Genomic DNA, 41,235 nt, shown 5'->3' on the forward strand with positions numbered 1-41,235 from the left:
TTATCAGAAGTTCTGAGTCGGAATTCCCGCCCGGTCCGGGTGGTTCCTGACGCACAGTTGCGTCGGGTTCCCCCCTGGGCGGAGCCGTAAACGTACTGGAGCGGGGCGCCCCGATGCAAATCGAGGAGCCCCGCTCCCAGTCAGGCGCTGACGGAGGGTCAGACCTCAACCACCACAGGCAGGATCATCGGCCTGCGTCGGTACGTGTCCGAGACCCACTTGCCCAGGGTGCGTCGGATGAGTTGCTGCAGCTGGTGGGGCTCGACGACCCCGTCCTGCGCCGAACGCTCCAGTACTTCGGTGATCCTCGGGACGACGTCCCCGAAGGCGGAGTCCTCGATACCGGAGCCTCGGGCCTGGATGTGCGGGCCACCGGTGATCTTGCCGGTGGAGGCGTCCACGACCACGAAGACGGAGATGATGCCCTCGTCGCCCAGGATCTTGCGGTCCTTCAGGGCCGGCTCGCCGACATCGCCGACCGAGAGGCCGTCGACGTAGACATAACCCGCCTGGACCTTGCCGGAGATCCTGGCCTTGCCCTCGATGAGGTCGACGGCTACGCCGTCCTCGGCGATGACGATGCGGTCGTGCGGGACGCCGGTCAAGGCACCCAGCTCGGCGTTGGCCCGCAGATGGCGCCATTCGCCATGGACCGGCATCAGGTTCTTCGGGCGGCAGATGTTGTAGAAGTACAGCAGTTCGCCGGCCGAGGCGTGTCCGGAGACATGGACCTTGGCGTTGCCCTTGTGGACGACGTTCGCGCCCCAGCGGGTCAGGCCGTTGATGACGCGGTAGACCGCGTTCTCGTTGCCGGGGATCAGCGACGAGGCCAGGATCACCGTGTCGCCCTGGACGATGCGGATCTGGTGGTCCCGGTTGGCCATGCGGGACAGGGCCGCCATCGGCTCGCCCTGTGATCCGGTGCAGACGAGGACGATCTCGTGGTCCGGGAGGTCGTCGAGGGTCTTGACGTCCACGACCAGACCCGGCGGAACCCGCAGATAACCCAGATCCCTGGCGATGCCCATGTTCCGAACCATCGAGCGGCCGACGAAGGCGACCCGGCGGCCGTACTCGTGAGCCGCGTCGAGGATCTGCTGGATGCGGTGGATGTGGCTGGCGAAGCTGGCCACGATGATCCGCTTCCGGGCTCCCGCGAAGACCTGGCGCAGAACGTTGGAGATGTCGCGCTCCGGGGGAACGAACCCCGGGACCTCGGCGTTGGTCGAATCGGAGAGGAGGAGGTCGATGCCCTCCTCGCTCAGCCGGGCGAACGCGTGGAGATCGGTCAGACGGTTGTCCAGCGGGAGCTGGTCCATCTTGAAGTCGCCGGTGTGGACGACCATGCCCGCGGGCGTGCGGATCGCCACGGCCAGGGCGTCGGGGATCGAGTGGTTGACCGCGACGAACTCGCAGTCGAAGGGGCCGATGCGCTCGCGGTTCCCCTCCGCCACCTCGAGGGTGTACGGGCGGATGCGGTGCTCCTGGAGCTTGGCCTCGATGAGGGCGAGGGTCAGCTTGGAGCCGATCAGCGGGATGTCGGGCTTCTCGCGCAGCAGATACGGGACACCACCGATGTGGTCCTCGTGGCCGTGCGTCAGGACGATGCCCTCGATGTCGTCGAGGCGGTCCCGGATGGACGAGAAGTCCGGCAGGATCAGGTCGATTCCGGGCTGCTCCTCCTCGGGGAAGAGCACTCCGCAGTCGACGATCAGCAGTCGGCCGCCGTACTCGAAGACGGTCATGTTCCGGCCGATCTCGCCGAGGCCGCCGAGCGGGGTGACCCGCAGGCCACCTTCGGGCAGGGGCGGGGGCGAGCCCAGTTCAGGATGCGGATGACTCAAAAGACTCTCCTCACCACGCGCGCCACGTGCCTCCGTGGCACGTGGCGCGCGTGACGTTCGTGCATAAGCAGTTGTGTATGGGATGCAGGCACTCGCGTCCTGCGTATTCAGTTGTGAAGTCGGGTGCCGCACTGTGCGATGCCAGGTCGCGCCGCGCGAAGTCTGGTGTTAGAGCTGTACCCCGCCGGCAGCAAGATCGATCTTGAGCTGGGCGGTCTCCTCGGGCGAGAGCTCGACCATGGGGGCGCGCAGCGGTCCGGCGGGCAGTCCCTGGAGGGCGAGCGCCGCCTTCGTGGTCATCACGCCCTGGGTGCGGAACATGCCCGTGAAGACCGGGAGCAGCTTCTGGTGGATCTCGGTGGCCTTCTGGACGTCTCCGGAGACGTACGCCTCGACGAGGCTGCGCAGCTCCGGGGTGACGACGTGGCCCACGACGGAGACGAAGCCGACCGCGCCCACGGAGAGCAGCGGCAGGTTCAGCATGTCGTCGCCGGAGTACCAGGCCAGGCCCGAGCGGGCGATGGCCCAGCTGGCGCGGCCGAGGTCGCCCTTGGCGTCCTTGTTGGCGACGATCCGCGGGTGCTCGGCGAGGCGGACGATCGTCTCGGTGTCGATGGGGACGCCGCTGCGGCCCGGGATGTCGTAGAGCATGACCGGAAGGTCGGCGGCGTCCGCGATGGCCCTGAAGTGGCGGTACAGGCCCTCCTGCGGGGGCTTGTTGTAGTACGGCGTGACGACGAGGAGGCCGTGCGCGCCGACCCGCTCGGCGGTGCGGGCCAGCTCGATGCTGTGGTGGGTGTCGTTCGTGCCGACGCCGGCGAGGATGTGGGCGCGGTCACCCACGGCCTCCAGGACGGCTCGTACCAGGTCCGATTTCTCCGCGTCACTGGTGGTGGGGGACTCACCGGTGGTCCCGTTGATCACCAGGCCGTCGTTGCCTGCGTCCACCAGGTGGGTGGCGAGCCGCTGCGCGCCGTCGAGGTCGAGTGCGCCGTCCGCCGTGAAGGGCGTGACCATGGCGGTGAGGACCCGCCCGAAGGGGGTCTGCGGAGTCGAGGTCGGAGCCATGGGTAACACGCTACTCGTTGCTCAGGGCGCGGTCTGCCCTAGGGGGCCGGGAAAAGTCAGGACAAATGCGGAGCCCGGCACTGCCTGCTCGGGGGTTCAAGCAGTGCCGGGTCCGTTTGATCAGGCTAGATGAACTTCGCGAAATGCCGCAATACGGACACTTCGCTCGGCTGACCCGTACATCTGTGCCTGGCCGAAACACATCTGCTCATCGACGTGTCCGCGCCTCAGGGGGCGACGCGACCGTTGGCGTTGAAGGCGGCGTGGGTCAGCGGCATGAGCTCGGCCCACGCGGCCTCCATCTTCTCGCCGACCATCTCGATCTCCCGCTGCGGGAAGGACGGCACCTTCGCCAGCTCGTGCTGGGTGCGCAGGCCGAGGAAGTGCATCAGCGAGCGCGCGTTGCACGTGGCGTACATCGAGGAGTACAGGCCGACCGGGAGGACCGTACGGGCGACCTCGCGGGCGACGCCGGCGCCGAGCATCTCCTGGTACGCCTCGTAGGCGTGGACGTACGCGTCCTCCGTGATCCGGCCGACCAGCTCCTGCTGGGCCTGGGTGCCCTCGACGAAGACGTACTTGCCGGGGCGGCCCTCCTGGACGAGCTTGCGGGACTCGTCGGGGACGTAGAAGACGGGCTGGAGCTCCCTGTAGCGGCCGCTCTCCTCGTTGTAGCTCCAGCCCACGCGGTGGCGCATGAACTCGCGGAAGACGAAGATCGGGGCGCTGATGAAGAAGGTCATCGAGTTGTGCTCGAAGGGGCTGCCGTGCCGGTCCCGCATGAGGTAGTTGATGAGGCCCTTGGAGCGCTCCGGGTCCTTCTTCAGCTCGTCCAGCGACTGCTCGCCGGCCGTGGAGACGCGGGCCGCCCACAGGACGTCGGAGTCGGACGCGCTGTGCTTGACCAGCTCGACGGTGACATCGCTGCGGAAGCTGGGCTTGAGATCGTCGGCGGGGGTGTCGGTCACGGCTCGAAAGGTCCTTCCCATTGCTGCTCTCGGGCGGCGCCCACTCTACGGGCCGCCACCGACAAGGGGGCGGATGGCCTGAGTTGTACCGCCTTGTGCCTCCCGTCGGCCCCCCGAGAGTGGTGGGCCCGGGGCCGGCTCGGTAGCCTCACCCGGCACAACGTGTGCGTGGATCGAGTGAGGATCAGCCGTGCCCCTGCCCTTCCTGACCGCCGATCGCGCCTTCGACCAGGCGGTGGACGAGGCGCTGCCGTTCGACGACCGCGACCGCTGGCGGCGGCCCTACCGTCCCGGCCCGTGGCGGGTCGGCGCGGCCGCGCTCCTGCTGCTGCTCGCGTCGTACGTGCTGGTCGCGGCGGTCATCATCGCGGCGGCCGAGACGGCGCAGGCGGGCGCGCTGTGCTTCGGGGCGGCGCTGCTGATCATCGCCTGCACCCTGCGGCTGCTCCGGGTCGGCATCTGGGTGAGTGCGCGGGGCGTGCGCCAGGTGAGCTTCTTCCGGACGCGTACGGCGTCCTGGGAGCCGACCGTGTCCGTGCGTACGGTGCAGCAGCCGGTGCGGTGGCTCGGGCTGCCGCGGTCTGTGCAGGGGCAGGCGCTGCTCCTGGTGCGCAGGGACCGGGTCCAGGAGTATGTGACGCCGCTGATGACCAGCCACAACGCCGACTTCCTGGCGCGTACGGAGGCATTCGACCGGGCGGCCGACACGATCGGGGCCTGGGCGGCCGCGTACGGACGCGTCGCGTAGTAGACCGAACGGGTGAGGGGCCGGACCGCGTGTGCGGTCCGGCCCCTCACCCGTCGGCGGGATGTCAGGCGGTCGGGATCGGCTTGCCGTCGTGGAGGGCGATGGCGCGCTGCATCGCCTTGCGGGCCCGCGGGGTGTCGCGGGCGTCGTGGTAGGCGACGGCGAGACGGAACCAGGTGCGCCAGTCGTCGGGGGCGTCCTCGGTCTCCGCCTTGCGCTGCGCGAAGACCTCGTCGGCCGAGGCGCGGTCGATGCGGCCGCTCGGGGTGCGCTTCAACTCGTCGACGGGCAGGCCGCCTTCGGCGTCGAGTTCGGCGGCGAGCTGGTTGGCCCTGCGGACGAACTGGGTGTTCTTCCACAGGAACCAGATGCCGATCGCGGGCAGGACGAGGACGGCGACGCCGAAGGCGATCGTGATCGGGGTGCCGGTCTCGATGAGCATGACCCCGCGGCTACCGACCAGGACGAAGTAGACGACCAGGACGGCTGCCGTGACGGCGTAGGTGATCTTCGCGCGCATGGTGGGTGCCGGCCGATCAGCCCAGGTCGAGGAAGTGTTCGAGACCGAAGGTGAGGCCCGGGGTCTGCACCACGCGGCGGGCGCCGAGCAGGATGCCCGGCATGAAGCAGCTGTGGTGCAGGGAGTCATGGCGGACCGTCAGGGTCTCGCCCTCGCCGCCGAGCAGCACCTCCTGGTGGGCGAGGAGGCCCCGCAGGCGTACCGCGTGGACGGGGACGCCGTCGACGTCGGCGCCCCGCGCGCCGTCCAGGCCCGTGGCCGTGGCGTCCGGTGCCGGGGCGGTGCCGGCGGCGCGGCGGGCCTCGGCGATGAGCTGGGCGGTGCGGGTGGCGGTGCCGCTGGGGGCGTCGACCTTGTTCGGGTGGTGCAGCTCGACGACCTCGACGGACTCGAAGTAGGGCGCGGCGATCTGCGCGAACTTCATGGTGAGGACGGCCCCGATGGAGAAGTTGGGCGCGATGAGCACACCGGTCTCCGGGGAGCCGTCCAGCCAGCCCTTCAGCTGCGCGAGACGCTCGTCCGTCCAGCCCGTGGTGCCGACGACCGCGTGGATGCCGTTGCGGACGCAGAAGTCGAGGTTGTCCATGACCGAGGCGGGCGTGGTCAGTTCCACGGCGACCTGGGCGCCCTGCTCGGTGAGGGTCTCCAGCTTGTCGCCCCGGCTCAGAGCGGCGACCAGTTCCATGTCCTCGGCGGCCTCGACGGCCTTGACCGCCTCGGAGCCGATACGGCCCTGGGCACCGAGGACCGCCACGCGCAGCTTGCTCATCTGTCTTGCTTCCTTCTGGGCCTTGTGGGAGGGGTCAGGCGACGGTGTCGTGGAGTCGGGACGCCTGTTTGTCCTTGAGCGGGCCGATCACCGACAGGGAGGGGCGCTGCCCGAGGACGTCGCGGGCCACGGCCCGGACCTCGTCCGGTGTCACCAGGGCGATCCGGGTCAGCATCTCGTCGACGGACATCTGCTCGCCCCAGCACAGCTCGCTCTTGCCGATGCGGTTCATGAGGGCGCCGGTGTCCTCCAGGCCGAGGACGGTGGAGCCCTTCAACTGGCCGATGGCCCGGTCGATCTCCTCGTCGGGCAGTCCGTGCTCGGCGACCTGGTCCAGCTCGTCGCGGCAGATCTTGAGCACGTCGTGGACCTGGGAGGGGCGGCAGCCCGCGTAGACGCCGAAGAGGCCGCAGTCGGCGAAGCCGGACGTGTACGAGTACACGCTGTAGGCGAGGCCGCGCTTCTCCCGGACCTCCTGGAAGAGGCGGGAGGACATGCCGCCGCCGAGCGCGGTGTTGAGGACGCCGAGGGCCCAGCGGCGCTCGTCGGTGCGGGCGAGGCCGGGCATGCCGAGGACGACATGGGCCTGCTCGGTCTTGCGGCCGATCAGCTCGACGCGCCCGGCCGTGCGGAGGCTGCGCCGGCCCTCACGCGGGGCGATCGGGGTGGCGTCGGTCCGGGTGAGGGCACCGGCCTTCTCGAAGGCCGCGCGGACCTGTCGTACGACCTTGTTGTGGTCGACGTTGCCGGCGCAGGCGACCACGAGGTGGGTGGGGTCGTAGTGCTTCTTGTAGAAGCGGCGGATGCGGTCGGCGGTGAGGGCGTTGACCGTGTCGACCGTGCCGAGGACGGGGCGGCCGAGGGGGGTGTCGCCGAACATGGTGTGGGCGAACAGGTCGTGCACACAGTCGCCCGGGTCGTCCTCGGTCATCGCGATCTCTTCGAGGATGGCGCCGCGTTCGACGTCGACGTCCTCCTCACGGATCAGGGAGCCGGTGAGCATGTCGCAGACGACGTCGATGGCGAGGGGCAGGTCGGAGTCGAGCACGCGTGCGTAGTAGCACGTGTACTCCTTCGCGGTGAACGCGTTCATCTCGCCGCCGACCGCGTCGATCGCGGACGATATGTCGAGCGCGCTGCGCCGGGTCGTGCCCTTGAAGAGCAGGTGCTCCAGGTAGTGCGTGGCGCCGTTCAGAGCGGGCGTCTCGTCGCGCGAGCCGACGTGGGCCCAGATGCCGAAGGTGGCGGACCGCACCGACGGCAGGGTCTCGGTGACGATGCGCAGGCCGCCCGGGAGGGTGGTCCTGCGGACCGTGCCGATGCCGCCGGCGCCCTTGATCAGGGTTTGGGTACGGGCGACGGCCCGCGCCTCCGTGGAGGTGCGGGCCGTCGCCTTGGAGCTACGCGACGTCACTTGTCGGCGTCGTCCTTCTTCTCGTCCGAGCCCTCTTCGCCCTCGATCACGGGGATGAGGGAGAGCTTGCCGCGGGAGTCGATCTCGGCGATCTCGACCTGGACCTTGGCGCCCACACCGAGGACGTCCTCGACGTTCTCCACGCGCTTGCCGCCGGCGAGCTTGCGGATCTGCGAGATGTGCAGCAGACCGTCCTTGCCCGGGAGCAGCGACACGAACGCGCCGAAGGTCGTCGTCTTCACGACGGTGCCCAGGTAGCGCTCGCCGACCTCCGGCATGGTCGGGTTGGCGATGCCGTTGATCGTGGCGCGGGCGGCCTCGGCGGCCGGGCCGTCGGCGGCACCGATGTAGATGGTGCCGTCGTCCTCGATCGTGATCTCGGCGCCGGTGTCCTCCTGGATCTGGTTGATCATCTTGCCCTTGGGGCCGATGACCTCGCCGATCTTGTCCACGGGGATCTTGACGGTGATGATCCGCGGGGCGTTGGGGGACATCTCGTCCGGGGTGTCGATCGCTTCCATCATCACGTCGAGGATGTGGAGGCGGGCGTCACGGGCCTGCTTGAGGGCGGCGGCCAGGACGGAGGCCGGGATGCCGTCCAGCTTGGTGTCGAGCTGGAGGGCGGTGACGAACTCCTTGGTGCCGGCGACCTTGAAGTCCATGTCGCCGAAGGCGTCCTCCGCACCGAGGATGTCGGTGAGGGTGACGTAGTGCGTCTCGCCGTCGATCTCCTGGGAGATCAGGCCCATGGCGATACCGGCGACGGGGGCCTTCAGCGGCACACCGGCGTTCAGCAGCGACATGGTGGAGGCGCAGACCGAGCCCATGGAGGTCGAGCCGTTCGAGCTGAGCGCCTCGGAGACCTGGCGGATCGCGTAGGGGAACTCCTCGCGCGTCGGCAGGACCGGGACGAGGGCGCGCTCGGCGAGGGCGCCGTGGCCGATCTCGCGGCGCTTCGGGGAGCCGACGCGGCCCGTCTCGCCGGTGGAGTACGGCGGGAAGTTGTAGTTGTGCATGTAGCGCTTGCGCGTCACCGGCGACAGGGTGTCGAGCTGCTGCTCCATGCGGAGCATGTTGAGGGTGGTGACGCCCAGGATCTGGGTCTCGCCACGCTCGAACACGGCGGAGCCGTGCACACGCGGGATGGCCTCGACCTCGGCGGCGAGCGTACGGATGTCCGTGACGCCACGGCCGTCGATGCGCTTCTTCTCCTTGATGACGCGCTCACGGACCAGGGACTTGGTCAGCGAGCGGTACGCGGCGGAGATCTCCTTCTCGCGGCCCTCGAACTGCGGGAGCAGCTTCTCGGCGGCGAGCGCCTTGACGCGGTCCAGCTCGGACTCGCGCTCCTGCTTGCCGGCGATGGTGAGCGCCTGGGCGAGCTCGTCCCTGACGGCGGCCGTGAGGGCCTCCAGGACGTCGTCCTGGTAGTCGAGGAAGATCGGGAACTCGCCGGTGGGCTTGGCGGCCTTCGACGCGAGGTCGGACTGGGCCTTGCAGAGGACCTTGATGAAGGGCTTCGCGGCGTCCAGACCGGCGGCGACGACCTCCTCGGTCGGCGCCTCGGCGCCGCCCTTGACCAGCTGGATGGTCTTCTCGGTGGCCTCGGCCTCGACCATCATGATCGCGACGTCGCCGTCCTCCAGGGTGCGGCCCGCGACGACCATGTCGAAGACGGCGTCCTCGAGCTCGGAGTGCGTCGGGAAGGCCACCCACTGGCCGTTGATCAGCGCGACGCGGACGCCGCCGATCGGGCCGGAGAAGGGCAGACCGGCCAGCTGCGTGGACGCGGAGGCGGCGTTGATCGCCACGACGTCGTACAGGTGGTCGGGGTTGAGCGCCATGATCGTGGCGACGACCTGGATCTCGTTGCGCAGGCCCTTCTTGAAGGACGGGCGCAGCGGGCGGTCGATGAGGCGGCAGGTGAGGATGGCGTCCTCGGAGGGACGGCCCTCGCGGCGGAAGAAGCTGCCGGGGATCTTGCCGGCGGCGTACATCCGCTCCTCGACGTCCACCGTGAGGGGGAAGAAGTCGAGCTGGTCCTTGGGGTTCTTGGAGGCGGTGGTGGCCGACAGCACCATGGTGTCGTCGTCCAGGTACGCCACGGCGGAGCCGGCGGCCTGCTTGGCCAGGCGGCCCGTCTCGAAGCGGATGGTGCGGGTGCCGAAGGAACCGTTGTCGATGACGGCTTCGGCGTAGTGGGTCTCGTTCTCCACTAGCGATCTCTCCGTTACTTTGTCGTCTTTTGTCCCGCGCTGTCCGTGTGACAGGGGGACGGTGGCGGAGAAGCGCTCCGTGCGGTGCGGGCCGGTCTTCGATCGAAGCACCCGGGGTTCGCTGCCCCGGGGGCCACTACCGAGGACCGGCGGCGGCGTGGTGCGCTTCTCCTCGTTCGGTCGCGTGCGGTCACCCGTCCCGGGTGTCCTCACGCTGTGTCGTACATATGGCGTTGTGCTACCACACTACAAAGGGGCGGTGACACTCCGCACGTTTCCATACGTAGGGCAAGGGCCCGTACGTACGGCAAAGGGAGCGGCCCCCGATCGTTTCGGGAACCGCTCCCTTCACGGCGTCCTACTTGGCGCCGGCCGCACCGCGGCGGATGCCGAGGCGGTCGACCAGCGTACGGAAGCGCTGGATGTCCTTCTTGGCCAGGTACTGCAGCAGACGGCGGCGCTGACCGACCAGGATCAGCAGACCACGACGGGAGTGGTGGTCGTGCTTGTGGGTCTTGAGGTGCTCGGTCAGGTCCGAGATACGGCGCGAGAGCATCGCGACCTGGACCTCGGGGGAGCCGGTGTCGCCCTCCTTGGTACCGAACTCGGCGATGATCTGCTTCTTCGTAGCGGCGTCGAGCGACACGCGATACTCCTTCTGAGTCTCTTCGATGCCACCGAGCGCCCCTGGTCTTCGTCTCAGGGGGACTTCTGTGACTCGGGTGGCGGGATCCGTCGGCGCTGCCTCGCGGGGTCCCTGGAGGGAGTCCGCGGGGTGCGTACACAGACGGCCGTCACACAGCGTACCAGCACGCCAGGACGGTCCTGCCCGGGGCCCGGTCGATGCGGGGTGCGCGGTCAGCCGGTCAGTGACCGGACCTGGGTGAGGACGCCCAGCACCGCCAGGCACAGCGGGATCAGGGTGAGCAGCACGAACGCCTCGGCGATGTCGAGGAGGCGGCCCCAGAAGGGGGAGAGGCCCTTCTGGGGGACGATCAGGCCGATCGCGGTGAGCAGCGCGGCTCCGGCTGTGATGGCGGCCGTGAGCCAGATGGTGCGCAGGTCCAGGGCGCCCCGGTCGGCGTGGAGCGTGAACTCCGTCAGGGCCTCGGCCGGCGGGTTGAGCGCGAGGCCGACCAGCAGGAGGGCGAGGGCCGCGACACCGGCGACGAGGGCGCACACCACCTGCGAGGTGTAGCGGAACAGGCGGGCGCGGATCAGCATGGCGAGCCCGGCGGCGAGGCCGAGCAACCGGCCCCACAGGTCGTCCGCGAAGCCGAGGACGGCGGTGGAGGCGACCACCACGGCGGAGGTGCCGCCGACGAGGCCCAGCAGCATCTCGTGGCCGCGCCGGGCCTGGGCGGCGATCCGCTCGGCGTCCAGGGGCTCGGTGTCCGGGCTCTGGGCGGGGTCGAGGTCGAAGTCCTCGTACGCGGCGGAGCGCGGGGAGGCGTAGCCGATCGGCAACCGGGCGAAGCGGGCCGACAGGCCGGGGAGGAAGGCGACCAGGCCGATGGCGACCGGGGCGCACACCGCGGCGGTGTCGGTCGCGGAGGCGTCGGCGAGGATCGCCACGAACGTGGCCACGGCACCGACCGCCGCCGCGAAGGTGGTGGCCACGAAGGCCGCGTCCCCACTGGGGGTGAGCGCGACCAGGGCGACGGAGGCGACCAGCACCGCCACGCAGCCCAGCATGAACTGCAGCTTGCCCGGCCCCTGTCCGGCCGTCGGGTCGATGATTCCCGAGCCCGCGAGGAAGAGCAGGGGCAGGGAGGCCGGCCCGATGGCCACAGCGGCCACCCGGTCGGCGTACACACGGGCGCGCACGGCCGCGTACGCGCTCAGGAGTACGCCGAGGCCGCCCGCGAGGATCCCGGGCAGGCCGTTCATGTCGTGGCGGACCGGGTCGGCGTACCAGAGCACGAAGGCGGCGAGCAGCAGGAGCAGGGCGCCGCCGATCAGTCCGGCCACGCGCAGCAGGTCGTCGCTCCACAGGTGACGGTCGCGGACCACCGCGGAGGCGACCGCGTCGGAGACGTCGTCGTGGACGGCCGGGGGCAGCGACTCGGCGAAGGGGCGCAGGCTCAACACCTCGCCGTCGAGCACGCGTTCGTCGGCGAGCGAGCGGGCGCCGTCGATGGTGGTGCCGTCGCGGCGCACCAGGTGGTAGCCCGTCGGAGTGCCCACGGGCTGGGTCTGGCGCGTCAGGCGCAGGATCTCCGGATAGATGTCCGCGATGGTGATGTCCACCGGGAGGGCGACGTCGATGCGGCTGTCGGGTGCCACGACAGTGACTCGGCAGAACCCGGTCGTCGCGGTCGTACTCACCTTTACTGACCCCCTGCTTCGCGGATGCGTACGATGCGGGCGTCACCCTACCGGTAGGTGCCGTCAGTGGTGACAAGTAGGATCCCCGCCTAGCGGAGGGTGACCGTCACCACGGGGGTGCCGGTAGGAAACTGCTCGGCCGCATAGGGGGATTGACTCACCGGTGAGCCAGATCGTCATCAAGCGCCCACCGCGTACCCTGCCGCCCGAGGTGCCCTGCGACGAGCTGCGCCTGGAGGCTCCTCCCGAGCTGCCGCGGGGTCAGCAGGAGGGCATGCTGATGCAGATCCTGCCGACGCTCGGCATGGGCTCGTCGGTGGTGTTCTACTTCGCCTCCCCCAACGCCCATCCGTTCATGCGGATCATGGGTGTGGTGATGCTCGTGTCGACGGCCGCGATGGTGATCGCGCAGATCGTCCGGCACCGTCGCGGTACGCAGGGGCAAATGGCCGATGTCCGTCGGGACTATCTCAAATATCTCGCGCAGACCCGGCGTACGGTGCGCAGGACCGGCTTGAAGCAGCGTGACGCCCAGCTGTATCTGCACCCTTCTCCCGAGCAGTTGTGGTCGGTGGTCGCCGAGGGCAGCCGGGTGTGGGAGCGCCGGGTCGGGGACGCGGACTTCGGGCAGGCGCGGATCGGTCTGGGACCGCAGCAGTTGGCCTCTCCTCTGGTGGCTCCCGAGACCGCGCCCGTGGACGAACTCGAACCCCTGTGCGCGGGCGCCATGCAGCGGTTTCTCGCCGTGCACGGCCAGTTGGACGGGTTGCCGGTCGCGGTGTCGATGCGGGCGTTCTACCACGTGACGGTGTCCGGGGAGCCGGAGTGCGCCCAGGCCGCGGCGCGCGCGCTGGTCGCCCAGCTCACCACCCTGCACTCCCCCGACGATCTGTTGTTGGCCGTGGTCGCCGCGCCGAGCGCGGTCGGCCGCTGGGACTGGACCAAGTGGCTGCCGCACAGCCAGTTGGCCGGGCAGTTCGACGGCGCGGGCACCCGGCGGTTGTTCGGTGACGACCTCGGTGAGCTGGAACAGCTGCTCGCGGCCCGCCTCGAAGGCCGCCCGCGGTTCAGCCGGGACGGCCAGCCGGTCCTGGACCAGCCGCACATCGTCGTCGTCCTCGACGGCGGGATCGTGCCCCCGACCTCCGCTTTCGCCGCCGCCGAGGGCCTGCAGGGCGTCACGATCATCGAGGTGGTCCCCGGCGAACTCGACCAGCCCCGGGGCGGTCTCTCCATCGTCGTACGACCGGACCGGCTGTGGCTGGACACGGGTGCCGAGGTCGCCTACGAGGGCACTCCCGACGGGCTGTCCCTGCCCGCCGCCGAGGCGCTCGCCCGGCAGCTGGCCCCCCTGCGGATGGGTGGCGGGAACGACGACGAGCCGCTGCTCGCCAACCTGGACTTCACCGATCTGCTGAGCCTCGGTGACGCCGCCTCCGTGGACGTCACCCGCGCCTGGCGGCCGCGGTCGACACCGGAGCGCCTGCGGGTGCCCATCGGTGTCGGCGAGGACGGCCGGCCCGTGATGCTGGACCTCAAGGAGGCCGCGCAGGACGGTATGGGTCCGCACGGTCTGTGTGTGGGCGCGACCGGCTCCGGCAAGTCGGAGCTGCTGCGCACGCTGGTCCTCGGCCTCGCCGTCACGCACTCCTCCGAGACGCTGAACTTCGTCCTCGCGGACTTCAAGGGCGGCGCCACCTTCGCCGGCATGTCGCAGATGCCGCACGTCGCCGCCGTCATCACCAACCTCTCCGACGACCTGACCCTCGTCGACCGCATGGGCGACGCGATCCGCGGTGAACTCCAGCGGCGCCAGGAGCTGCTGCGCTCGGCGGGCAACTACGCCAACATCCACGACTACGAGAAGGCGCGGGCCGCGGGTGCTCCGCTGGAGCCGCTGGCCTCGCTCGTCCTCGTGATCGACGAGTTCAGCGAACTGCTCACGGCCAAGCCCGACTTCATCGACATGTTCATCCAGATCGGCCGCATCGGCCGCTCCCTGGGTGTGCATCTGCTGCTGGCCTCGCAGCGCCTGGAGGAGGGGCGTCTGCGCGGTCTGGACACGTATCTGTCGTACCGGATCGGTCTGCGGACGTTCTCAGCGGCGGAGTCGCGCGCGGCGCTGGGTGTTCCGGACGCCTACCACCTGCCGTCCGTGCCCGGTTCCGGATATCTGAAGTTCGGCACGGACGAGATGATCCGCTTCAAGGCGGCGTACGTGTCGGGTGCGTACCGCTCCGGTGATCCCGTGGTCTCCGGGGACCGGACGCCGATCGAGCGTCGTCCCGCGCTGTTCACGGCCGCGCAGGTGCCGGTGACGTACGCGGCTGCGGACCCGGCGGCGCAGACGCCGACCCCGGCGCGCCAGGAGGACGACGCCCTGGCGGACACCGTCCTCGACGTCATCGTGCAGCGGCTGGAGGGCCAGGGGGTGCCCGCCCACCAGGTGTGGCTGCCGCCGCTGGACCAGGCTCCGACGCTGGACCAGTTGCTGCCGCCGCTGGCCTCGACGGCCGATCGGGGTCTGCAGGCCGCCGAGTACGCCCGGCTGGGCGGGCTGACGGTCCCCCTCGGTCTGATCGACAAGCCGTTCGAGCAGAAGCGCGAGGTGCTCTACCGGGACTTCTCCGGCGCGGCCGGCCACATGATGGTCGTCGGCGGCCCGCAGTCCGGCAAGTCCACTCTGCTGCGCACGTTGATCGGCTCCTTCGCCGTGACCCACACGCCGCACGAGGTGCAGTTCTACTGCCTCGACTTCGGCGGTGGCGGCCTGTCGTCCCTGGCGGACCTGCCGCACGTCGGCGGGGTCGCCTCCCGGCTGGATCCCGAACGGGTCCGGCGTACGGTCGCGGAGGTCGCGGGCATCCTCAACCGCCGCGAGCAGTTCTTCCGCGCAGGCGGCATCGACTCCATCGGCACCTACCGGCGTCGGCGCGCGGCCGGTGAGCTGCCCGGCGAGGCCTGGGGCGACGTCTTCCTGGTCATCGACGGCTGGGGCAACTTCAAGGGCGACTACGAGGGCCTCGAAGGCATCGTGCACGACATCGCGGGCCGCGGCCTCGGCTACGGCATCCACGTCGTCCTCTCCGCCTCGCGCTACATGGAGGTGCGGTCCGCGCTCAAGGACCAGATCCTCGGCCGACTGGAGCTGCGCCTGGGTGACGTCATGGACTCCGAGTTCGACCGCAGGGTCGCGGCGAACGTACCGGCGGGTGTGCCGGGCCGTGGCCAGGTGCCGGAGAAGCTGCACTTCATGACGGCGCTGCCTCGCATCGACTCCTCGTCGGACGCGGACGGCCTGTCGGACGCCACGGCTCAGCTGGTGCAGGCGGTCAAGGGCAACTGGCAGGGTCCCGCGGCGCCGACGGTCCGCCTGCTGCCCCGCAGGCTGCCGGCCGACCAGCTGCCCAAGGGCTTCGAGTTCCCGCAGCACGGCATCGCGATCGGCATCGACGAGGCGAACCTCGAGCCGGTCTTCGTCGACTTCGACACGGACCCCTTCTTCCTGGTCTTCGGGGACAGCGAGTCGGGCAAGACGAACCTGCTGCGTCTGATCGCGAAGCAGGTCGCCGAGCGCTACACGCCCGCGGAGGCCCGGATCGTCGTCGGCGACTACCGCAGGACGATGCTGGAGGCGGTCTCCGAGGAACATTTGCTGGAGTACGCGCCGATGGCGTCCGCGATGAACGTCCACATGGACGCCATCCGGCAGTTCATGGAGATGCGCGCGCCGAAGCCCGACATCACACCGCAGCAGCTGCGTGACCGCAGCTGGTGGAACGGACCGCAGCTGTTCGTCATCGTCGACGACTACGAGCTGGTCGCCACCAACTCCGGGAACCCGCTGTCGGTCCTCGTCGAGCATCTGCCCTTCGCGCGTGACGTGGGCGTCAAGTTCATCATCGCCCGCAACGCGGCGGGGGCCTCGCGGTCCATGTACGAGTCGTTCATGCAGCGGGTGAAGGAGCTCGGCGCGCAGGGGCTCGTCCTGTCCGGCGACCCGATGGAGGGCGACATCCTCGGCAACGTGCGGGCGCGGCCCATGCCTCCGGGGCGGGGCACGTTCGTGTCGCGGAAGCGCGGAGCCCCTCTTATCCAGGTGGGCTTGCTTCCGCAACGCCATTAGAGTGGTGAACAGTGACCAACACTGTTGGGTGAAGCCTTGGTTGACGTGAGCGAACGGGGCGAACGGGGAGCACGGGGAGGCTGCTGAAGTGAGTTCGGACGGGGGCATGGGCGGGGGCGCTGCGGACACCGGCAAGTCCTTCGACAGCTTGTACGGCGTGAACCCGCAGATGGCGCTGGACATCCAGCACGACGCCATGAAGCAGTTCAAGAAGCGTGTCGACAACCTGCTGATCGAACTGGGCAAGTCCGAGGCCGCACCCGACAAGGTCGGCCAGGACCGTCTCACCCGGGCCCAGTTGGGATCCGCCGAGTTCAAGGAAGCACAGTTCCTCTACGAGTCGTACGCCATCGTCCACGACGAGTTGGAGAACCTCTCCAAGGCGCTCAGCGCGCAGATCGAGGGCGTGGGGCTGGCCGTGCACGCGTCACGGGTGGGCTTCGAGAACCTGGACGACGACATCAAGGCGCGGATGCGGGAGGTCAACACGGAGGTCGACAAGTACTACGACGTCGACCGTGATCCGTATGCCCGGTCGAAGGCGGAGGAGCAAGGCACTCAGCAAGGCAATCAGCAGGCCTCGCGGCAGGGAGAGCCGGCCGCGGAGGCAGCGGAGGTCAGCGAAGGGGAGAAGGGCCTGTAATGAGCGAGCAGCCCGAGCGGAAGCAGCCCACGCCCCAGCACACCGACTTCGAGTCCATGACCCACGCGCAGCTCGCTGCGATGCTCGACTCGGCCAACTCCGAGGGCGCCTACGACCTCGCGGCGAAGCTCTCCAAGGCGGCCTCGACGATCACCAAGATCGGCGACGATCTCATGACGTACGTCAAGGGCCTGGAGTGGCAGGGCGAGGCCGGCGACACGTTCCGTGAGTGGGGCGGGCAGACGGCGAGCGCCACGCTCCACCTCGGGGAGTACGCCGAGGTGGCGTCCCGGTGGATGGGCATCGTCTCCCGGGCGATCGCGGAGGCGAAGGCGGTCATGCCGGACACCTCCGAGACCACGGCCGCGCAGGCGGACCTCCGCACCGCACAGAAGTCCCTCGCGTCCACGAAGGAGCCCGGGGCCCGCAACGACCCGGACTCCCGGCAACTGGCCCAAACCGCCAAGTCCGACGCGACGGCGGCCCAGGGGCGGATCGACGCGGCTCGTTACGAGGCCGTGCAGCAGATGCGGAAGCTGGCGCAGACTTATCAGCAGTCGGCGGCGCAGGTTAATTCGGTTACGCCGCCTACGTTTGTGCCGCCGGCGGAGCGCCTGGACGACCGGTGGAGAGAAGCTGAGTACGTATCCCCCATCGGCTCCCAAGGAGCATCCGGCGGCCCGGCCGTGTTCACACAAACCGGGACCGGAAGAGTCACCAGTCCGCATGCCACCACGCAAGTAGCTCCGCATGGCCAGGCTCAAGAGTCGGCCGACCGCTCTGAACCGGTCTCCATGGGAATCGACGGCTTGTCCACGCTTCCCGATGCATCCACGCCGAGTCTCCCTACCCCGCCTTCCAACGGCCCTGCCCAGCGTGCTGAGGCCCCGCCTGCAACACAGCCCAGTCCTATTCCTCATTCCTTCAACGGCGGCAGAAAGCAACCGGGCCAGTCCAATCCCGGGCGGGTTCCTTCGACCACGAGGCCTCCGCTTCTGCCTGGGCAGGGGCCTACCAGCGGCGGTGGGGCCCGCATGCCACGCGAGACCGGAATCGTGGGTGGCCGTCCCGTGCCACCCACTTCCGGTCGTACGGGCGGCCTTCCGCGCGGAACGGTCATCGGCGGCGACGGCACACAGGGCCGTACGCCGATGGGACGCGGTGTGACTCCTGGGATGCCGGTTGGCAACCCCAATGTCCACCAGAGTGGCGTAGTCGGAGGACGGCGTCTTGCCTCTGAAGGCGGCGGAGTGATGGGCGGTCGTCCAGCGCAGCCGGGTCGCTCCGGGCCCCGCCCGTTCACGCCCGGTGGAGCCGGTCTGGTGCGTCCCTCCGGTGCCCCCGATCCGACACACGGTTCGGCGGTCGGCCGCGCAGGAAAATCTGCTCACCATGCCCCTGCCTCGGACACCCGTAGAGATCGGCCACAGGGGGAACGACCCGACTACCTCGTCGAAGACGAGGAGACTTGGAATCGCGGCAATCGCCGCACCCTTCCACCTGTCGTCGACTGAGGCCAAACAACCTTCCAGGAAGGCACATGCTCTCCAGTGGTAAGCGAACACTGCAGCCATTCTCGGCAATATCGGCTGCTCTCGGCCTACTGCTGGTAGGCATCACTGAATCCCCCGCTCACGCTGAGTCGATCCGCGAGCGACAGTGGCACCTCGACGCCATGCATGCCGAAGAGATGTGGAAGGTCACCACCGGCCGTGGTGTCACCGTAGCGGTCATCGACACCGGCGTCGACGATTCCCTGGCAGACCTGAAAGGTCAGGTTCTGGACGGCAAGGACTATTCAGGCCTAAAAGGGGATGAAAATACCGACATTGACGGCCATGGTACGAACATTGCCGCACTTATCGCCGCCACCGGCGGGCGAGGGAGCTTGAATGGCTCATATGGCCTTGCGCCGGGGGCCAAAATCCTACCCATCCGTATGGCACTCAACAATGGCGACAGTTTCGAGAATGCTAAATCCGGAGCCACGTATGCCGCACAAATTTCTACAGCAATCCGATATGCAGCAGACTCCAAAGCCCAAGTAATCAACATATCTGGCGGAAGCTTCCAAGACGACGCAAACACACCGGAGCTTTCCTCAGCCGTCAAATATGCCCTCACGAAAGGAAAGTTGATTTTTGCTGCTGCCGGCAACGAGGGCGATGGGGCCAATATCCCCGGTTATCCGGCAGCCATACCCGGAGTGGTTGCTGTGGCATCGATCAATGAAAAGATCGAACGAAGCTCTTTCTCCCAGTGGGGACCCCAGATCGATGTTGCCGCTCCCGGAGAAGACCTGCTTAGTGCCTGCGCAGGCGGTACCCAGATCTGTATGTCCGATGGAACCAGTGGCGCCGCAGCGATCGCGTCCGCATCCGCCGCTCTCATCTGGTCGAAGCATCCGACCTGGACAAACAATCAGGTTCTGCGTGTCCTGATCAACACGATGAAAGGCAACGAGAAAAAGTGGACCTGGAACAACGCCATCGGTTACGGCATTGTCCGTCCACGCATCGCGCTGCAGAACCCTGGTGACCCCGGGCCCGCCGACGAGTGGCCGCTCCCGGACCTCGCCGCCTCCGAAAAGTCGGCATCTCCGTCACCTTCTCCCGATACTTCGAAGGCCGACAGTGATGCTTCCGGCGAGAAGCAGGACACGACCAGCGAGTCCGCCCCCACCACTTCCGAATCGGATCAGAGCAACATGCTTCTCTGGATCGCCATGGGTGTCGGCGCTGCGGCTGTCCTCGGCGCGGCGATCGCCTTCTTCGTTGCCCGCGGTCGTCGTGGTCGCGGCACAGTCCCGCCCGCTCACCCACTGCCACCCACGTACAACCAGCCTCTCCAGCCCCCTTACCCCGCCTTCGGCCCACCGCAGGGGAACATCGCCGGCCCGCCCCCTGAGAGCGGGGGCGGGCCAGGTCAGCCTTCCTGACAACGGCAGCACGAAGGGAACAACGGTGTCATTCGAAGAAGCGTGGGGTCAGGCGCGCACTGCGGCTACGGCACGGCAGAACGCAACCATGCGGCTGAACCAGGCAGCCGCCAGCGGCGGTGGGAACAGCGGCGCATCCGACTACAAGGTCACCTCACCAGACCTCAAAGCGGTCGGTAACGAGGCACAGGAACTCTTCCACCGGCTTGAGGTTGACGGGTTTCATGCCGGAGCCCAAACGGACGTGGCGGCAAAGAGCTTGGCCGCGCAGAAGTTCAAGACGGGGTCTGCCCTCTGGACGGCTTGGGACACATGGCGCTCCCAGGTCGAAGCCCTGTTGAGTGCTTGCGCGCACATCCACAATCATCTGGAAGACACGGTCATCACCCACCGGAATCATGAGGAGGAGTTGGCCACCAACCACTCCTTGGCCACGCTCGACAAGCACTTCAAGTGAGGGCCTGAATGCTGACGTTCGATGAGGTGCTCCACGTCGGATTGACGGGCCTCGACTCCGCAGTCACTGATTGGTCGGCGACCATCAACAAACTCAGGGAACTGGAGGAGACGGCTGAGAACGGACTTCGGAACAAGGCCGACAAGGCCGACTGGGCGGGCGAGAACGCAGGGATCACCAAGTCGTTCGTCAAGAAGACGGCCAAGGAGTTCAGCGACGCCGCGAAGGTGGCGGAGAGTATTCGCAACGTTCTCCGTGATGCCCTGTCCGAGTTCAAGTCCGCACAGAAGTCGCTCGAGGATGTAATCAAAACTGCGCCGGGTAAGGGTATCCACATCGACGCCGAAGGCATCGTGAGTTACCTTGTGCACCCCGACCGGCGTAGCAAGAGTTATGACGGGCCCAAGCCCACAGAAGCGGATTTCGAAGCCGTGAGGGCCACGATCAAGGCCGCCATCGACAAGGCGAACGAAGCCGACGAGATCGCTTCCCGCGCTCTGCGCACGCTGGTGGGGAAGGACAAGAACAACTTCTCCGGCACGGAGTACAGCGGGCTCAAACAAGCCGCGAAGGCGCAGGACGCGGAGGACGCGAAGAAGGCGGCAAACATCGTCAAGAAGGGTGACGACGCCACACCCGAAGAGATCGACCGGCTCAACAAGTACTTCAAGGACAACAAGGACGACCGATACTTCGCCGAGCAGTTTGCCGTCCGAGTCGGGGTGAAGGGCGGGATCGAGTACTGGGCGGATTTGGGCGACCCGAGCGACGGCTCCAGGCTCGGACTGGACCACGCCAAGAAGATCAAGGAGCTCCAGGAAAACTGGAGCATGACTCTGGCCACGGCGTCGCACTCGAACAGCGAGGACATGACCAGATGGAAGTCCGACATGATCAAGTCGGGCGACGAGGTATTCCGCACGCGTGGAACATCCGTCTACGGATTCCAGGTCATGAGTAACCTCATGAGGGACGGCGTATACGAGACAAAGTTCCTGAACGACTATGGTAAATCGCTCTTTGCTGCCGAGCAGAAAATGACCAGGGGTAACGCGAGTAATGCCGACCTGGCCTGGAATCCTTCTTTCTCGACATCGCATCTGAATTGGGACGGGAAGGATCTCGGCAGGGACCCCATGAATGGGTTTATGGAAGCACTGGGCCACAACCCCAAGGCTTCAACTGAATTCTTCAACAGTAAATTGGACCTTACTCCAGAGAACCATGACGACAACAAGAATGTCAGCGCCTTCAAGTACTTCACCGAGGAGCGTGACTGGCCGGAAGACAATACGAAGGACGGATTCAGCAACAAGTACGGCTACGACAGTCTGGGGCACGCACTCGAATCGGCAACAATCGGAAACGCCTACGATACTCCGGCTGGCGAATTCAAGGACGTTCGCACCGAGGATAACGCTAAGGTCATGCAGAAAGTTGTCAATTTTTACGGCAGCGAACCGAAGTATATGCACGAACAGGGCATCGCAGACAGCCTTTCACGAATGGGCTCTGCCTATATCGACGAATTCAATAGGTCTCTTGAGCAAGAGGATGTCAGCTCGGAGTACGCGCAGCCGGACTCACCCTTCGGAGCTTTCAAGGACGGTCATTCCCGCTTCGGCGAGGAGTACGACAATAAACTCTTGTTCACGCGCGGAGACACCGTCGATTTCATGGGTATCGTAGCGCAGAGCAAGGAAGGGCATGCACAAATGTCGGCAGCTCAGTCCATCTACACTACGAGCGTCATGGACGCTCACGGACCAAATCCTGGGTCGCAACAACTCAAGGATACAGATCTCACAGACCTCAAGACTGCGTTGCGTATCGGGAGCGAAACGCACGGCATCCTCGACTATTCACGCATGGGCCAGATCGACAAGGACTTCGAGAAGGATACTGAGGAACGCGCCAAGGCAATCGCCGAAACCACAGAATGGGTAAAGTTCGGAACAGGGGCGGCCATCGCAGGTGGCGTGGTAGCAGTTACCGGTGGATTCGGCGCTGCTGCTGTCCTCGCCCCACTCGCAGTGGAGACAGTGGGTGGCGGCCTCTCCACCTACCTTGGGATGGAGACCGACGACCTGGCCGAGCAGTACGAGAAGGACGGTCGGGAACTCATGAAGGAGAAGTCGGACAAGCTGAGCGATGAGGCGCTCCTCCTGGGGGAAGCCAACGCACAAAAGCCCAAGGAAGCTTATGTCCAGGCTCCTGGATGGAGTCAGGAAAATCGCAACTTCCTGGAAGAGGAACTAACGAAATACATCAAGGATAGTCGTTCACACGCCAGAGACGATATCCTCCCCGACCCCTATGAAAAGGAAGACTGATGAAGTCCACTGCGAGACTAGTGGCGATCACGGTCGCGCTTGCGGCTGCCATCAGTGCCTGCTCGGAAGAAGCAGAAAGCACGGCTGGCAGCGGTCTCAAGGGTGAGGCTGTTTGCGACTCGTTCGCCACCGACTCGACTGTCGCCGCGGCGCTTGAAGAGGTATCTGGCACCGACACCTTTACTCAAGACGGGTCGGAGCCCGACAAGACCCTGGCATCGCTTCGGGCTGCCGACGGCGAACTGGAAAGTGGCGAGACCTCGGGGTCGCCCTTCTGCAGACTGCAGTCGCCAGCTGACGGGAAAACAATCCTCTCAGTCAATTTCCGAGAGGCGCTGACTGTCGACAAACCCGATAAGGAAGACGAGAAACATTTCACGTTCTACAATACCGGAGAGTCTGGCCTCGCATCGGACCGTACCGCTTCCCTCTACTTCCGTTGTCGAATGAAAGAACCGAACAAGTCCATCATCATCAATGGCAGCCTGGAGCGGGAGAATATGGTGGATGCAACCGAGAAAAAACTGTCCCGCGATCACATCATTCTACTGAACGCGGCGGCGCACAAAGTCGCATCTGAGTTGGGCTGCGAGGATTCTGGTCTAACTAAGGGAACCCCTGTAGCAACTTCGGGAGTCTACGCCTGACGCAACGTCCCGTTCACGGATGGCGGTCACCGGCCCTGGCCGGACGCCGCATTCGCATTCCGCTGAGGCCGTAAAGAGTGGTCATGCCTTGGGCATACCACCGCCCCTCGCACATCCCAGTGATCTATCACCTGCTCGGCCTCGTCCGGGGACGGCCGGTCTCCTGGGCAAAAAAACCGACGCGGCCTTATGGCCGTAGCCGCGTACGTCAGCGGCTACGCGGGATCCAACACAGGCTTGGCGGGAAGCCCTCCGCTGTTCTCGCAGCGCAGGTGCTTGGCCATGGCGAGCGAGACGGAGTGCGCCACGGTCGCGTAGGCCTCCTTCAACGCCTTAATGTCACCCTCAGGTTCATGAAACGGATCCCGGTGCTCCACGCCGATGACGACGTGGGCCACTGTCGTCGGGGTGGAGAGCCTCTCGCTCTGGCACGAGAAATAGATGTACGCCTGGTCCTCTGCTGCCAGGGCTTCCTCCCCCATCTTCAGCACGGTGAACTTCGGGGCCGCCGGCTCGTCCGTCGGGCCACTGTCGTCCAACCTCCAGGTGATTCTGAGGTCAAAATCCGGTGTATCGCGGGGTGTGAAGACACGACAGGCATCCATGGTCGTGGTGGGGGCGAACGCCTCCACCAGGTCCGTCGCGGCCTGCGCGATGGTGTACCTCTCTGCCGACGCCTCGAATCGCGACGTCCCCGTGATCACCTTCAGTGCCTTGGACGCGTCGGCGGATATGGCGTCTCCACCGCAGAGTTGTGTCCCGGTGACAACCTTGTAGTCGTCCGGAACTCCGTCCCCATCCCGTCCACACCCCGTGGCACCGAGAAACAACGAACCGGCCACGGCCGCGGAGAGGAACCCCCCGCGTACCAACCTACGACTCATCACTGTCCGCATCCTTACGTGTCCTCGGCTGTCCACCGGCCTCAGCCGGTCTCCGGGGCGTTGCCCTGCTGGTTCTCCCGGTCGTTGCCGACTGAATAACCGAGCAGCATCGATTCGTAGAGGTCCTGCGCGAATACACTCTTGTCGGGGTCGATATCGTGATGCGCCAGGAAATCCGCCATCGGGGCCTCGGCCATGCTCTCACCGGCGGTGTAAATCGCCTTTTTCTCGTCGTCGGTGAGCTCTTCCATCTTCTCCTTGTGCTCATCCACAGATTTTTCGGACATGTCGCCGACCATCTGACCGATGACCTGTTCGGCAGCACCGGCGGCGGTATCCGTCGCCAGCGGGATGAGCACCGCGGCCGTGCCCACGGCCGCGGTCGCGGGCAGGAAGGCGACGCCCGCCGCAATGCCCACCGCGGCCCCGAACTGGACCCAGCCCGCTCGCTTGGCGACCGCCTTCTCGTAGTCTTCGTGGGTCTTGAGGTTCGTTGCCTCCACCTGGTCGGCCCGGGACTGGTCGAGCATGCCCTGTGCCTCGGCACCCACGCGTACGGTCGCCCTTGCCTTGGCAGCCGCCTCATCGTCAATCTTTCCGTCCGGGCCCACTGCTGCTTCTAGCACGCTACGGGTGTAGGCCTGCTCCGCGGCCGAGACCGTCGCGTACGCGTCCGGGTGCTGACCCAGGGTGCTGAGGAAGCCCCGGACGATACTCCGCCCGTTCCCGTCCCCCGTGTCCGCGAAGTCGATGTGCCCCCCCGGGCTCGTGCCCGGCGCGAACACGCTCTCCGGGTGGTTTTTGGCCAGCGCCCAGTTGATGTCGTCGATATAGCCGCCGCCCATGACGCCCAGGCTGTCGGACAACGCCTCGTGGTGCTCCTTCAGCAGACCCGGGTCCGCGCTGTACTTCTCCATGACCTTCTGCATGATCGCGGCGTTGTCCGCGTCCCGCACCACATCGGCGTCCGGGTGCCCGGCCGGGTAGCCGAGGGTCGCTGCCTCCAGGGCGCGGCCAAAGGCGTCGGGCATGTGGTTGAGTGATTCCTTGCGTTCCTTCTCGTCGAGCGAGTTGACGTCGGGGAAGGACTCCCATTTCTCGTTGCCGAAGAAGTCGAAGTAGTTGCCGATCTCCTTGCCGTCCTTGTCCTTCCCGAGGTCGGCCGTGGCACCGCGGTCGATCGTGCCGTCCTCGTTGTAGGCGGTCGGCGGGTCGGTGAAGAACTTCTTCGCCGCGTCGGGACTGTTGCCGAGCGCTTGCAGCATGGCGGTGGCGGGATCATAACCAGCCCCGTTCACGCCGGAGGGGTTGAACGGGTTCTTGAACGGACTGTTCACCACCTTGTTCCCGGCGAACATACCCGGGTCCTTCGCGTGCAACTGCGCCACGTGTTCGGCGATCGGGTTGAGGAACTTCGCGTCGTAGTTCCCGTACCGCATGATTCCGCCGAGCAGCTGGTATCCGAACGGGCCGACGTAGTCGTGCTTGGACAGCGGAATGCGCTCCGTACCCAACTTGCGCAGCTCCGGGCCCCACTTGTCGGCGAACTGCTTGTCGTTGGAGGCCGTGGCCAGGTTGAGTCCGAGATTCTCCTGGAGCTGCTGGACGTCCTTGAGGCGCTGCGAATCGACCTTGTTGTACTCGTACGTGTCCGTGGAGAGCTGGCCGAAGAACGCGAGCGACTTCTCGGGGCCGAGCTTCTCGTAGAACTCCTTGGCGAACTCCACCGACTTGCTGTTGTCCTTCAGCAGCTCGTTGAGCTCCTGCAGTTCGTCGTGTGTGAGGTCCCGGCCCTTGCCGGCCAGAGCGGCGGCGCGGGCGGCTTCCTCCTGGTCCAGCTTCGTGTACGTCGGGGCGCTGAAGTCCTTGCGGTCGGTGACGTTGGCCTCAAGCGTGTTCTTGAGGGTGAGGTCGGTGTCGTTGCAGCTCTCGACGATGAGGTCGATCTTCTTCTGCCACGCCTCGATGTTCCGCGCCTCCTGCTGCAGGGGCTCTTTGTAGTCAGGGTCGTGCAGTGCCCCTGGAATCTCGGACAACGGCTTCCGCGCCGTCACCTTGCCCTTGCCGTCCACGTGGATACCGGCCGCGGGCCCCTCGTGGTCCCGGATGTTGATCAGGTCGTCCTTGGCCTTCTTGATGGCTGCGTGACCCTCTTCCAGGATCAGCTTCACGCCCCTGGCCTCGGCGGCGGCGTCCGCGAACTCCTTGGCCGTCTTGCCGATGAACGCCTTGGTGACCCCGGCGTTGACGCCCTCCCAGGACGCCTTGTCCGCCTTCGCCTTCATCCCGTCGGTGGCGTCGGTGGCGAGCTGGTCCAGCTTCTTGGCCATCGTCGACCAGTCGTCGACGGCGGTCTTCAGCTTGGCCACCGGGGCGTCGATGATGTCCTCGTACTTCAGCATGCCGCGCGCTCCCCCGAGCCCTATTTCATGTACTTGGTGAGCTCGGCCACCCGCGTCAGATCTCCTTCGATCTTCACCTCGTCCTTGGCGTGCTGGGCCTTGCTGTAATCGAGGTGGTTGGAGATCTGCGAGCAGGCGTCGAGCAGTGTCCTCAGGTGGGTCTGCCAGTAGTCGTGCACCTTCAGCACGGCCGAACCGCTCACGAAGTTCCCGTTGGTCAGCGCCGTCGCCGCGTCGAACGTGGCGGGACGGGCGAGGTCACCGTCCTTCGCCAGCCTACCCAGCAGGTCGTACGCCTCGTTGCCGATGGCGCCGAGGTCGTCCCGATTGACCACCAGGTCGGGCCCGCCAGCGCCTCCGCCGCCCTCGGCCGGAACCCTGTTGAGCTGCATGGCAGTTCGCTCGGCCGCCGCCGCACGCAGTTCGGCCCATTCTTGCTCGAACATTATGAATTCCCCCGAGTCCGTCCTGGCAGGCCACGCCACCATGCTCGCGCGGGCCACCGACCTGATCACCTGTCTCTGATCACCCAAGCGCTGGCCACAGCACCACGGGGGAGGCAGCGCATCTCGCCGCCTCCCCACCCCTCAGCCGTGTTTCAGCTCATCAGCATGCGGATGCGCTTCGCACCGTCCAGGTCCGTGCCCTGGTAGCCGATGACCGACCTGTCCAGGAGGCTGGCGATGACGTTGAGCTGCTGGGCCATGGCCTGCATCTCGGTGGTGTTCTTGCGCTGGATGTCTCCGTACGCCGTCTTCGCCTCACCCTCCCAGGTCTCGGCGACGCGCTTGACCTCCTGCATGAGGACTTCGAGTTCCTGTGTGAGGTCCGTGGCGGTCTTACGGACGTCGCTCGCCGCCTGGGTGACCGTGGCGTAGCTGATCGCTGTGCGGTCGAATCCGGTGCTCATCGTGGGTCTCCTCCGTGGCTCAGGCGAGGCTGGTGATGCTGTTGCGGGTGGTGTAGGCCTGCCCGTGCATGCTGGCGTCAGCCTGGGTCTGGGACTCCGCGGAGTTGTCCACCTTCCGGATTTCCGCGATGCGCTCCTGCTCGTGCTCCTCGAACCCGTTGACGGCCATGCGCATGACCTCTTCCAGGTCGACGAGGTTGTCCTGGAGCTTCTTCAGGTGGACGTTCACCTCGCGCTGCACCCTGTCGTACTCCTGGCTGGCCGCGCCTTGCCAGCCGCCCTGAATCATGTCCACGACGGTGTTGAGTGAGGTCACACGACGGCTCACCTCGACGTGGAAGTTCTGGATCTTGTTGGCGAGCGCGATGAGTTGGTCGTTCTCGCGTTTCTGGTCCGCCGAGATGTCACTCACAGGTTCTTCACCCTCCTCTTGAAGTGACGGCGGCTGCGACCGCCGCGACGCGTCCATCGAGGCCGGACGCCCAGATGGTCCAGGCGGGCAAGAATCACCGCGAACGCCACGCGACGACGCGCGGCCACAGCGTTACACCGCCCCCGTGCCGTACCACCCACGTGATCTCGCATGTGATACCGCATGCCACTTTAGTCACTTGACGAGATGCTTCCAACTGCAAAGTTGCGACGGGGTAGTTCAGACGCGGATGGGGGTGCGAATCGCGGAGTGTTACGCGTTCCTGTTCCGTCTGTCGGTCACAGGTGTGTCACCGCGCAAGTACTGTGAGTCCGTTGGTTCGTACGTCGGGAAGGGACCGCGCCGTCATGGCCGATGGGCTGGACAAGGACGCCGAGAAGGCACTCAGGGAACGCAAGGAGCGCGAGAAGGACGAGTTGTACGCGCTCGACATCTCGGGGGTGGAGTGGCACAGCGCGCCCGGCACCGAGGAGCACGACGAGCGGGTGGAGATCGCCTACCTGCCCGGGGGTGCCGTGGCCATGAGGTCCTCCCTCGACCCGGACACCGTCCTGCGGTACACCGAAGCCGAGTGGCGTGCCTTCGTACTCGGTGCGCGGGACGGGGAGTTCGACCTGGAGCCGGCGCCTCACAACGGCGGGCTCGACCACCTCGGTCAAGCGAGGGGTTAAGGGGTCGAGGCCTCTTCTGCCTCGGGGCCCGCCGGGTCCGGTGCGCGATGCGCGTCGGACCCGGCGGATCGGCTCACGCGTCGGTCCCCCGGTGCCGACGGCGGCGTAGATCGCGGAGCACGACGGCCGTGCCGGCGATGACCGTGACCACGGCGGCGGTGACGCCGAGGACGTACGTGGCGTAGCGCTCGTCGCGTTCGTGCGGGGTCTCGGCGAGGGAGAAGCGGGCGGTGTCGGGGGCCGGGGCCTTGGAGACGCCGGGATCGGGGGTGGGTGAGGAGGGCGGATCGGCGAGGTCGGAGTCCTGGACGGCACGCACCGGGTCGACGATGCCCCAGCCGACGAAGTTGTCGTGGCCGTTGACGGCGCGTTCGGCGGTCTGTTCTATCTGGGTCACGATCTGGGCGGTCGTCCAGTCCGGGCGCTTCTCCTTGAGGAGCGCGGCGACTCCGGCGACGAACGGGGCGGAGAAGCTTGTGCCGTTGTCGGAGCACTGGCCGCCGCCCGGGACCGTGGACACGATGTCGACACCGGGGGCCGCTACGCCCACGAACTCTCCCGCCTGGGAGAAGGAGGCCCGTTCGTTGTTGCGGTCGGAGGACGCCACCGCGAGGACGCCGGGGAAGGCGGCCGGGTAGGTGTTCTTGTACGTGCCGTCGAGGCCGTCGTTGCCCGCGGAGGCGACCACGACGACTTTCTGGGCGATGGCGGCGCGCACCGCCTGCGCGAGCCGGGACGTGCCGGACAGGGGTTTCGTCGTGTCCTGGGAGATGTTGATGACGTCCGCGCCCTGGGCCACGGCGTACGTGATCGCCTCCGCCATGGAGTCCGAGTCGCCGCTGTTCTCGGCGTCGTTCTGGCGGATCGGGATGATCGTGGCGTTGGGGGCGAGGCCCACGAAGCCGGTGTCGTCGTGCGGCCGGGCCGCGATGATGCCCGCGACCTTCGTGCCGTGGCCCTCTCGGTCGTTCGTCGGATCGGCGCCCTTGCCCTTGGCCAGGAAGTCGCGTCCGGCCGCCTTGTCGACGGCCCCCTTCAGCTGCGGGTTTCTGTCGTCCACCCCGGTGTCGATGACCGCGACCCGGACACCCTTGCCCTTGTCGGTGCCCTGCCACAGCTCGTCGAGGAGCACCCGCTGCAACGCCCAGGGGGTGCCCTTGACCGGCTTGGCGGGGAACGTGCACTCACCGCTGCCGTCCAACCGCACGGGGGGCGCCACCGCGGCGGGCAGGCCGAGTCCTGGCCCAGCCGACTCGGTCACCGCGCCGGACAGGTGGACCGGCCCGGAATCGGGCGGTGCGGTGGTGCTCAGCACGGCCAGGGGCATGGCCAGGAGCACGGCCGCCGCGGCCGTCAGGGTTGTCTTCTTCGGCGACACCAGTACGTCGCTCCTGTCCTTCTGTCGTGTGAAGCCGCTGCGGGGGGTGTCGCGAGTGTGGTTCGTCGCGGGCACGCGGTGCGATGGGGACGGGGTCGCGCTCAGGAACCCTGCGGCTGGCGTGCGCTGTTGGTGTCGAGTCGGGGGCCCTTGGCCAGGAACTCCGACCAGACCAGCGGGACCTTCGCCGGGCGGACGTTCTGGTAGCCGAGCTTCACCTGGGCCTCGCTCGGCTCCGGCGTACCGTCCGACGTCTTCTGCTTGCCGTCCGCGCCGACGCCGGACCGCTCGCTGTCGCTGTCCCCGTTCGCCTGGACGGCGTACCGCAGGCCGGTGTCCGTCACCAGGAAGAGCGAGCCCGAGTCGCTGTCGGTGCCCTGGATCTGCGTGTAGAGCAGTCCCGTTCCCGGGGTGACGTACGTGCTCGTGCCGCCCGCGGCGATCTCGGCGGGGTACTCGGTGCCCGCCCAGGTCTGCAGGGTGGTGTCGTTGTCCTCGTCCACGTCCCGCAGGACGCTGCACACGGTGTTGCGGCCGGAGTCCGCGGAGGCCGAGTTGACCATGGAGGCGCGCCGCGTCGGCCAGTTGTCCCGCTGACCGGCGAAGGAGGCTGTGTCGGCGGTGAAGTCCTGGAGGCCCACCCGGGCGGCCTCGCTGTTCATGTTGAGGACGGCGGTCCTGGGCGAGTTGATCAACAGCCAGGCGGTGAACTCGCTGACGGGCTTCACTCGGCCCGGCAGTACGACGTGGTACTTCTCGCCCGAGCCCGTCTGTGTCACGAGCACCATGCCGACCCGGTTCTCGTCGTCGGAGAGTTGGCCCTGGACACCGGCCGGGGAGCCGACGCCGGAGGGGAGTTCGGGAAACGAGATCGGATCGCCCTTGTGCAGGGTGTCGATCCATTCCTTCGTGACGAGCTGCGGCTGCTTGGAGCCGACGAGCGCGTCCGTCAGCTTCCCGTCGTCCGCTTCCGTGGCCGCGACCGGCACGGGGTACGCCTTCCCCGCGGCGTCCACCAGATAGCGGTCCCCGGCGCGGGTCCTGACGTACAACACCTCGCCGCCGGAGAGGCGTTCGGAGCCGTCCGTCCTCTCCATGTCCCGGTCGGCGAGGACGAACGTCGCCTCCTGGACCGTGCTTCCCTTGCCGCCGGGCTGCTCGCACACCGCCCACCGCTTGGCCTTGCCCGCCTCGTCGGCGGTCGGCAGCCGGTCGGGGGCGTAGGGGATGCCGAGGATCGGGCCGCGGGGCGGCTTGCCCGAGTCGAGGATCTTGTCGCTGATCTGGACGACCTGGTAGTCGGCGCCGTTCATGAGCAGCCGGGCGGAGGCCAGGTTGAGGACGGGGTGCAGGCGGGTCGTCCCGTCCGTCTTGAGGACGACGTAGCGCGTCGTGGACTGCTTGCTCACGATGACCCGGGTGCCGGGCTGGTTCCAGTCCTTGGGGGCGGTGGGCTGGAACATCCCCCAGGCCCCGAAGACGCCCAGAATGACGGCGCCAGCGATCAGGCTGGGCACGACGGCCCGCAGCGGCTTGGGCGCCCCTTCCTCCGAACCCCAGGGGGACGGCTGGAGGAAGGCCGCGAGCGTACGTCGCTTCGCGAACGTGTAGGCGTTGAGTTCGTCCCGCCGTGATGCCATGAGTGCCTGTTTCTCCCCGTACCGCGTCCCGGGGGCGACGCCCCCGCCCTCCGCTGTGAGACCGGCCCCTACTATGCCCGTTGAACCCATGCGCTTGTGGGGCGGGTAGGGTTCGTTCCACATCGAGGCCGCTGCCGAGTAGGGCGTTTCAGATGACTACGGGGGGTTTGCAGCAATGGCTTCCGCAAGCCGGACGCGATCACGGTCGCGTACACAAGCGGCCGACCCGCGTTCCGCTCATGCCGCTCGTACCGCTCCTTCCGTCGCACCCTCGGCCTCGCCCGCGGTAACGGCGCCTTCTCCCAGTCCGTTCGCACCGCATCTCAAGGCGGGGTCCGGGCACTTCGGGGCTTTCCGGTTGCAGCAGTTGCTGCTGGTCGAGGCGGCCGCCGCGGTACTGCTCGTCGGTTGGGCGGTGCACCCTCTCGTTCTCGTACCCGCGGTCGTCGTCGCGATCCTGCTGGTGCTGCTCGCCGTCGTACGTCGCAGGGGGCGCTCGTTGCCCGAATGGCTGGCAACAGCACGGGCGTTGAAGTCACGGCAGCGCAAGGCGGCCGAGACGGTGATACCGCCCGGGACCGAGCCGGGACTCGCGCCCGCGGTCGAGTGCGACCCGACGCTGCGCACGTACGCGTTCGGCGGACGGGACCGGCGCGGTGTCGGGATCATCGGAGACGGGACGTTCGTCAGCGCGGTGTTGCAGGTCGAGGCGGACGCGACGGCGTTGCGAGCCGACCGGAGCCGACAGCCGTTGCCGCTGAACCTGGTGCGGGACGCGCTGGACGTCGACGGGATCCGGCTGGAGGGGGCGCAGATCGTGCTGCATACCCAACCGGCGCCCGCGATCCAGTTGCCCCAGCAGTCGGTGGCCGTCAGCAACTACGCGCCGTTGCAGGCCCAGACGGGTACGCCGGCCATTCGGATCACCTGGATCGCGCTGAAGCTCGACCCGGAGCTGTGCCCGGAGGCCGTGGCGGCGCGCGGCGGCGGTCTCCTGGGTGCGCAGAAGTGCGTCGTACGGGTCGCCGACCATCTGGCCAGCCGGCTGACCGGTGCCGGGTTCCGGGCGACCGTGCTCGACGAGGAGGAGCTGATCGCCGCCGTCGCGACCTCCGCCTGCGCCAATCCGCTGGTGACGGCGGAGGCCGGGCGTACGGACACTCCGCAGCGGCGGACCGAGGAGTCCGGGCGTAGCTGGCGGTGCGACAACCGGCGGCACACCACCTACTGGGTGCGGCGCTGGCCGCAGCTGGGCGGGCAGGGGACCTCGCTCCCCCGGCTCGTGGGCGCGCTGACAGCCGTGCCCGCGCTCGCTACGACCTTCAGTCTGACCCTGGCCCGCGGGGAGCGGCAGGACGTGACGCTCACCGGGCATCTGCGGGTGACCGGACGCAGCGACGACGAACTCGTCGCGGCCCGCCGCGCGTTGGAGCACGCCGCCCGCGAGACCGGCACGGGGCTCGCGCGCCTCGACCGCGAGCAACTGCCGGGTGTCCTCGCCACGCTGCCTCTCGGGGGTGCGCGATGACGGTGACGACCGGCGCGGGTGCGCAGGCACCGGGTCCACAGCCGCAGGGGGCCCAACCCCAGGGGGCCCGGCCGCAGGGCGCGTATCCGGCGGGTTCGCCGGGGGGTTCCGTCTCGGGCGGGGCCTCGACCGGGCCGTCCGTCGGGGAGCGGGTGCGTGAGCGGGTGCGCTCCGGTCTGGGGCTCATCGGGCCCCGGCACGGCCGGCACACACTCACCGCCGGGCAACTCGACACGCTGGCGCTGCCCATCGGGGACGACGGGGTCGTCATCGGGGTGGACGCCGAGGGCCAGCCCGCCGTGCTGGGCGTCAACCGGCCCACTCCGTACGACGTCGTCCTCATCGGCGGTTTGTGGACCGCCCAGGTCCTCGCCCTGCGCGCGGCGGCGACGGGTGCGCGGGTCGCCGTGGAGACCGGGCGGGCGCAGTTGTGGATGCAGATGGTGCACGCCATGGGCGGCGGCCAGAACGGTATGACGGTGTACGACGTCGGCCGGGTGCCGCCGCAGGGCGCGTCGGCGGGCAACCCGGTGCTGGTGGTGCGTGACTGCGGTATGCGCCCGCCACGCGGCCGGGTGGTCTCCGGGCCCTGGCAGTCGGTGCTGACGCTGCTGCCGTATCTCAGCCCGGTGGCCCCGAGACTCATCCGTCAGGCGCGGCTCGTCGGCGTACAACGGGTCTCGCCGGACGAGGCAGCCGAGTTGGGGCGCACGATGGCGCTGCCCCGGGGGGACGTGGAGTCGCTGCCGACGCTCGCCGACGGCGTCACCCTGTGGTGCGCCGACCGCGACCGGCAGTACGTGATGACCCAGCCGACCGACGCGGAGACGGGTTTGCTGGGGACGCCCCGACGGATGGACTGAGGGTGCGCGCCCGGTCCGGGGCGCGTCCTCGGCGTGCCCGCCGGGTACGCCTCTCAGGGTCCTCCGTGGTGTGCGTGTCGGGTGAGCGTGTGTGAGGTATCCGTGTCGGGTTCCGCGTCAGGTGCCTCGCGGGAAGTCCGTCTCTGAGTGTCTCGTTCTGCTTGCTTTGCGGTAATGACCGGATGGGGCAGTCCCGTTGAGGGTGCGGGTGTCACCTCCGGGCAGGGTGTGACGGAACGGGCGGCCGCGGAGGGGCGGACGGGCCTGCCGTCGTCACGCTCGTGGTGATTAGGCTGGGACCGGGGGCGCACATCACGACGTTCAGGACGACACGGCTCGAACGACGAGAACGGTCGGCCCCGGTACGACTTTGAGGGTGCTCGACCACACCAGGAGGAATTGTGAACAGCGATCGGGACGGGATGCGCGGGGGCTGGGCCACGCCCGGCGATGACCAGTCCGACGCGGAGTCCGCCATCGAGACGACGGGCGAGTTCACCATCGACTACGCACCGCCTGCCTGGTACACGCAGAACGCCTCGCCGCAAGGGGCCGGTTCGGACCCGGGGCCGGGGGCGGGGACGAACGTGGGGGCCGGTGCGGGTGCCGATGCCAGTGCGGGCGGCGCGGGTGCGGGTGCGGGAGGAGCCGCTCCGGTGGCCGGGCCCGTGACACCTCCGCAGGCCCCGGCGTCGAGCGGCGCCTATCCCCCGCCGTGGCCCCCGGTGGCCGCCGCGCCCACGCCGGCCCCGGCTCCCGCCCAGGCGCCCACTCCTGTCCCCCCTCCCGCACCCGCTCCGGCCGACATCGACAGCGGTGACATCGAGAGCGGCGCGACCATGCGGATCTCCGCCGCCGCGCTGAAGCGTGACATCGCACAGGTGGACACGCCTGGGGAGGTCGCTGCCGCTGCCCCCGGTGGGGGTGCGGAGGCCGCCTCGGACGCGCATGTGGTGGGTGACGGGGCCGCGGGCGCCGACGCGAGTGCGGAAGCACCCGAGGTCCAGGCCGAGGCTGAGGGCGTGGCGGTCGTCGGCGCAGGTGACCTGGACGGTGATCGTGGCGCCGAGGGAACCGCTCAGAGCGGTTCCGGGACCGACGGTTCGGTCGAGAGCGCTACTCAGGGGCAGGGTCAGGGTCCGGGTCCGGGTCCGGGTCCGGGTCCGGGTCAGGAGGGTGCCACCAACGTAGCCGGGGCCGACGCCGAACCAGCCGATGCGGTGGAGGGCCGGTCCGAGCCGGGTGATGTGAGCGCCGAGGGCTCGGCGGGTGCCGACGTGTCCGGCGAGGACGGCCCGAGCAGCGAGACCACGGAGGCTGCGACGGCCGCCGAGGTGCCCGGCGAAGCCGGTGGCCCGGAAGCCGAGCAGCCCGGTGACGCCGTCACCCCGGACGCCGCTGCCGGACAGGCCGAGCCGGCGAGCGCCGCCGCCCCGCAGGACACCCCTTCCGAGGGCGCCACCCCGCAGGTGCCCAGCCCGGACACGGACGAGCCCGCCAGCACCACCCCCGTCACCGCGAACGCCGAGGGCACGGCCCCGCAGAACGCACCGGCCGCGCCCGTCTCGCCGGACGCCTCCGCTGCCGTACCGCAGACTCCTCCCGCCTGGACTCCCCCGCCGGCCCCGCAGGGCGGGCTGCCTCCGCTGCCGCCCGCGTACCAGCCCGCCGCGCCCACCCCGCCCGCACCGGCCGCGCAATGGCCCACGTCCGCGCCGTCGGCCCCGGCCGCGCAGGCGTTCCCGGAAACCCCGGATCCCGCGCAGTCGGCGGTCCCGCAGCAGCCGATCCACCCGCAGGCCCCCCAGGGTGCGCCCGCGGCCTGGAGCGACGCGGCCGATGCAGCACCGGGTGCGCCTGGCACGCCTGGTTCACCGTCGGCGCCAGGTACGCCCGGTACACCCGGTGCCCCGACGGCGCAGGGTGCGCCCGCCGTCCCGGGCACCCCCGGCACCCCCACCGCTCCGGGCACCCCCACCGCTCCGGGCACCCCCGGCACCCCCACGCCCCCGCAGCCCCCGAACGACGTTCCGCCCCCGGCGGGTTACGGCTTCCCGCCACCCCCGGCGCAGCCCGGCCAGCCGGCCCAGCCCGCCCCCGGCTACGGCTTCCCCCAGCCGCCGGCACAGCCCGGCCACCCGGAACAGCCCGGACGGCCCGCGCACCCCGCCGCCAACTACGGCTTCCCGCAGCCCCCGGCCCACCCCGGCGCCCCCGCACCGTCCGCGCCCCCGGCTCAGCCCACCCCCGGCTACGGCTTCCCGCCCGCCGCCTCCGCGCCGCCGCAGGCGCCCGTACCCCAGCAAGGCGGCTACGGCTTCCCCCAGCCGCAGGCACAGCACGACACCCCGAACGCCCCCGGCACCCCGAACGCCCCCGACGGCGCGAGCACGCCGGGTGCCCCTGCGGCCACGCCGACCCCGACCACCCCTCAGCCCCCGGCCCCGCCCGCGGGCTACGGCTTCCCGCACCCCGGCGCACCCCAGACTCCGGGCAGCCCCGCCGGTGCTTTCGGCGCACCCCATGCTCCGGGCGCCCCTGGCGCCCCCCAGAGCGGCTACGGCTTCCCCCAGCCCGGCGCGCCCGCCCAGCCGCCCGCTCCCATCCCCGGCCAGCCCGGCCCGGCAGGCCACGGCTTCCCCCAACCCCCGGCCCAACCCGGCACCCCGAACACCCCCGGCGCTCCCGGCAACCCCGATCACCCGGCCCGGCCCGGCCAGTTCGGTGATCCCGGAACCCCCGCCCACCCCCAAGCCCCCGCAGGCGCCCCCACCGCCCCCGTCGACCCCCGTACCGGTGTCGCCTGGCCGCAGGCCGTGCAGCACGATCAGCGGCAGCCGACCAACCCCGGTGTGGCGCCGCTCGGTTACACGGCGGCCGTCGAGCTGTCCTCCGACCGGCTGCTCAACAGCAAGAAGCAGAAGACGAAGAGCAGCCGGCCGGCGTCCGGCGGCGGACGGTTCAAGCTCGGGGGCAAGAAGGAGGAGGCCGAGCGGCAGCGGAAGCTCCAGCTGATCAGGACCCCCGTCCTGTCCTGCTACCGCATCGCGGTCATCAGCCTCAAGGGCGGCGTCGGCAAGACCACGACGACCACCGCCCTCGGCTCCACACTCGCCAGCGAACGCCAGGACAAGATCCTCGCGATCGACGCCAACCCGGACGCGGGCACGCTCGGCCGCCGCGTCCGCCGCGAGACCGGCGCCACCATCCGCGATCTGGTCCAGGCGATCCCGTACCTCAACTCGTACATGGACATCCGGCGGTTCACCTCCCAGGCCCCCTCGGGTCTGGAGATCATCGCCAACGACGTCGACCCGGCCGTCTCCACCACGTTCAACGACGAGGACTACCGGCGTGCGATCGACGTGCTCGGCAAGCAGTACCCGATCATCCTGACCGACTCGGGCACGGGTCTGCTCTACAGCGCGATGCGCGGAGTGCTGGACCTGGCCGACCAGCTGATCATCATCTCGACGCCGTCCGTGGACGGCGCGAGCAGCGCCAGTACGACGCTGGACTGGCTCTCCGCGCACGGCTACCAGGACCTGGTGGCGCGGTCCATCACGGTCATCTCGGGTGTGCGCGAGACGGGCAAGATGATCAAGGTGGAGGACATCGTCCACCACTTCGAGACGCGCTGCCGTGGCGTCGTGGTCGTACCGTTCGACGAACACCTCGCGGCCGGCGCGGAGTTGGACCTCGACATGATGCGGCCGAAGGTGCGGGAGGCGTACTTCACGCTCGCCGCGATGGTCGCCGAGGACATCGCACGGCACCAGCAGTCGCACGGTCTGTGGACGTCCGACGGCAACCCGCCGCCGGTGGCCGCCCCGCCCCTGCCGGGCCAGCCCGTCCCGGGCCAGCAGCCCTACCCTCCCCAGGGCCAGCCCCATCCCGGCCAGCCGTACCCCGGCCAGCCCTATCCGGGTCAGGCCCCCCACCCCGGCCAGGCTCCCCAGCCCCACCCCGGCCAGCCGCTCTACGGCCACCCGGCGCCGGGCGGGCCGTACCCGCCCCAGCAGGGCCAGACCCCGCCGCCCGCCGCACCCCCGCAGCAGTAGCGGGAGCAGGTTCAGGGGCAGACCGGAGCAATGGAAAGGCCCGTACCGTCCTCGACGGTACGGGCCTTTCCGTATGGGGCTACTTCCCCTCGTACGCCGCGATCAGTTCACGGCACTTCTTCACGTCCTCCGCCATCGCCACGAGCAGCGCCTCCAGCGACTCGAACTTCGCCTGTCCCCGTACGAACGCGAGGAAGTCGACGGCCACATGGAGCCCGTACAGATCGAGGCCGACGCGGTCGATCGCGTACGCCTCGACCGTGCGCTCGGTGCCGTCGAACTGCGGGTTCGTGCCGACGGAGATCGCGGCCGGCATGGCCTCGCCGTCGACGTGCAGCCAGCCGGCGTAGACGCCGTCGGCGGGGATCGCGGTGTGCGGGAGGGTCTCGACGTTGGCCGTGGGGAAGCCCAGCTCACGGCCGCGCTGGGCACCGCGTACGACGACGCCCTCGACGCGGTGGGGGCGCCCGAGGATCTCGTGTGCGCCCTCGACGTCGCCCTCGGCGATCAGCCGCCGGGTCAGGGTGGAGGAGAAGGGCTCGCCGCCGCCCGCCTCACCGCTGACGTACAGGTCGACGACCTCCACGTCGAAGTCGTACGTCTTGCCCTGCTCGGCGAGGAACAGCACGTCCCCGGCGGCCTTGTGGCCGAAGCGGAAGTTGGGGCCCTCGACGACCGCCTTGGCGTGCAGCTTGTCGACCAGGACCTTGACCACGAAGTCGGCCGGCGACAGCCGGGAGAACTCCGTCGTGAAGGGCAGGACCAGCACCGCGTCCACACCCAGCTCGGCCATCAGTTCGGCGCGGCGGTGGTGCGGGGCGAGCAGCGGCGGGTGCGTGCCGGGGCGCACCACCTCGCTGGGGTGCGGGTCGAAGGTGACGACGACGGAGGGAACACCCAGCTCGCGGGCGCGTTCCACGGCGTGCCGGAGGATGAGCTGGTGCCCGCGGTGCACCCCGTCGTAGGAACCGATGGTGACGACGCTGCGCCCCCAGTCCTCGGGGATGTCCTCCAAGCCACGCCAGCGCTGCACTGTGACCGCTCCTCGTCGAACCTGTGTCCGTGGTTGCCTCTACGCAGGTCTAAGGGTGCCATGCCCGCGGGCGTCGGCCCGCATCGGCATCCGGCCTGTGACGGGGAGCACGGTCGAGGCACCCTTCTCAGGCGGGCACGCGCACCCCCGGTTCGCCCGCCAGGTTCTCGATCATCCGGCGGGTGCTCGGCCCCACCACCGCGGCCCATTCCCGCGGTGTGCCGCTGAGCCAGCCCGCCACCAGCTCCGCGAAGCCGGGGAGGTGACGGGCGAGGTCGACGAGCGCCCAATCGAAACGGGTCGCCCCTTCGGGCGTACGGACGAGGAGCCGGCCGACCCGGTGCACCAGCTCCCCGGTGTCCGCGGCGTGCGCCTCGGTGCCGCGGCCGGTGGGGACGCGGGAGGCGGCCACGGCCCGCAGCAGCGTGTCCAGGACGGACGGGTCGCGCTCGGTCGCCATCAGCAGGTCGAGGAACTCACGGCGCAGCGGCCCGGAGGCGGCGGTGCCCGGCTCGGCGAACACGGTCGCGAGGGCCGCCCGCACCTGGACGGGCCCGTCGACGATGAGCCCGCTGATCAGCGGAAACAGTACGGCGCGGGTCCCCGGGCCGTGCTCCAGCCGCCGTTCGACGTACGCGGCGGCATGTCCGGCCGTCTCCGGGCGCAGCTCCACGATCTCCCGTACGAGGCCGCTGACGCGCCGGGCGAGCGCGGGAGTGGTGATCTCGGCGAGGGTGCGCAGGGCCCCGCCGTCGGCGCCGGGTGCCCGCAGCCGGGTGCGGAAGGCGTCCAGCACGGGGTCGGGGTGGCTGGGCAGGGCGGCGACCAGCGCGCCTGCGGGCAGCTGCGGGTCACCCGCCGCGAACCGCTCCAGCGCCCGCGGAAGGTATCGGGCCCTGGTTCCCGGGTCGCGGACGAGCAGCGCGAGCGCTCCGCCGTGCAGGGTGAGGTCGGCGGGGCGGGCCAGCAGGGTGAGGGCGGCGTGGCGGAGCAGTTCGCGGTCGGCGTCCGTGCGCGTGTGGGGCGCCGACCGCAGCGCGTACGCCAGGGCCGCCACCCGTCGCGCCGGACGCTCGTCGTGCGCCCACCGGTCCACGGCCCGGCACACGGCCGACGGCTCCTCCTCTGCCAGTACGGCGAGCAGCTCGTCCGCGCGCCGGTGCGCGCTGTCCACGAGCGTCTCCGTCAGGTCGTCGAGGGCCCCGCTCCGGTGGGTGTGCAGCAGTGCCTGCGCGGCTGTGGCCACGGTGGCGTCGGGCGTGGCGACCAGCGGGGTGTTGTCGTGGAACCAACGGGTCAGATGCGGGGGCACGCCGGTCGGGTCGGCGGCGAGGAGGCGGGAGACCGCGTCCAGGTAGCGCGGACCCTCGCCGGTGGCCGGGTCGGCGACGACGAGGCGTCGCAGCAGGTCGAACCGTTCCGGCTCGGGCAGCGGCAGCGATTCCCAGAAGCCGGGCCCGAACTCCTCGGGTACGCACCTGCCCTGGGTCCGCCAGGCCCCGATCCGCTCGGCGAGGAACCGCAGGACCCTGGTGTACGGGCTCGCGTCGGGCACCCTCAGCAGGACGTCGGCGAGGAGATGGGTGGCCCACCAGGTCGGGTCGTCGGGTGCCGTACGGCCCGGCGGGAGCAGCGCGTCCAGGGCGTCCAGCAACTCCTCCAGCCGCCCGGCGAGTTCGGTCGGCCCCTGCTGACGGCCGAGGAGCAGCAGGGCGTGGACGACGGGGCCGATGCGGTGGCGGGGCACCGGGAGGTTGCGCGTGGCCCGGCGTGCCTGGCGGCGGACGCGGGCCTCGGACGGCATGGTGCCCCAGCCGCGGCGGGCCTCGTCCTGCGCGATCCAGCCCCGGTGCACCAGCGCGTGCAGGGCGGCGTCGAGGTCCAGGTGGGCGCCCTGGATCCAGTCGGCCAGCTCCTCGTGCGCGAAACGGTAGCCCTCGCCCGCCGGGACGAGCAGCCCCTCCGTGAGCACGGCCGAGGCCCAGCCGACGGTACCGCCGAGCCGCTCTCCCGGCACCGGACCCCAGGGGAACACCGCCTCGAACGCCGCCCGGCCCAGCTCGCCCTGCCCGGGCCCCAGACACCGCCGCGCCGCCTCGTGCACCTGCCCGGAGACCTGTGCCGCGAGCCGCCGTACGGCCGTCCCCCGCATCCCGTTCGCCGCGGCGAGCCGTACGGCGATGCGCAGGCACATGAGGTCGAGATAGGCGCCGAGCACCTCGTCGCGGTCCGGCGCCGACGCCCGGCCCGGTCGCTCCTCGCCCCGGCCGCGCACCCGCGTCCGCCCCGGCTCCTCCGCGCCCCCGCCGCCTCCACACACGTCGGCGCCCGCGCCCGCCGAGGCACCCGCGCCCCCCGACGCGCCCCCGCCCATGCCCGCGGGGCCGTCCGTGCCGTCCGTGCCGTCCGTGCC

The 41,235-nt window shown here is 69.0% G+C and carries 29 protein-coding genes and 1 pseudogene; 12 read left to right on the forward strand and 18 right to left on the reverse strand.

What is annotated here, in order from left to right; translation table 11 throughout:
* Positions 1-158: 158 nt before the first annotated feature.
* From SMA5143A_RS21060 to thyX, 3 genes are all read right to left on the reverse strand, one after another.
* Positions 159-1,844, reverse strand: a complete 1,686-nt coding sequence (locus SMA5143A_RS21060; RefSeq protein WP_107464455.1) for a ribonuclease J — start codon at positions 1,842-1,844, stop codon at positions 159-161.
* Positions 1,845-2,012: 168 nt separating this feature from the next.
* Positions 2,013-2,912 (reverse strand): 4-hydroxy-tetrahydrodipicolinate synthase, encoded by a 900-nt coding sequence (gene dapA, locus SMA5143A_RS21065; RefSeq protein WP_107464456.1) that lies wholly within the window; start codon positions 2,910-2,912, stop codon positions 2,013-2,015.
* 227 nt (positions 2,913-3,139) lie between these two features.
* On the reverse strand, positions 3,140-3,880 hold the full coding sequence (gene thyX / locus SMA5143A_RS21070; protein WP_107464457.1) for an FAD-dependent thymidylate synthase: 741 nt from the start codon (positions 3,878-3,880) through the stop codon (positions 3,140-3,142).
* A gap of 190 nt (positions 3,881-4,070) precedes the next feature.
* On the opposite strand from thyX, the gene SMA5143A_RS21075 reads away from it, so the two are divergent.
* The gene (locus SMA5143A_RS21075; protein ID WP_107464458.1) at positions 4,071-4,628 is read left to right on the forward strand and encodes a hypothetical protein; all 558 of its coding nucleotides are present in this window, start codon (positions 4,071-4,073) and stop codon (positions 4,626-4,628) included.
* Positions 4,629-4,692: 64 nt separating this feature from the next.
* Here the strand turns inward: SMA5143A_RS21075 and SMA5143A_RS21080 are convergent, their stop codons facing one another.
* The 6 genes from SMA5143A_RS21080 to eccD form a co-directional block, all read right to left on the reverse strand.
* The gene (locus SMA5143A_RS21080) at positions 4,693-5,148 is read right to left on the reverse strand and encodes a tetratricopeptide repeat protein (RefSeq protein WP_107464459.1); all 456 of its coding nucleotides are present in this window, start codon (positions 5,146-5,148) and stop codon (positions 4,693-4,695) included.
* 16 nt (positions 5,149-5,164) lie between these two features.
* Positions 5,165-5,917 carry a 4-hydroxy-tetrahydrodipicolinate reductase gene (gene dapB, locus SMA5143A_RS21085; RefSeq protein ID WP_099970640.1) on the reverse strand — a complete coding sequence of 251 codons (753 nt, stop codon included), beginning with the start codon at positions 5,915-5,917 and terminating at the stop codon, positions 5,165-5,167.
* Positions 5,918-5,951: 34 nt separating this feature from the next.
* Positions 5,952-7,331 carry a M16 family metallopeptidase gene (locus SMA5143A_RS21090; protein WP_107464460.1) on the reverse strand — a complete coding sequence of 460 codons (1,380 nt, stop codon included), beginning with the start codon at positions 7,329-7,331 and terminating at the stop codon, positions 5,952-5,954.
* A complete protein-coding gene (locus SMA5143A_RS21095; RefSeq protein WP_107464461.1) occupies positions 7,328-9,547 on the reverse strand; it encodes a polyribonucleotide nucleotidyltransferase in 2,220 nt (739 codons plus the stop codon). The genes SMA5143A_RS21090 and SMA5143A_RS21095 overlap by 4 nt, the downstream gene beginning before the upstream one ends.
* Positions 9,548-9,905: 358 nt before the next feature.
* A complete protein-coding gene (gene rpsO / locus SMA5143A_RS21100) occupies positions 9,906-10,193 on the reverse strand; it encodes a 30S ribosomal protein S15 (protein ID WP_030583699.1) in 288 nt (95 codons plus the stop codon).
* Positions 10,194-10,405: 212 nt separating this feature from the next.
* Entirely contained in the window at positions 10,406-11,875 is a 1,470-nt protein-coding gene (eccD, locus tag SMA5143A_RS21105; RefSeq protein ID WP_107464462.1) for a type VII secretion integral membrane protein EccD, read from the reverse strand.
* A gap of 163 nt (positions 11,876-12,038) precedes the next feature.
* Here eccD and eccCa point away from each other — a divergent pair, with 163 nt between their 5' ends.
* The 7 genes from eccCa to SMA5143A_RS42605 all read left to right on the forward strand — a co-directional run bounded on the left by eccCa (position 12,039) and on the right by SMA5143A_RS42605 (position 23,019).
* A complete protein-coding gene (gene eccCa / locus SMA5143A_RS21110) occupies positions 12,039-16,001 on the forward strand; it encodes a type VII secretion protein EccCa (RefSeq protein WP_107464463.1) in 3,963 nt (1,320 codons plus the stop codon).
* Between the two features lie 88 nt (positions 16,002-16,089).
* Positions 16,090-16,644 carry a hypothetical protein gene (locus tag SMA5143A_RS21115; protein ID WP_375136530.1) on the forward strand — a complete coding sequence of 185 codons (555 nt, stop codon included), beginning with the start codon at positions 16,090-16,092 and terminating at the stop codon, positions 16,642-16,644.
* A complete protein-coding gene (locus tag SMA5143A_RS21120; RefSeq protein WP_107464465.1) occupies positions 16,644-18,158 on the forward strand; it encodes a hypothetical protein in 1,515 nt (504 codons plus the stop codon). Before SMA5143A_RS21115 ends, SMA5143A_RS21120 begins: the two co-directional genes overlap by 1 nt.
* A 26-nt stretch (positions 18,159-18,184) precedes the next feature.
* Positions 18,185-19,582, forward strand: a complete 1,398-nt coding sequence (gene mycP / locus SMA5143A_RS21125; RefSeq protein WP_107464466.1) for a type VII secretion-associated serine protease mycosin — start codon at positions 18,185-18,187, stop codon at positions 19,580-19,582.
* Positions 19,583-19,607: 25 nt separating this feature from the next.
* Positions 19,608-20,039: a hypothetical protein gene (locus SMA5143A_RS21130; RefSeq protein WP_107464467.1), complete on the forward strand. Its 432-nt coding sequence runs from the start codon at positions 19,608-19,610 to the stop codon at positions 20,037-20,039.
* An 8-nt stretch (positions 20,040-20,047) separates the two neighbouring features.
* Entirely contained in the window at positions 20,048-22,372 is a 2,325-nt protein-coding gene (locus SMA5143A_RS21135; RefSeq protein ID WP_107464468.1) for a DUF6571 family protein, read from the forward strand.
* Positions 22,372-23,019, forward strand: coding sequence for a hypothetical protein (locus tag SMA5143A_RS42605; RefSeq protein WP_146193925.1), 648 nt, complete (start codon positions 22,372-22,374; stop codon positions 23,017-23,019). Before SMA5143A_RS21135 ends, SMA5143A_RS42605 begins: the two co-directional genes overlap by 1 nt.
* A gap of 215 nt (positions 23,020-23,234) precedes the next feature.
* Here the strand turns inward: SMA5143A_RS42605 and SMA5143A_RS21140 are convergent, their stop codons facing one another.
* The 5 genes from SMA5143A_RS21140 to SMA5143A_RS21160 all read right to left on the reverse strand — a co-directional run bounded on the left by SMA5143A_RS21140 (position 23,235) and on the right by SMA5143A_RS21160 (position 27,627).
* Positions 23,235-23,903 (reverse strand): hypothetical protein, encoded by a 669-nt coding sequence (locus tag SMA5143A_RS21140; RefSeq protein ID WP_258193651.1) that lies wholly within the window; start codon positions 23,901-23,903, stop codon positions 23,235-23,237.
* Positions 23,904-23,944: 41 nt separating this feature from the next.
* The gene (locus SMA5143A_RS21145) at positions 23,945-26,305 is read right to left on the reverse strand and encodes a hypothetical protein (RefSeq protein WP_107464469.1); all 2,361 of its coding nucleotides are present in this window, start codon (positions 26,303-26,305) and stop codon (positions 23,945-23,947) included.
* A 20-nt stretch (positions 26,306-26,325) separates the two neighbouring features.
* A complete protein-coding gene (locus tag SMA5143A_RS21150) occupies positions 26,326-26,754 on the reverse strand; it encodes a hypothetical protein (RefSeq protein WP_107464478.1) in 429 nt (142 codons plus the stop codon).
* 149 nt (positions 26,755-26,903) lie between these two features.
* Positions 26,904-27,215: a WXG100 family type VII secretion target gene (locus SMA5143A_RS21155; RefSeq protein WP_107464470.1), complete on the reverse strand. Its 312-nt coding sequence runs from the start codon at positions 27,213-27,215 to the stop codon at positions 26,904-26,906.
* A gap of 19 nt (positions 27,216-27,234) precedes the next feature.
* A complete protein-coding gene (locus tag SMA5143A_RS21160) occupies positions 27,235-27,627 on the reverse strand; it encodes a WXG100 family type VII secretion target (RefSeq protein WP_258193652.1) in 393 nt (130 codons plus the stop codon).
* 368 nt (positions 27,628-27,995) lie between these two features.
* On the opposite strand from SMA5143A_RS21160, the gene SMA5143A_RS21165 reads away from it, so the two are divergent.
* On the forward strand, positions 27,996-28,319 hold the full coding sequence (locus tag SMA5143A_RS21165) for a DUF397 domain-containing protein (protein WP_107464472.1): 324 nt from the start codon (positions 27,996-27,998) through the stop codon (positions 28,317-28,319).
* 73 nt (positions 28,320-28,392) lie between these two features.
* On the opposite strand, the gene mycP (SMA5143A_RS21170) is transcribed toward SMA5143A_RS21165, so the two are convergent.
* Together mycP (SMA5143A_RS21170) and eccB are read right to left on the reverse strand one after the other, a co-directional pair.
* A complete protein-coding gene (mycP, locus tag SMA5143A_RS21170; RefSeq protein WP_107464479.1) occupies positions 28,393-29,646 on the reverse strand; it encodes a type VII secretion-associated serine protease mycosin in 1,254 nt (417 codons plus the stop codon).
* Positions 29,647-29,798: 152 nt separating this feature from the next.
* A complete protein-coding gene (eccB, locus tag SMA5143A_RS21175) occupies positions 29,799-31,337 on the reverse strand; it encodes a type VII secretion protein EccB (protein WP_107464473.1) in 1,539 nt (512 codons plus the stop codon).
* A 175-nt stretch (positions 31,338-31,512) separates the two neighbouring features.
* Here eccB and eccE point away from each other — a divergent pair, with 175 nt between their 5' ends.
* From eccE to SMA5143A_RS21190, 3 genes are all read left to right on the forward strand, one after another.
* Entirely contained in the window at positions 31,513-32,865 is a 1,353-nt protein-coding gene (eccE, locus tag SMA5143A_RS21180) for a type VII secretion protein EccE (RefSeq protein WP_258193654.1), read from the forward strand.
* A gap of 152 nt (positions 32,866-33,017) precedes the next feature.
* On the forward strand, positions 33,018-33,728 hold the full coding sequence (locus SMA5143A_RS21185) for a hypothetical protein (protein ID WP_107464474.1): 711 nt from the start codon (positions 33,018-33,020) through the stop codon (positions 33,726-33,728).
* A 401-nt stretch (positions 33,729-34,129) separates the two neighbouring features.
* Positions 34,130-37,789 (forward strand): SCO5717 family growth-regulating ATPase, encoded by a 3,660-nt coding sequence (locus tag SMA5143A_RS21190; RefSeq protein ID WP_258193656.1) that lies wholly within the window; start codon positions 34,130-34,132, stop codon positions 37,787-37,789.
* A 79-nt stretch (positions 37,790-37,868) separates the two neighbouring features.
* Here the strand turns inward: SMA5143A_RS21190 and SMA5143A_RS21195 are convergent, their stop codons facing one another.
* Both SMA5143A_RS21195 and SMA5143A_RS21200 read right to left on the reverse strand, forming a co-directional pair.
* Positions 37,869-38,822: a bifunctional riboflavin kinase/FAD synthetase gene (locus SMA5143A_RS21195; protein ID WP_107464476.1), complete on the reverse strand. Its 954-nt coding sequence runs from the start codon at positions 38,820-38,822 to the stop codon at positions 37,869-37,871.
* Positions 38,823-38,949: 127 nt separating this feature from the next.
* A pseudogene (locus tag SMA5143A_RS21200) lies at positions 38,950-41,235 on the reverse strand (serine protease); the annotation flags it as partial.

This window comes from Streptomyces sp. MA5143a (assembly GCF_900290235.1).
Lineage (GTDB): Bacteria > Actinomycetota > Actinomycetes > Streptomycetales > Streptomycetaceae > Streptomyces.

What these genes read in the sequence shown, in the direction of transcription:
- SMA5143A_RS21165 (WP_107464472.1), top strand. Translation starts at nt 27,996, where the DNA reads ATGGCCGATGGGCTGGACAAGGACGCCGAGAAGGCACTCAGGGAACGC.
- SMA5143A_RS42605 (WP_146193925.1), top strand. Translation starts at nt 22,372, where the DNA reads ATGAAGTCCACTGCGAGACTAGTGGCGATCACGGTCGCGCTTGCGGCT.
- dapA (WP_107464456.1), bottom strand. Translation starts at nt 2,912, where the DNA reads ATGGCTCCGACCTCGACTCCGCAGACCCCCTTCGGGCGGGTCCTCACC.
- dapB (WP_099970640.1), bottom strand. Translation starts at nt 5,917, where the DNA reads ATGAGCAAGCTGCGCGTGGCGGTCCTCGGTGCCCAGGGCCGTATCGGC.
- mycP (WP_107464479.1), bottom strand. Translation starts at nt 29,646, where the DNA reads ATGCCCCTGGCCGTGCTGAGCACCACCGCACCGCCCGATTCCGGGCCG.
- SMA5143A_RS21080 (WP_107464459.1), bottom strand. Translation starts at nt 5,148, where the DNA reads ATGCGCGCGAAGATCACCTACGCCGTCACGGCAGCCGTCCTGGTCGTC.
- eccE (WP_258193654.1), top strand. Translation starts at nt 31,513, where the DNA reads ATGGCTTCCGCAAGCCGGACGCGATCACGGTCGCGTACACAAGCGGCC.
- eccB (WP_107464473.1), bottom strand. Translation starts at nt 31,337, where the DNA reads ATGGCATCACGGCGGGACGAACTCAACGCCTACACGTTCGCGAAGCGA.
- SMA5143A_RS21155 (WP_107464470.1), bottom strand. Translation starts at nt 27,215, where the DNA reads ATGAGCACCGGATTCGACCGCACAGCGATCAGCTACGCCACGGTCACC.
- SMA5143A_RS21135 (WP_107464468.1), top strand. Translation starts at nt 20,048, where the DNA reads ATGCTGACGTTCGATGAGGTGCTCCACGTCGGATTGACGGGCCTCGAC.
- SMA5143A_RS21140 (WP_258193651.1), bottom strand. Translation starts at nt 23,903, where the DNA reads ATGAGTCGTAGGTTGGTACGCGGGGGGTTCCTCTCCGCGGCCGTGGCC.
- SMA5143A_RS21120 (WP_107464465.1), top strand. Translation starts at nt 16,644, where the DNA reads ATGAGCGAGCAGCCCGAGCGGAAGCAGCCCACGCCCCAGCACACCGAC.
- mycP (WP_107464466.1), top strand. Translation starts at nt 18,185, where the DNA reads ATGCTCTCCAGTGGTAAGCGAACACTGCAGCCATTCTCGGCAATATCG.
- SMA5143A_RS21145 (WP_107464469.1), bottom strand. Translation starts at nt 26,305, where the DNA reads ATGCTGAAGTACGAGGACATCATCGACGCCCCGGTGGCCAAGCTGAAG.